Raw genomic sequence first — 57,671 nt, forward strand, 5'->3', positions numbered from 1 at the left:
GGGGCCACACGTTCCCACAGGTCATCAGGCACAAGATCAGCAGACACCCAACAGATCCTGTCGAGGCCACACCCAACTGCCAAGCCCCACAACGAACTTCATTCTGAAACGATCAGTTAGTGCACGTTCACCCTTCACACCGCTCGCCGCTCTGCTCTCAGCGAACGTTCTGGCCTGTGGGAACGTGGGATTCCGGGTGATCCAGGGCGTAGATTCGAGTGTGTTCGAAGGCAGGGCCGCGCACGATTCGGGGAGGGTGCAGTGGGAGTGCTGAAGGGCAAGACGGCGATCGTCACGGGCGGTTCGCGGGGCATCGGCCGGGCGATCGTGGAGCGCCTGGTCCGTGACGGGGCGAGTGTGGTGTTCAACTATGCGCACAGTACTGAGGCGGCGGCGGACGTCGTACGAGAAGTCGAGGACGCCGGAGGCAGTGTCCACGGCGTGCAGCTCGACCTGGCCGAGCGAGGGGCGCCCGAGCGCCTCATGGAGGTCGCCGACGAACGGTTCGGCGGACTCGACATCCTGGTGAACAACGCCGCGCTCAACTTCTCGGTGGCGCCTCTGGCGGAGACCGAGGAGGAGGTCTTCGACCAGGCGATGACGGTCAACGCCAAGGCCGCATTCCTGACTATCCGCTATGCGGCACGGCACATGCGTGACGGTGGCCGCATCATCACCATCTCCACGCTGAACACCGTTCGCCCGGCCCCGCAGAACGCCCCGTACGCGGCCAGCAAGGGCGCGATCGAGCAGCTGACCGCTGTGGCGGCGCAGGAGCTCGGGCCCCGGGGCATCACGGCGAACACGGTCTCACCCGGCGCGACCGACACCGATCTCCTACGAGGCACCAACTCGGCCGAGAACCTCGAGATGGCCGTGGCGATGACCCCGCTCCGCAGACTCGGACAGCCGTCCGACGTGGCCGACGTGGTGGGCTTCCTGGCGGGGCCGGACGGGAGATGGATCACGGGGCAGAACATCCGGGCCACGGGAGGGATTGGCTGAGGGCAGGGGCAGGGGCAGGGGCAGGGGCAGGGGGCGGAGGCAGGAGAAGGGCCGGGCCTGGCGCATGCCCTGGCGCAGGTCGACCGGCGGAGGAGCTGCCGTCCGGCGCGGCTGCCAGCTCCTCCGGTCAGCGCGCAGGATCGCTGGCTCGCATGTGATGCTCGGTCACTTGATCTGCCCCCGCCTACCTGGTCGGCGCCCGTGAGCTCCCTATCACCCGTGCCAGGACCGCCACAGCGCCGCGTACGCGCCGTCGGCGGCGACCAGTTCGTCGTGGCTGCCCAGCTCGCTGATCCGGCCTTGTTCGACGACCGCGATCACGTCGGCGTCGTGGGCCGTGTGCAGGCGGTGCGCGATGGCGACCACGGTGCGGCCGTCCAGGACGCGTGCCAGGGATCGCTCCAGGTTCCGGGCCGCACGCGGGTCGAGCAGGGATGTGGCCTCGTCCAGGACCAACGTGTGCGGGTCGGCCAGCACCAGGCGGGCCAGGGCGATCTGCTGAGCCTGCGCGGGAGTGAGCGTGAAGCCGCCCGAGCCGACCTGGGTGTCGAGGGCTTCCTCGAGAGCCCGTGCCCAGGTGTCGGCGTCGACTGCGGCGAGGGCTGCCCACAGTTCGGTGTCCTGTGCGTCGGACCGGGCCAGGAGCAGGTTGTCGCGCAGCGAGCCGACGAACACGTGGTGTTCCTGGTTGACCAGGGCGACGTGCTCGCGGACGCGTTCCGCCGGCATCCGGGACAGCTCCGCACCGCCGAGGGCGACGGAGCCGGTGCGGGGACCGTAGATCCCGGCGAGCAGTCGGCCGAGGGTGGACTTGCCCGCGCCGGACGGCCCGACCAGTGCGACCCGGCTGCCGGGCCGTACGGACAGGGACACCTGGTGCAGTACGTCCACGCCCGGCCGGTAACCGAAGTGCACGTGGTCCGCCGTGACCTCGCGCCCGTCGGGACTGACGGAAGTGTCGCCCGCGCCCGGTTCGATCTCGCGGACGCCCACGAGGCGGGCCAGGGACACCTGGGCCACCTGCAACTCGTCGTACCAGCGCAGGATCAGGTTCACCGGGTCGACCATCATCTGGGCGATCAGGGCGCCGGTCGTGAGCTGGCCGACGTCGATCCAGCCCTGCAGGACGAAGACGCCGCCGATGAGCAGCACCGCGGCGAGGACGGTCACGTGGGTGGCATTGATGACGGGGAACAGCACGGAACGGAGGTAGAGGGTGTATCGCTCCCAAGCAGTCCATTCCCGGACGCGCTGGTCGGACAGCGCGATCCGGCGGGCACCGAGCCGGTGCGCCTCCACGGTGCGTCCCGCGTCCACGGTCTCCGTGAGCGCGGCGGCCACGGCGGCGTACCCGGCGGCTTCCGAGCGATACGCGGACGGGGCGCGCTTGAAGTACCAGCGGCAGCCGATGACCAACGCGGGAACGGCGAGGAGCACCGTGAGCGCGAGCGGCGGCGAGGTGAAGGCCAGGCCGCCGAGGAGCAGGCCGATCCACACGACGCCGATGGTCACCTGCGGCACCGCTTCGCGCATGGCGTTGGCCAGCCGGTCGATGTCCGTGGTGATACGGGACAGCAGGTCACCGGTGCCTGCGCGCTCCAGGACGCCGGGCGGCAGTCCGACGGAGCGGATCAGGAAGTCCTCGCGAAGGTCGGCCAGCATCTGCTCGCCCAGCATCGCACCACGCAGCCGGACCAGGCGGATGAACACCGCCTGGAGGACGAGGGCAGCCGTGAACAGCCCGACGGCGCGGCCCAGTTGGGGATCACCGCTGCCATCGGCGGCGTGCTGTACGAGATCGCCGAGGAGCGTGGGGCCGACCATGGACGCGATCACCGCTACGGCGTTGACGCCGATCAGCAGGGCGAACGCCTTGCGGTGCCGGGCGAACAGTTCACGCACGTACGCCCGTACCGTCGCGGGGCTGCCCACCGGCAGCGTCTCCGTGGTGCGGGGAGCCGCTGGATCGTACTCCGGCGGCGCCAGGCCGATCATGCTCTCTCCTCGATGTCGATCTCGATGCCGACGCGGGTCGTGCCGACCCGGGCAGTGGTCTTCCCGCCGGTCCTGCCGGACACAGCCGCTCCACTGCGCGTGCCGGTGCCGGTGCCGGTGCTGGTGCGAGTGCCTGTGCCCGAGTCCGTCCGAGCGTCGGGGTCGGTGCGCTGCTGTTGTTCCTCGTCCGTCTCCCGCGTCACGACGGCGCGGTAGCGGGGGTGGGTGTGAACGAGTTCGCGGTGCACGCCGACGGCCGCCACCTCGCCTTCGTGGACGAACACCACGCGCTCGGCCCGGTCCAGGAGCAGCGGGGACGAGGTGCAGACGACGGTGGTGCGGCCCCGGCGGATGGAGCGCAGGCCGTCCGCGATGCGCGCTTCGGTGTGTGAGTCGACGGCGGAAGTCGGCTCGTCCAGTACGAGCACCTCCGGGTCGGTCACCAACGAGCGGGCGAGGGCAAGGCGTTGGCGCTGGCCGCCGGAGAGCGACCGGCCGCGTTCGGTGATCGGCGCCTCCATTGGGTCGTCGTCCACCGAGTTCTGCGCAAGGGCGTCGAGCACGTCGGCGCACTCGGCCGCGGCCAGGGCGTCTGCGGCGGCGACCTTTCCCGACGCGGGCACGTCGAGCAGTTCCCGCAACGTGCCGGAGAGCAGGACGGGGTCCTTGTCCTGTACGAGGACGGCGGCGCGGGCGGTGGCGAGGGGAAGGGCATCGAGCTGGGCGTCGCCGAGCCGCACCGAAGGGGCGGGGGTGTCGAGCGCGGCGTGCCCGCCGAGCCGTTCGGCGATCCGGCCCGCCTCGTCGGGGTCCCCGCACACCACTGCCGTGAGCCGCCCGTCGGGGGCCAGCAAGCCGGTCACGGGGTCGAACAGGTCCCCGGAAGGCGCCGCCTCACCCGAACCCGAACTGCTAGGAACACCCGAACCCGAACCCGCCGAAGAGCCCCGCTCCAGCGAAAGCACCCGCGCGGCGCGCTTCGCGGACGGGCGGGAGAAGGAGTACGCCATCGCGATCTCTTCGAAGTGACGCAGGGGATAGGTCAGAAGCATCACCGCGCTGTACACGGTGACCAGTTCACCGACCGCGATATGGCCGTCCCGGACCAGACCGATTCCGTGCCAGACCACGGCGATGAGCAGCAGACCAGGGAGCAGCACTTGGGCGGCGGTGATGAGGGACCACATGCGGGCGCTGCGTACGGCGGCGCGGCGCACGTCCTGGGAGGCATGGCGGTAGCGGTCGAGGAAGAGCTCCTCGCCGCCGATGCCGCGCAGCACCCGCAGACCGGCCACCGTGTCGGAGGCGAGCTCGGTGGCCTTGCCCGCCTTCTCGCGCTGGGTGTCCGCGAGCCGAGTGGCGCGCGGCAGCAACGGCAGCACGCCGAGACCGACGAGAGGAACACCGATGGCGACGACGAGACCGAGGTCAGGTTGGTAGACGACGAGCCCCACACACACCACGACGACCGTCAGGGCGGCGGCCGTGAACCGCGAGACGGCCTCCACGAACCAGCCGATCTTCTCCACGTCCCCCGTGGACACCGCGACCACTTCACCGGCGGCGACGCGACGCGTCAGGGCCGCACCCAGATACGCGGTCCTGCGGGCGAGGAGCTGCTGTACGCGGGCGGCCGCCGTGATCCAGTTGGTGACGGCGGTGCGGTGCAGCATGGTGTCGCCGAGTGCGATGCCGATCCCGGAGAGGACGAGCAGCAGCCCGGCCATGGCGAGACGCGTGCCGGACCGCTCGACGACGGCCTGGACGGCGAAGCCCACCCCGAGCGGCAGGGTCATGACGGCTGTGAAGTGCAGCAGGCCCCAGGCGAGCGACTTGAGTTGACCGCCCAGTTGGTTGCGTCCGAGCCACCACAGGAACCGGGGGCCCGAGCGGGCGTCGGGCACACCCGGGTCGGCGTACGGAAGATCGCTGATCTGCATGACGTCCCAGAGGTCGATCGCCGTGCCGCGGTGGAGCACACGGCGCTGATTGCGGCTGAGGAGCTGATGAACGGGGCGCTTGAGGAGGGAAGGAAGGGAGGCAGGGGGAGGTCTGAGGAAATGGGGGAAACCGTGTAAGGCTGACTCCGGAACGGGGCCCGAGGCAAACGGTTTTCTGCCTGCTTGCAAAGAACCGGTCATTCCTCCGGAGTGCGGTGCACGCACGGGCGGAGACGGTGGCACCGGGTGCGACGATGGCCCGTATGCGCATATCGGGGACACTCAGGGCGGGGACGGCGCGACGGACAATCAGCCGGACGACCGTGGGGGCAGCTCTCGCGACGGTGCTCGCTCTGACCACCCTCACGTCCTGCGGTACGACGGGGAGCGGGAGTTCGGGCGACAAGGCACCCGGAACCGAACCCGCGCAGACCGGGAGCACGGGCAGCACCGGCAACTCAGCGAACCCCGCAAACCCAGAGAGCCCAGAGAACCCAGAGAACCCGGGGGCCCCCGCCGCCACCCAGAACCTCGAACGTCTCCCGGACGTGGGCACCGCCCTGCACCGGCGCATCCCCGCAGCGGCCCGTCAGGCCCTGGTGGTCCGGGGCGAGGGTGAGAACTCGGCGAACTCCACGCTGTACCTGTACGAGAAGCACGGTGCGACCTGGGACCGCACACGCAGCTGGCCCGCGCACAACGGCAAGCGCGGCTGGACCACCGATCATCGCGAGGGCGACAAGCGGAGCCCGGTCGGAGTGTTCACGCTGAGCGACGCGGGCGGGGTGCTCGCCGCGCCGGACGCCCGCCTTCCGTACACGCACTCGCCCGCGTTCCAGGCGTCCCGCTCGTGGCCCAAGACGCACTGGCACGACTTCGACCATGTGATCGCCATCGACTACAACCGCGTCAAGGGCACCCCGCCCAACGACCCGAACCGTCCGCAGGGCCAGTCCAAGGGCGGCTACATCTGGCTGCACCTCGACCACGGCAGCGGCACGTCGGGCTGCGTGAGTGTGTCCGAGTCGGCGATGCGGTACCTGCTGCGGGAGCTGGACCCCAAGTCTCACCCGGTGATCGTCATGGGTGACAAGCGCAACCTCGGCTCGCCGGCCTGAACAGCGCGCGGTGTCGGGCTCCCGTGGCACCCAGGGTCACCCGCCACCGCACCCGCCACCACGTCGACGCCTGCGCCCTCACACCCCGCACCCTTGTAGCAAGATCCAAGATTTACACGGATCTGACACTGACGTCTTCTCCAAGCGTCATCTCTCAGTCAGAGTGACGCTTCGCGGAAGTTAGTTTCCGCATACCAGAAGTTACTTCGGAGGAGTGCCCGTGCCGCAGTCCGTACCGTCCCTACCGCGACGCGTCGCACGCTTGTTGCGTACCTCATTGTTCGCGCAGGTCGCCTGCGCTCTTGTGATCGGAGTCCTCGTCGGACGGCTGTGGCCCGAGGTGGCCACCGCCGTCCAACCGCTCGGCGACGGCTTCGTACGGCTCATCAAGGCGATGATCGCCCCGCTCGTGTTCTGCGTGGTCGTCGCCGGTATCACCAAGGCCGGTGACCTCAAGGCCTTCGGCCGGATCGGGATCAAGGCCCTGATCTGGTTCGAGGTCGCCACCACCATCGCCCTCGTCGTCGGTCTGGTCGCCGGAAATCTCGGGCGACCCGGCTTCGGCATGAACGTCGACCCCGCGTCCCTCGACGCGTCAGCCGTCGACGAGAAGACCGGTGGCGGCGAGCTGCCGTCCACCTCGGAGTTCATCCTGCACTCGCTGCCGGACAGCGCGGTCGGTGCGTTCGCCGAGAACTCCCTGCTCCAGGTCCTCGTCCTGGCCTGCCTGGTGGGTGCGGCGCTGCTGCACCTCGGCAACACCAAGGTGCCCGCGATCCTGCCCGCCATCGAGCAGGCGCAGGAGCTGGTCTTCGCGGTCGTCGGCTTCATCATGAAGCTGGCCCCGCTCGCCGTCTTCGGCGCCACCGCGCACCTCGTGGGGGAGTACGGCCTCGGCGCGCTCTCCACGTACGGAAAGCTCATCGGCATCTGCTACGCGGTCGCGCTGATCTTCCTCGTTCTGCTCGGGATCGCGCTCAAGGTGGTCACCGGGCTGAGCCTGTGGAAGTTCATCCGCTACACCCGCGAGGAGCTGCTGCTCGCGCTCGGCACCGCGTCCAGTGAGACCGTCATGCCGCGCATGATGCAGAAGCTGCGGCAGGCGGGCTGCCGTGACGACGCCGTGGGGCTCGTGCTGCCGACCGGCTACTCGTTCAACCTCGACGGTGCCTCGATCTACCTCTCCGTCGGTACGTTGTTCATCGCGCAGGCTGTCGGTATCGACCTGACGCTCGGTCAGCAGGTCACCGTTGTCCTGGTGTTGATGCTGACGAGCAAGGGCATGGCCGGAGTTCCCGGTTCCGCGTTCCTGGCCCTGTCGGCCACCGCGTCCGCGCTGGGAGTCATCCCCGCCGGTGCCGTCGCCCTGCTGCTCGGCGTCGACCGGATCATGGACGCGATGCGGGTCTCCGTCAACCTGCTCGGCAACTGCGTGGCCGTGTTCGCCGTGTCCCGCTGGGAGGGCGCGCTCGACGCCCACAGGGCGAAGAAGGTGCTGTCCGGGGAGATCGAGTTCGTACCGGAAGAGGAGCAGGAGTCCGGCGTGGACCTGAAGAAGGACCCGGTGGAGCCTTCGAGGGAGTCCCGGAACGATGACGTGCTTGCTGCCTCGGTAGCAACGTCCGGAGCCGCCTCCGCCTCCGCCTCCACCTCCAACGAAACCGATCCGAAAGTGAGTTGAGCCGACACGTTGTGGTCCGGCCCCGGCGAGCCGGGGCCGGACCACAACGCCCCCCATCCGCTACCCCTCCGGCTTCTCCGAGTCCACCCCGGGCCGGGCCTTCTTCCACAGCCCACGCGTGAAGTCCGGTATCGCCTGCGGTGCGCCCTTCGCCTTGATCGAGGCATGGCTCAGCGGCACCGGCGCCGTCCATGTGACCGCGTCGTACACGTCGAAGTCCGGGACCAGCCCCAGCTGCATGCACTGCATCAGGCGGAACAGCATGATGTAGTCCATACCGCCGTGCCCGCCGGGCGGGTTGGAGTGCTCCTTCCACAGCCAGTGGTCCCACTCCGCGTACTCGCCGAAGTCGTGCCACTGATCGTCGGTGTGGGTGGGCTCCAGGTAGATCCGCTCCGGGTAGTCCTCGAACACACCCCTCGTGCCGCCGAGGCTGTTGATACGCGAGTACGGGTGTGGCGTCGACACATCGTGCTCGAGCCGGATGACGCGGCCCTTCTCCGTCTGTACGAGGCTGATCGTGCGGTCGGACTCGATGTACGTCTCCTTCCAGCTCGGGTCGCCCGGCGGCATGTGCTCCTTGCGGTACTCGGCGAGGCCGAGCGCCGGGGTGCCGAAGCTGGAGATGTGCGTGACGCGGTCGCCGCGGTTGACGTCCATGTAGTTGCCGACCGGCCCGAAGCCGTGGTTCGGGTAGAGGTCGCCGAGCAGTCGCGTGTGCCAGAGCCGGCGCCAGGGACCCTCGTAGTAGTCCGGGTCGAACATCAGGCCGCGCAGATCGTGGTTGTACGCGCCCGCGCCGTGCAGGAGCTCACCGAAGAGCCCGGCGTGCGCCATGCGCAGCACCCGCATCTCGTTCTTGCCGTAGCAGCAGTTCTCCAACTGCATGCAGTGCTTGCGGGTGCGCTCGGAGAGGTCCACGAGCTCCCAGAGCTGGCCGAGTTCGAGCGCGATCGGACACTCCACACCGACGTGCTTGCCGTTCAGCATCGCCGCCTTCGCCATCTCGAAGTGCGATTCCCAGGGCGTCGCGACGTACACGAAGTCCAGGTCGCTGCGCTGGCAGAGGTTCTCGTAGTCGTCCGGGCCCTTGGTGTACGTGGCCGGGGCGGGCTGGCCCGCGTCGGTGACCTTCTTCGCGGCCGCGGCGGCCTTCTCCTTGACCGGGTCGCACAGCGCCACGACCTTGACCTGCGGCAACGCGAGGAAGAGGTCGATCATGCTGCCGCCGCGGTTGCCGAGGCCGACGATTCCCACCCGCACCGTGGACCGCTTCTCGAACGGCACCCCGATCATGGTCCGGCCCTTGCGCGGCGGGGCCTCGGCTGCGGCTGCGGCCTGTGCGGGCGTGGTCGCGGCGGCCGGGTTCGCGTGCGCCGTGCCTCCGGTGAGTCCCGCGAGTCCCAGGCCGACACCGGCTATTCCGGCGTTGCGCATCATGGCTCTGCGGGAGACACCGGAACCGCCCTGACCGGGACTCGGCTCCGTCGCCGCCTCATCGGCGGAACCGTCGGGCTGCGGCAGGGACGTGTCGTCGTGCATGGGACCTCCGTACGCGTAGGTGGTACGTGGGTGGAGCAACGGCGACGCCACCCTGTCCGGAAGATCACGCTTGGCGCAAGGGACCGACAGGGACGGGGATTTGGACTTATCGCGGGCGGACTTGGACTCAGTGAATCCGGTGGTGCCGCGCGGTGTGTCTGGCGTGCTCGCGCGTGGGGAGACCGAGCGCGGTGCGCACGCCGGCGGGGGAGCGGCCATCGCCCGACTAGAGCTGGGACTACGGGAGTTGGGGCTCAGTGAGATTCCGTCCCCCCCGTTCCTGGACGAAACTCTCGCCGGGCGCCGCCCTCGTCCACCGATGCGCCGCCCGGGCGTACAGCGCGCGCACTGCCTCGGCGTCGCGTCGGACGCGGTGCGATGGAGAGGGTCAAGGCGATGCTCGCCGCCGCCGAGCGGGCAGCCTTTCGAGCCCTACGTCATAGGACCCTCCGGCCCGTTCATCCTCGCCCCCTGTCCAAGGCGACGTATCCACCTGCCTCCGGAAGGCCCCAGCCCCCTGCGATGTCACCCGCCCTCAAGCCCCGAAGGGCCACGCTCACGGCCGAGTGGCCCGCTCCAGCTCCACCAGCACCGAGTGGTAACTCCGCCCCGTCGCATGATCCATCCCCACCTCGCACATGCGGTTGGCCGACAGGTGCGCGTCGTACTCGCGCGACGTGACCTCCGCCGCCTCGCGGGCCGTGGCCGCGCGCGTGAGTTCCTCGTGCAGCATGCCGCGGTCACCGGCGAAGCCGCAGCAGGCCTCGTCGTCGGGGGTGACGACCTCGTCCGCGCAGGCCTCGGCGAGCTGCCGCAACTGGTCGCCGTCCCCGAGGTGCCGCATCGAGCACGTGGTGTGCAGGACGGCCGAACCGACAGTGCGCAGAACCGTCAGGTGCGGCAGAAGCTCCTCGGCGGCCCACACCAGCGAGTCGACGATGGTCAGCTCCGCGTGCAACTCCCGGTTGTCGTCGGAGAGATACGGCACGACCTCGTGCGCGATGCCCAACGTGCAGGACGAGGCGTCGACGACAAGCGGCAGCCGTCCGCCGGCCGTCCAGCCCCAGGCCGCCTCGACGATCCGGTTGGCCATCACGCGGTTGCCCTCCTCGTACCCCTTGGAGTGCCAGATCGTCGCGCAGCACGTGCCCGTCACGTCGTCCGGGATCCATACCGGCTTACCCGCGCGGGCGGTGACGGCCACGACGGACTGCGCGAGCGAAACGTCCTCCTCGGGCCCGCCGAAGATGCGGTTGACGCACGCCGGGTAGTAGACGGCGGCGGCGCCGACACGGGACGTGGACGGCAGCTTGCGCGCGGCGGGGCCGGGGATCTCGGGGAGCCACTCCGGTACGAGATCGGGGCGAACGGCCTTGCGCGCGGCACGCGTCACCGACGTGAGGAGCCGGTCTCCGATCTTGTCGGCGGCGGCCACGGCGAGGCGCGCGGAGGTCTCGACGAGCTTGAAGTTGCGGGCGGTGAGTGCGGCGACCCGCTCCTCGCGCGGCGAGTGCCGGGCGTGCCGGAAGTCCTTCATCAGCAGGCCCGTGTCGATGCCGACGGGGCAGGCCAGCTTGCAGGTGGAGTCGCCCGCGCAGGTGTCCACGGCGTCGTATCCGTACGCCTCCACCAGGCTGTCCTCGACCGGGGAGCCGGGGGACTGACGCATCATCTCGCGGCGCAGCACGATGCGTTGGCGCGGCGTGGTCGTCACGTCGTGGCTGGGGCAGGTGGGCTCGCAGAAGCCGCACTCGATGCACGGGTCGGCGATGGCCTCCACCTGCGGGATGGTCTTGAGGCCCCGCAGATGGGCCTTGGGGTCGCGGTCGAGGACGATGCGAGGCGCCAACACCCCGTCAGGGTCGATGACTTGCTTCGTCCGCCACATCAACTCGGTGGCCTTCGGGCCCCACTCCAGCTCCAGGAACGGCGCGATGTTGCGGCCGGTGGCGTGCTCGGCCTTCAGGGAGCCGTCGAACCGTTCCACGGTCAGCGCGCAGAACTCGTCCATGAACGCGGCGTACCGCTCGACGTCCGCCGCTCGGCCCGCGTCGAACGCCAGCAGGAAGTGCAGGTTGCCGTGGGCGGCGTGCCCGGCGACGGCCGCGTCGAAGCCGTGCCGCGTCTGCAGGTCGAGCAGCGCGGAGCAGGCGTCGGCGAGCCGGGCGGGCGGCACCGCGAAGTCCTCGGTGATCAGCGTCGTACCGGAAGGGCGCGATCCGCCGACGGCGGTGACGAACGCCTTGCGGGCCTTCCAGTACCCGGCGATGGTCTTCGCTTCGCGCGTGAACGCGTTGGTCACCGAGGCGACGGGCGCGACGAGTTGGAGATTGTCCAGGACCGCGGCGGCCCTCTCCTCGTACGCGCGCTGCTGCTCCTCGTCGGGCGCGCGGAACTCGACGAGCAGCGCCGTGGTGTCCTTCGGGACGTCGGCCCAGTCGGCGGGGACGCCGGCCACGCTCACCGACGCGCGCAGCGTGTTGCCGTCCATCAGCTCCACGGCGAGCGCACCTGCCTCGTTGAACTGGGGCACGGCGGCAGCGGCGGCGGGCAGCGAGGGGAAGAACAGCAGAGCGGTGGAGACGAGCCGGTCGAGCGGAAGCGTGTCGAAGACGGTCTCCGCGATGAAGCCGAAGGTCCCCTCGGAGCCGACCATCAGGCCGCGCAGGATCTCCACGGGCGTCGATCCGTCGAGGAAGGCGTCCAGGCGGTAGCCGTTGGTGTTCTTGATCTCGTACTTGGCGCGGATCCGGGCGACGAGTTCGGGGTCCGCCTCGATATCCGCCTTCAGGTCCAACAGGCCCTGGCAGAGCGCGGGTTCGGCATGCGCGAGCAGCTCGTCCGCGTCCGCCTCGGCGGTGTCGACGACCGTCCCGGACGGCAGGACGAAGGTGAGCGAGGCGAGTGTGCGGTAGGAGTTGCGGGTTGTGCCGGCCGTCATGCCCGAGGCGTTGTTGGCGACGACCCCGCCGAGGGTGCAGGCGATGGCGCTCGCCGGGTCCGGCCCGAGGACGCGTCCGTGCCGGGCGAGCGTGGCGTTGGCGCGCACCACCGTCGTACCGGGACCGATCCGGGCCCGCGCCCCGTCGTCGAGCACCTCGACGCCCGCCCAGTGCCGGCGCACGTCGACCAGGATGTCCTCGCCCTGCGCCTGTCCGTTGAGGCTGGTCCCGGCAGCGCGGAAGACGACTTCGCGGCCCTTGCCGTGCGCGTACGAGAGGACCGCCGAGATGTCGTCGATGTCTTCGGCGACGACCACGACCTGCGGCACGAAGCGGTAGGGGCTGGCGTCCGAGGCGTACCGCACCAGGTCGGAGATCTTGTGCAGCACCTTGTCCTCGCCGAGCAGCGCGGTCAGGTCGCTCCTGAGCGGTTCGGGGGTGCCGGCGGCCTGCCGGTCCGGCACGCGGTCCGGGGCCGGCGCGGGCTCCCGCACCGTGGGCCGCAGGGCGTCCGCGTTGGGCTCCAGCAGGGGCATGAGCGCCTCCTCGACGTCGTCGTCCGTTCTTCTCAGCTCTTCTCGGCATCGGCCCGGGCGGTCTCCCGGGCCGATGCTCAGCACCTGGCCCGGCAGCCCGTCCGGGTGGTACTCAGCACTGGGCCCGGTCGTCCACCAGGGTGGTGAGCAGTCCGCCGAGCACCTCGCGCTGGTCAGCGGTCAATGGAGCCAGGATGTCCTCTGCGGCGGCCCGGCGCGCGTCGCGCAGCGCACGCAGCGTCTTGCGCCCGTCGTCTGTCATCTCGATCCGGATCACCCGTCTGTTCTCCGGGTCGGGCGCCCGGTGCACGCAACCGGCCGCCTCCAGGCCGTCGACCAGGGTCGTCACGGCGCGCGGCACCACCTCCAGGCCGTGCGCGAGATCGGCCATGCGCGGCGGCGTCTCGTGGTGCGCGACCAGGCGGAGCAGCCGGGACTCGCCGGGGGTCAGGCCGACCGGTTCGAGGTGGCGCTTCTGCGCGCGATGCAGCCGCCGGGCCAGGCGGAGCAGGTGGTCGGCGAGGAGGCCGTCCGGATCGGGTGAGGACGTGGCCGCTGTGGTCATGATCGCAGCCTAGCAGGACAAAGCTCATTGTGAATAGAGGTAACAATGAGCTAGGCTCAACGCAGTCATCGCGCACTCGACCTCAGGAGGCCCATGCGCCCCGAAGACTTCGGCTGGACGCCACCACCCCCCGATCCCGACCAGCCTCGCCAGATCCGCCGCATCCTGCGGCTCTTCCGTCCGTACCGCGGCCGCCTCGCCCTCGTCGGGCTGCTCGTCGCGGCGTCCTCGCTCGTCTCCGTGGCGACGCCGTTCCTGCTCAAGGAGATCCTGGACACCGCGATCCCCGAGGGTCGCACCGGACTGCTCAGCCTGCTCGCGCTCGGCATGATCCTCAGCGCGGTCGTCACCAGCGTCTTCGGCGTGCTGCAGACGCTGATCTCCACGACGGTCGGCCAGCGCGTCATGCACGACCTGCGCACGGCGGTCTACGGCCGCCTGCAGCGCATGTCGCTCGCCTTCTTCACCCGAACCCGCACCGGCGAGGTCCAGTCCCGCATCGCCAACGACATCGGCGGCATGCAGGCGACGGTCACGTCCACCGCGACCTCCCTGGTCTCCAACCTCACGAGCGTCGTCGCGACGATCGTCGCGATGCTCGCCCTCGACTGGCGTCTGACCGTCGTCTCGCTCGCCCTGCTGCCCCTCTTCGTGTGGATCAGCCGCCGCGTCGGCCGCGAGCGCAAGAAGATCGCCACCCAGCGGCAGAAGCAGATGGCCGCGATGGCCGCCACAGTCACCGAGTCGCTCTCCGTCAGCGGCATCCTGCTCGGCCGCACGATGGGCCGCGGCGACTCGCTCACCCGCAACTTCGCCACCGAGTCCGAGCGCCTCATCGACCTGGAGGTCCGCACCAACATGGCGGGCCGCTGGCGGATGTCCGTCATCGGCATCGTCATGGCCGCCATGCCCGCCGTCATCTACTGGGCCGCGGGCCTGGCCCTGCACTTCGGCGGCCCGGCGATCTCGCTCGGCACGCTCGTCGCGTTCGTCTCCCTCCAGCAGGGCCTCTTCCGGCCGACGGTGAGCCTGCTCTCCACCGGCGTCCAGATCCAGACCTCCCTCGCCCTGTTCCAGCGCATCTTCGAATACCTCGACCTGCCCGTCGACATCGAGGAGCCCGCCGAGCCCGTCCGCCTGGACACCGTGAAGGGCGAAGTCCGCTTCGAGAACGTGCAGTTCAGGTACGACGCCGAAGGCGCGGCGGCCGAGCCCGCCCGCGCCCCCGTGCTCGACGCCGTCGACCTGACCGTCCCCGCCGGCGGCAGCCTCGCCGTCGTCGGCCCCACCGGCTCCGGCAAGTCGACGCTCAGCCACCTCGTCCCGCGCCTGTACGACGTGACGGGCGGCCGCGTCACCCTCGACGGCGTCGACGTGCGCGACCTCGACTTCGACACCCTCGCCCGCGCGATCGGCGTCGTCTCCCAGGAGACGTACCTCTTCCACGCCTCGGTCGCCGACAACCTGCGCTTCGCCAAGCCTGACGCGACCGACGCGGAGCTGCACGAAGCGGCCCGCGCGGCGCAGATCCACGACCACATCGCATCGCTGCCCGACGGGTACGACACGGTGGTCGGCGAGCGCGGTCACCGCTTCTCCGGTGGCGAGAAGCAGCGCCTCGCCATCGCCCGGACGATCCTGCGGGACCCGCCCGTGCTCATCCTCGACGAGGCCACCAGCGCCCTCGACACCCGTACCGAGCACGCGGTGCAGCGGGCCGTCGACGCCCTCTCCGCGAACCGCACCAGCATCACCATCGCCCACCGGCTCTCCACGGTCAGATCCGCCGACGAGATCGTGGTCCTCGACTCCGGCCGCATCGCCGAACGCGGCCCGCACGAGGCGCTGATGAAGGAGAACGGCCGGTACGCAGCCCTGGTCCGGAGGGACGCCCGCATAGAGCCGCCCCGCGGGACCGGCTGAGCCGTAAGAGCGCGATGGCTGCCGAGGAGCGTGGCCCTGGCGTACGGCCTCACGAGGCTCCCGCAGGGCTCCCCGCACATCCCCCACACGTTGCCGCACGGTTCACCGCACCCGAGTGGACTCCGGGCTGAAGATATGTCAGATATGCCTGGATTGACCTAACTCTCGGGGTACCGTGCCCACATGGTGAACAAGACTCCGCGCCAGGGCAAGATCCGGCTGACCCGCCGTGGCCGGGTCGCACTCCTTGTGACCGGCGCTCTCGTGATCGGCACGGCCGTGGCGGTGCCCCTGCTCCTGAACCGTGGCGACGACGGCCCGGACACCCTGCTCGTCCCCGAGGGCTGGCGCTCGGGCCAGGTCTACGAGGCGGTGGACAAGGCCCTCGGCGTCCGGAAGGGCACCACGAAGAAGGCCGCAGGATCGGCGGGACTCAAGCTGCCGGGGGAGTCCTCCGGCAACCCCGAGGGATATCTCTTCCCCGCGACGTATCCGATCGGCGACCAGGCCACCCCGAAGTCCGTACTCGCGTACATGGTCGAAACGGCCAACAAGAAGTTCGGCGCGGGAGCCGTCACCAAGGGCGCCGACCGCAACGCCGTCTCCGTCTACCAGGCGGTCACGATCGCGAGCATCATCCAGGCCGAGGCCGAGACCAAGCAGGACATGGGCAAGGTGGCCCGCGTCATCTACAACCGGCTCGACCGAGGCATGCCCCTGCAGATGGACTCCACCCTCAACTACGCCCTGAACCGCTCCACCCTCGACACCACGACCGCGGACACGAAGATCAAGAGCCCGTACAACACGTACGAGAAGACCGGTCTGCCGCCGACGCCCATCGCCAACCCCGGCGACGAGGCGGTCAAGGCGGCGCTCGCGCCGACGGCCGGGGACTGGCTGTACTTCGTGACGGTGAAGCCAGGCGACACCCGCTTCACCGCCGACTACCAGGAACACCGCCGCAACGTCGAGGAGTTCAACCGCGTCCGCGAGTCAGAGGGCGCGCGGCAGCAGAAGGAGAGCCCGGACGCGCCCAAGGCCAACGCCGCGGGCTGAGCGACCGGCCATCAGTAGCCCAAGGGTCAACGCTGCGGGCTGAGCGACGGGACATCAGTAGCAAGGGCCGACGCGGCTCAGCCATCAGCCAACAGCAGCCCAAGGCCAACCCCGCGGGCTGAACGTCCAGGCCATCGCCGAGGGACCGGCGGGTGTGCCCCTCCCCGCGCTCAGCGGACCCCGGCCATCAACTCCCTTTCTCCATAAAGAAGTTGCCGTATCTCACGAACCGCCGCCCGTCCGGCACGGTTGGCGCCGATCGTGCTCGCCGACGGGCCGTACCCGACCAGATGCACCCGCGGATCGCGGGCCGCGCGCGTCCCGTCGAGGCGGATGCCGCCGCCCGGTTCGCGCAGCCGCAGCGGCGCCAGATGGTCGACGACCGGACGGAATCCGGTCGCCCAGAGGATCACGTCGGCCGCCACCTCGCGGCCGTCGTCCCAGGCCACGCCGTCCGCCGTGATCCGGTCGAACATCGGGAGCCGGTCCAGCGTTCCATCGGCCCGACCCTGGCGCACGGCCTCCGTCAGGGCGAGGCCCGTCACCGAGACGACGCTGCGTGGCGGCAGCCCCCGGCGGACCCGTTCCTCCACGAGCGCCACCGCGGCCCGCCCCTGGTCCCGGCCGAACTCGCCGTCGCGGAAGACCGGTTCGCGCCGCGTCACCCAAGTCGTCTCCGCCGCGAGCGGCGCGATCTCCAGGAGATGCTGCACCCCGGACGAGCCGCCGCCCACGACGATCACACGCTGCCCGGCGAACTCCTGCGGCCCCGGGTACTGCGCCGTGTGCAGCTGCCGCCCGCGGAACCGTTCCTGCCCCGGATAGCGCGGCCAGAACGGACGGTCCCAGGTGCCGGTCGCGTTGATCAGCGCCCGCGTCGCGTACGTACCCTCCGAGCTCTCGACGAGCAGCAGCCCGCCCTCGCCCTCCCGCACCGCGCGCACCTCGACGGGCCGGTGCACGCGCAGGTCGAAGGTCTCCTCGTACGCCGTGAAGTACTCGCCGATCACCTCGGACGAAGGCCGCTCCGGATCGGCGCCGGTCAGCTCCATGCCGGGCAGGGCGTGCATGCCGTGCACGCGGCCGTAGGTAAGGCTCGGCCAGCGGAACTGCCAGGCACCGCCGGGGCGCGGGGCGTGGTCCAGGACGACGAAGTCCCGGTCTGGCTCGAAGCCGGTGCGCCGCAGATGGTGGGCGGCGGAGAGACCGGCCTGCCCCGCGCCCACCACCACGACCTGCACGTTCCGTGCAGCGTCCGTAGCTCCGCGTACCTCGAATCCGTTCACGATTCTACTAACTCGGGCGGAGGTGGGATTCTTCCCGTCCCGCGAGCGGGCCCGGAGACCGGCCCTCATCCCGTCCCGCGAACCGTCCCGCGAACCGTCCCGGAAACCGCCCGGAAACCGGCCCGGAAACCGCCCGGAAACCGGCCTGCCCGCCGGGCCCACCCCCGCCCGATCCGCCCCGATCCGCCCCGATCCGCCTCAACGCCCGCCCGCCACCAGGAGCGGAGCGCCGCCCGGAGCCGACGAGGGCCGCCCGTTCGCCGCGGGCACCCCGAGGAGCGGCGAGGCCGGAACGCGCGGCAGCAGGCCGCGCCCGGCGAGCTCGGGGATGACACCCTCACCGAACCAGTACGCCTCCTCCAGATGCGGATAGCCCGACAGGACGAAGTGCTCCACGCCCAGCGCGTGGTACTCCTCGATCCGGTCGGCCACCTCGGCATGGCTGCCGACCAGCGCGGTCCCCGCGCCGCCGCGCACCAGGCCCACTCCGGCCCACAGGTTCGGCGCGATCTCCAGCTTGTCCCGCGAGCCGCCGTGCAGCGCCAGCATCCGCTGCTGACCCACCGACTCGCTCTTGCCCAGGGCCTGTTGGGCTGCCGCGACCGTCTCCGGATCAAGGTCATCCAGGAGCCGGTCCGCCGTACGCCACGCCTCGGCGGACGAGTCCCTCGAGATGCTGTGCAGCCGGATCCCGAAGCGCACCGTGCGCCCTTCCGCCTCCGCGAGCCCCCGGATCCAGTCGATCTTCTCCTTGACCGCCTCCGGCGGCTCGCCCCAGGTCAGATACACATCCGTGTGCCGCGCCGCGACCGGACCGGCCGCCGCCGACGAACCCCCGAAGAAGATCTCCGGCAGCGGATCCGGCGGCAGCGCGGTCAGCCCGCCCTCGACCTGGAAGTGCTCCCCGTCGAAGTCGAAGGGTGGCCCCTGCCACACCCCGCGGACGACGGACAGGAACTCGTCCGTACGCGCGTACCGCCGGTCGTGGTCCAGTCGGTCACCGAAGCGCCGCTGCTCGGTCGAGTCCCCGCCCGTCACCACGTTCAGGAGCAGCCGCCCGCGCGTGATGCGCTGATACGTCGCCGCCATCTGCGCGGCGAGCACCGGCGAGATCACCCCTGGCCGGAACGCCACCAGGAACTTCAGCCGCTCGGTGTGCTGCGCGAGGGCGACCGTCGTCAGCCACGCGTCCTCGCACCACGTGCCCGTGGGCGTCAACACCGCCTCAAAACCCAGCTGTTCGGCTGCCTTCGCTATCTGCGCCAGATACTCGATATCGGGCGCGCGCACCCCGCTCACCGGAGTGATCCGCTCGCGTTTGATGCCGCCGTCGGTGTAGGCGTGCCGGTCGACGAGGGTACGTCCGTCGCCGCCGGTCGGCAGGAACCAGTGCAGGTGAACGGTCATCGGGAGTCCGTAAGTTGTGGGTGGCCCGGGAGGGCCGGATGTGGCTGATCGGGTCTTGCCAGTCGTGGCTCCGAAGGAGTGGCCGTCCGGCTCTCCGGGGCGCCCTGGCTGCTGATTGAGATGTGCGTTTCGGTCGCTGATTACGGAGATGACAGCGGGGTGTTCCTCGGGCCGACGGCATGCCGTGTGGAACGAGGAGGGGCAGATGAGCAAGCGATGCGACCGGCTCTGGGCCGGCATCGACGCCGGCAAGGGCCATCACTGGGTGGCAGTTGTCGACGAGACCGGCGCCACGGTGTGGTCCAAGAAGGTCGACAACGACGAGGCGGCCATCCTGACCGCGCTTGGCGAAATCCTCGATCTGGCCGACGAGACCCGCTGGGCGGTCGACATCTCTGGAACGTCCTCGGCACTGCTGCTGGCCCTGCTCGCGGCGCACGGCCAGCGGGCCGTCTACGTTCCCGGGCGCACGGTCAACCGCATGTCGGGCGCCTACCGAGGCGAGGCCAAGACTGACGCCCGCGACGCCTACGTCATCGCGGAGACTGCCCGCCACCGCAACGACTTCACCGTCATCGACGTGCCCGCCCAACTGGCCGCGGACCTTGCCCTTCTGACCGCCCACCGGTCTGATCTGATGGCCGACAGAGTGCGGATGATCAACCGACTGCGCGACGTGCTGACCGGCATCTTCCCCGCGCTGGAGCGAGCCTTCGACTACAGCAACCACAAGGGTGCGCTGGTGCTGCTGACCGGTCACCAGACGCCGGCCGCGATCCGCCGCCGGGGACGGGCCCGGCTCACAGCATGGCTTGCCCACCGCAACGTGCGTGGCGCCGACGCGGTCGCGGCCACCGCGCTGGAAGCCGCCCAGGCCCAGCAGACCGCGCTGCCCGGTGAGGACGTTGCGGCCCAGATCGTGACCGATCTGGCCCTGCAGATCCTTGCCTTGGACGACCGCCTGAAGCGGATCAATAGGCAGGTCAGCGAGACCTTCCGTAGCCACCCGCAGGCCGAAATCATCGAGTCCCTGCCCGGTATGGGGCCGATACTCGGGGCGGAGTTCATCGTTGCCGCCGGCGACTTCGCGGCGTACGCCGATGCAGGCCATCTCGCCTCGGCGGCTGGGCTGGTGCCTGTGCCCCGTGACTCTGGGCGCCGGACCGGCAACATGCACCGTCCGAAGCGCTACAGCCGACGTCTGCGACGGGTCTTCTACATGTCGGCGCAGACCAGCATGATGCGCGATGGACCAAACCGGGACTTCTACCTCAAGAAGCGAAGCGAGGGCTGCAAGCACGTGCAGGCTGTGATCGCACTGGCCCGCCGAAGGGCCAGCGTCCTGTGGGCACTCCTGCGTGACGGCCGACTCTTCACCCCCACCCCGCCGGCCACGCAGACGGCTTGACTTCGTCATTGAGACTCCTTCGCGTGCTTCTCGTAGCTGCGGGCGGGGGTGGTGGAGGGCGGAAGTTCGCCGTTGAAGCGCTCGTCCACGAAGTCCTTGAACGCGACACGGCGCGGAATCAGGTCGAGCTCCGCGAAGGTGTCGACGATCTCCTGCTCGGACGTCACCACGTTCTTGTCGACGGCGACCGGAACGCGCGTACCGTTGGTCCGTTTCACGGCCGCGAGCGCCACCTCGTACGGCAGTCCTGTGTCCTTGGCCCACACCTTCGCCCAGGCCTCGGGGTGGTCGAACACCCAGTCCTGGGCCCGCCGCAGGCGCAGCAGATAGTCGTCGATGGCGGCGGTCTTCTTCCCGTCCTTGAGCGAACGGGGCGCCGCCACCTGGAAGTTGAGGCCGTTCACAAGCCCTTCGCCGTCGGTGAGGACCCGCCCCTGCTTCGCTTCCAGCACCTGAGAGGTGTACGGATCCCACACAGCCCAGGCGTCCACCTTGCCGCCGGTGAACGCGGCGAGCGCGTCGGCCGGCTGCAGATACTTCACCTTCACGTCGTCGAGCGTCAGGCCGACCTTCTTCAGCGACGCCACCAACTGGAAGTGCGCGGAACTGCCTTGGGCCACGGCGATCGCCTTGCCCTTCAGCTGCCCGGGCCGCTTCAGGGGCGAGCCGTTCGGTACGAGCACGGCCTCCCCGTAGGCCGTGCCGTGGGTCGCGGCGACCACGGTGATCCTCGACCCGGCGCCCGCGGCGAACGCCGGCGGGGTGTTGCCGACGGCCCCGAGGTCGACAGCCTGCGCGTTGACCGCTTCGAGCAGCGGCGGGCCGGAGCTGAACGTGGACCACTTGATCTTGTAGTCGAGGTCGTCCAACTCCCCGGCGGCGGCGAGCACGGCCCGCGAACCGCCTTTCTGGTCACCGACGTTGAGCGTTCAGCGAACCCTTCCCGTCCACGGCCCCCTGGCCCGTACCACCCGGAGAGGTGGCGGCGGACGAGGCCCCGGAGCAGGCGGACAGCAGCAGGGAGAGGGGGAGGAGCAGGGCGGGCAGGAGTGCGCGGCGTGGTGGTCGCATGGGGTTCCGATTCCGTTCTTCAGTCGTACGAGGTGTGCGCGCTCGTACGCAGGTCAGGTGTGGGTCGGGGCTTCGACGCCCAGGTGGTCGAGGAGATGGGTGCGGAGTTCGGCGAAACCGGGGTCGGCGATGTCCCGGGGGCGCGGCAGGTCGATCTCCGTCTCGTGGGCGATCACTCCGTCGTCCATGACGAGCACACGGTCGGCGAGGAGCACCGCCTCCTCCACGTCATGGGTGACGAGCAGCACCGCGCAGCCGCGCCGCTGCCACAGCTCGCCGACGAGTCGCTGCGCCTTGATCCGGGTGAGCGCGTCGAGCGCCCCGAAGGGCTCGTCGAGCAGCAGCAGATCGGGTTCGCGCACCAGGGCACGGGCGAGCGAAGCCCGCTGCGCCTCGCCTCCGGAGAGTGTCTTCGGCCAGGCGTCGACCCGGTGATCGAGCCCGACCTCCGCCAACGCCCGTTCCGCGACAGCCCGTTCGGGCTTGTCGGGCAGTCCGAGGAGGACATTGCGCCAGACCTTCTTCCACGGCATGAGCCGCGGCGCCTGGAACGCGGTCGCCTTGCGGCGCGGCACGAGCACGGTTCCTTCGATGTCCCGGTCGAGCCCGGCGAGGATCTTCAGGAGCGTCGACTTGCCGCATCCGCTCCGCCCGAGCAGAGCCACGAACTCCCCGGGCTGCACGGCGAGTTGGAGATCATCGATGACCCGCCGCCCGTCGAACGTACGCGACAGTCCGCGGACGTGTACGGCGGCTGATTCTTCCCCGTCCTTGCCGGAGAGCTCGGCCTGGCTCGGGCTCACTGCCCGGTGAACGTCGGTCGCCATTGCAGCAACAGCCTTTCGAGTGTACGGACGACGAAATCGGCGAGCAGGCCGAGGAACGCGTAGACGATCAGGCAGACGACGATCACGTCGGTCCTCAGGAAGTCACGCGCCTGCACCATCAGGAAGCCGATCCCGGAATCGGCGTTGACCTGCTCGGCGAAGACCAGCGCGAGCCACGCCACACCGAGCGAGAACCGCAGCCCTGTCATGGCCCCGGGCAACGCCCCCGGCAGGACGACATGCCGTACGAGCCCCCACCGCGAGAGCCCGAGGGACTGCCCGGCCTCGATCAACTGGGCGTCGACGCCCCGGATCCCCGCGTACACGTTCAGATAGAGCGGGAACGTCACACCGAGCGTGATGATCGCGACCTTGGGCGCCTCGCCGATCCCGAACCAGATGATGAACAGCGGGATCAGCCCGACGAACGGCACGGTCCGCAGCATCTGCACGCTCGCGTCGACGAGATCCTCCCCGACCCGGAACAGCCCGGCCAGCAACGCGAGCACGGTCCCGACGACGGTGCCGAGCAGCAGCCCCAGCGCGACCCGCTGCAGCGACACCCCCATGGCCGAGGTGAGCGACCCGTCGGCGACCAGATCCCGCGCGACCCCGGCGATGGTCCCGGGCGAGGCGAGCACGCCGGCCTTCAACACCCCGCTGGTGCTGGCGAGTTGCCAGACGAGGAGAAGCAACAGCGGCCCGGAGGTACGACGCAGCCAACGGGGAACGCGGACGCGTGAGCGGCGAGAGGAGGTGGCAGGGGAGGAGAGGGATACGAGGGCGGGCGGAGGTGGTGCCTCCCGCTTGACGGTACTGGGTGGCGGGGGCGGGGCATGGCTGATGGTCATGGGGATGCTCCGGGGGGTTGGAGCTGGTGAGGGACGTGCTGAGGTGCCGCGTACGGACGTACGGACGTACGGACGTACCGCCGTGCCGACGCACGAGACGTACCGATGTGTCGGCCCATGGACAGGTCGACAGAGAGACGGATCGTCGGATTCGATGGATCGACTCATCGGCGAGACGAACGGAGAACGACCGACCCGACGCGTCAGGGGCGGAAACTCAACTCAGCAAGGAGCCGCCGACACCGGCACACGAACGACTCGTACGACTCGTACGCGCGGAGGGGCGAAGAAAAAGGCGAAGAAGACGTCGAAGGGCGTCAGCAGCCGCGACGACAGGCGGAGGAAGCCACCCGCAGCAGGTCGATGTGACCGCGCGTGGTGAGCAGTGCTGAACGCAACATGCCGCTGAACGTAGTGAGATGATCCACCAACGGTCAACCGGCGTCTCGTACTACGGACGTGCGCGGTGGACTCGCACCGGTGCGGCCCAGGGGCACGCGGGGGCCGGGTGCGCGACGATGGCGGCATGTCCGATTCCTTCACCACGCACGTCCTGAACCTCACGACCGGCACCACGGAACGGGTCGTCGACCTCACCCACGACTGCGAGCGCTTCCTCGCCGAGGCGGCGGTCGGCCGCGACGGCCTCCTGAACATCTTCGTACCTCACGCCACGGCCGGAATCGCGGTCATCGAGACCGGCGCAGGCAGCGACGACGACCTCCTCGCCGCCCTCCACACCCTCCTCCCCGCCGACAACCGCTGGCAACACGCCCACGGCTCCCCCGGCCACGGCCGCGACCATGTCCTGCCGGCCCTGGTACCGCCCCATGCGACGTTGCCGGTAGTCAACGGGCGCTTGGAGATGGGGACTTGGCAGTCGGTGTGTTTGGTGGACACCAACCGGGACAACGCCGACCGTCGGGTTCGGTTGAGTTTCCTAGGCTGATCGCCGTGTCCGCGGAGGTTCGGCCGTCACGTCGGCGCACTCTCTGGGCCCGACCCTGCGTGGAAAGCAACCGAGCCGCGTCATCTCTGAAGCCATGGGGCTGGCGACTGGGTGAGATGGAACAGGTGGGCAGGGTTCGCCTCCTTCGGCTGGTGGGTTGACAGGGCGCGACAGTAGGCGAGGATTCCGGCCGTACCAAATGGGCCCTGTGGTGCGTAGCCGTCCCGCGCCGAAGACCGCCGGCTGCAGGAGAGGCACGCAGTCCAGGTGAGTCCCGGGCCGGACACGTGGGCCATTGTCGTCCTCCGTGGCTGCTCCTTCGATCTGGCAGGTCGTGGTGCCGGTGCCGAAGAGAAGTCCCTCCGGGAGTCCGACAGTTCGGGGGCAACAGCCAACTTCCTTCCGCGCCATCGCCTTTGACTGGTTCCCACGGTCAGCGTGCGCGGAAGCCACCATCGACGACCAGAGCGGGCGGTGAGCATCTCTTCGGCCTACGTCGACCGTTCGTTCTCCCGGTCCCGTCCCATGTCGAACGGCTGCCAGATCCAGTGGCCGCGCAGTGACGGTTCAAGAGGGCTTCCGCGCGGCTGCGGGGCTTTCGGCAGGTCGGAGGCCGGTTTCTCATCCGTGAGAGGGCGGCCTTCCATGTGGCCGGGGCTGCTGTAGCCGGGTCGCGAGCTCTCCCGGCAGGACGTCCCGGTTTGCCGGAGTTAGTTGGACTACCTCGATGTCGGCGCGCCGCTTGAGGGCGTCGGTGAACGGATCGTGGTGCATGTGGACCGTGGCGACGACGTCGATCTCGGCGACGAACAGCGCGTCGATCGCGTGCCGGAACGCCGTGCACGTCAGTTCCATCCGCCCCAGCTCATCTATGAGCACCAGCCGTCCTGTGGCCTCCTCGGTTGCTGTCGGCCGAAGCGACGGCAGCGCCAGTCGTTCCATGACGCCCAGGTCGACACCGTATTTCCCTACCCGTGGAGGACCGGGCAGGTCGACATGGGCGAGTACCTCCCGTCGGCCTGCCAGAGTCTCCAAGGCAAATCCGACGCGGGCGCCGGAATGCCGGATCTCCTTAGTGGTGAAGCCGGTGACTGCGTGGGTGGGCAGCATCGCGGCCAGCCGACGGAGGGCGGTCGTCTTGCCCGCCCCAGGGCGGCTCTCCAGCAGGATCCTTGTCGGCACACTGCCATTTTCCTCCCCGCTTCCGGCGGCCCGGGTGGGCTCGGCCGAACGGGTCTTGTGGGGGTGCGGACCGGTGCCGGTGCCGCGCTTGCGGGTATGGCGGCGCGCATGAGCGGAATTGAACTCAGCAGTGCCGCGTTCGACGACAAAACGGTGATCCCCCGTCGGTACAGCGGGGAGGGCGAGAACATCTCACCGCCCCTGACCTGGTCGGGGGTGCCCCACGAGGCCTCGGAGCTGGTGCTCCTGTGTGAGGACCCGGACGCGCCGGGGGCGACCTTCCTGCACTGGCTGGTGACCGGCATCGATCCGGAGACCACCGGGGCTGGGGAGGGCCAGGAGCCCCTGGGGGGCCGGCCGTGGCCCAACGGCTTCGGCCGCGTGGGCTGGGGAGGGCCGATGCCGCCACCCGGGCACGGGCCGCACCGCTACTTCTTCCGCCTGTACGCCCTGTCCGAGCCGCTCCCGTTGCACGGCCACCCGGGTACCGAGGACGTGCACCATGCCCTGAAGGGCAGGGAGCTGGCCTCCGGCACCCTGGTCGGGACCTATCAGCGCTGAGCGCGTCACCGCTGGTCGTAGCCATGAGCGCCGTACAGCCGGACGAAGCGGGCCGCGGTGATCGTCCTGCGTCGCACCAGGCCGCGGGCATGCCGCTCGTGCAGCTCGACGCGCTCCTGCCCGCCCTGTCCGATCGGCTGGACGAGCCGGCCACCGGTGCGAAGCTGATCCACGAGCGGCTCAGGCACTCGTGGGAAGGCCGCGCAGACGATGACGGCGTCGTACGGGGCACGGGTCGGCATCCCGAGGGTCCCGTCGCCGAGTACGACCTCGGCATTGCCGACGCCCTGCCCGGTCAGCCGTCGGCGGGCCTCGACGACCAGGTCGGGCCAGCGCTCGACGCTGACGACGTACGAAGCCAAGCGGGCCAGCAGCGCGGTCTGCCAGCCGTATCCGGTCCCGACCTCCAGGACCTGTTCGTCTCCGGTGAGGCCGAGAGCGGATACCATCATGGCGATCAGCGAGGGCTGGGTGGTCACCTGCCCGTGGGGGAGCGGGACGGGCGTGTCCAGGTACGCGGATGCCACTTCGTCCGCGGGGACGAATTCCGCCCGGGGAATGCTCCGTACGGCCGCCAGGAGGCGGTCATCGGTCACGCCCACGGCGCGGGCCGCGCGAACCAGGTCCTCGGGGGTCCCCTTATGAGCCATCGGACCGCGGGGCCGTGGCGGTCCCGGTCGTGGTGCGTTCCGGTCTGACCACGATCCCCCTCGACGTCGGCGCGTTGCTGATATCGGCCGTACTGTCCCGTGGCACCAGGACATCGGTCTCCGGGTGGTAGGCGGCGGCCCAGCCGGGTGCGGTCGGGCAGGCGACCAGCCGGAAGTCCTCCGCGCCGCGCTCGGTGCGGTCCGTCCAGGCACTCACGAGATCCACCCCTTCGCAGTGGGAGAGCCCGAGCGCGGTGCGCTCCGCTGGGCCCTGGCGTACGACGCGCCGGGTGCCTTGCACGCCGTGACGGCGCTCGTTGTCCTTGCACGGAACAGGGTTCCACTCGTCGACCGATGGTCCGGCGGGCCAGTCGGCTCAGGATCAGCGCGGTCTGCCCGCACACCGTGTGCGCGTGGTTGAGCTCAGTGGAGACGTACGCGGCCTCTTGATCGGTAATCGGATCAGCCCGTCCGGAGGTTCCCGCACCCGATGGTCTTGGACGGGTGCCGAAGCCTTGGATAGCGCGCCGGCTCGGATGGGACGGTAGGCGCCAAGTCCGGCCGCACCAAGTGATGCGGGCGTCGGCAATAGGGTCGCGATGGTTGGGCAGGCTCGTGGGAAGCAGCGGTTCGTGGACCATCAGCCGTTGTGCCCCGAGCACTGCGGCGCCGCCCCCACGAAATCGTTCCCGCAGTCATGCGTGACTCAGGCCGCGGAGACGGGCCAGGGATGTCCATTGGGCCCCGCCCCGTCACGTATTACCGGGTGGGTCGGTCGATATGAGCAGGTCACGCGTGGAGGGCTGGCGCAGCCGGGTCAGGGTGTAGGCCGACATGGAGGCGAGCGGGTAGGGCCAGTTCTTCAGGGTCTCTCCGAGCAGCGGGCGGTCTTCGGTGTACTTGATGTGGAAGGCGCGAAGTCGGGTGTGGACATCAAGTCAGAGCCAGCAGATGTCCAGGTCGTGCTGGGGCGAGAAGATCTTCTGCGGACGGTGATGTATTGCTCGTCGACGGAGGTTCAGATGCCGTCAATCCCACAGTCGTGTGCGCCCTCCACGATGCCGTCTGCGATTTCGTCGTTGTCGAGGTTCCAGTTCTGCAGCGCCTTGTCGGCGGCAAAGAACGTGAAGAAGTCGTCCCGGGTCTTCGCTGGTGCGAGCTTGCGGTGTTGGTCCTCCAGGATCCGGTCGAGCAACCGCTGGTCGTGGTTCTGCGACGACGCCATGAAGCACCTTATTGATACAGAGGGACCTGGCCGGAAGTTTGACAGCGACCGTCGCGGAAGAACAGCCCGCGCCCACGGGCGAGTTGAGGCACCAAAGGGAGTGCGGGGACGTTCGTGGGTCTCTCGTCCGCCGTGGCGCGCTTCTCGGGTCGTCGGGTCTCGCGGCGCGATCGCGAAACCCGACGAGAATTCATCTGGTGTATCGAGTGTTATGCCTGCTGTCGCGCAGACAGTCTGAGCCGACTGCGGGCAGCTTCGAAACCTGTTCGGGCTGGGCCCCGCAAAGCGATGGCCAAATACTGGGCGCTGCGCATGTCCGAGCTGCGAATAGTAAGTGGGGGGATATCGTGCCCGTGATGCGCCCAGGATGCGCAACCTGCTGTGAGCTCATCTTTCGAACCCGTCCTCGGTCCAGCGGGTCATGTTCTCGAACGCGTCCAGAGCCCTGCGGTCGTGGGTCCCGTAACGTCGCTGGCAATCGCGGCCCATCCGTTCGTACAGCTCGATCGCGCCGCGCTCGTCGCCGGACTCGCCTGTCAGTTCGGCGAGTTCACCACGGGCAACGAGAGTCTCCGGGCGTCGGGGTGTCGCGGTCTCGGGTGGTTTCGAAGGGGCTCGGGGAAGCGGGTTGGCTCCCCGATGGCTCCCAGGGCTCGAACCGCCCGCACCCTGCCATTGACGCCCCCTACATACTTGGCGCGGCGCTCGGGGCGTAGGTCCACGAGGCTGAGACTGATCGACACGGCGGCCGTTAGCGTCCCGGCGGAGGCGCCGGCCACACGATCCCATCGACCGCCGCGCCGAGGAGGTCGCCGAGCCGATGCCAGGCGCCCGGGCCGGCGTGCGACATTGGGCTCGCTGCGAACCGCTGCCAAGCCGCGTCACTGTCTCCGAGCACCTCGGACACGTAGGCCGCGACGGCGGGATGAGTGGTGTCATAGCGCGGGCCGCGGACTTTGAGTGCTGACCAGGCGGGCAGCAGCCTGAGCAGCTCAGGAGGGCACTCGGGCCGTGCCAGCATGATCTCGGCCCAGCTTCCTCGCAGTTCGGGTCCGCCGCCCAGGCGCCTGCGCAGGTGCAGTGTGAGGTCGAGCAGAGTCTGCTGCGGGGCGGAGTGGCGGGCCAGTACGTCGTCGAAGGTGAGGGACTTTCGGTAGGAGCGGGCGGCGAAGGAGAGCAGGGCCTCCTCGACGAGCGCGTCGTTTCCCGTGTGCCGGTCCAGGTACGCAACGAGAACAGCCTCGTCGGCGTCGGCAAGCTGTCTGAACCGGATGCTTAGCGGGTCGCCGAGGGAGGCTGTGCGTCGGCCAGGCAGGGCAGGGACGGGACCCGTGACGAGCGGCATGATGGTGGCAATCAGTTCCTTGGCCCGTTGGTTTTTCTTCCACGCAGAATGGCTGGACGGGTAGCCGTGTGCACCGGACCGGGCAGCCAGGGACCTCCTGGTGTCCTCGACTACGAGGCGCGCCTTCTGCCGCGCCTCCTCCGGGACTTCGGGGAGATGTACGAGGAGTGCGTGCAACCAGCCGAGATCGCGCACGACCCGATAGCGCGAAGCGGGTTCCGGTTCCCAGAGGTTCAGAGCCGAAAGGCAGATAGTTGCGAACCGAGTGCCGAGGGCGGCGACGAGCTCCTGGGACGCCAGCCATTCTCGGGGCTGGCCGTAACGCCGGGCCTCGCCGGGGTTGAGGAGGAACCGCCAGGTCTGGCTTCCTGCCCGCTCCACCCAGTCGACAGCGGAGCGGCAGAGGATGGTCTGGATGGACTCGGACTGCATCTCCTCGTCGAGGAATCGTTCCACGTAGTCCCGCTCCTCCTGGGACGCGGCCGCCAACGCGTCGGCGTAGCGCTCCCGTGCCTGCGCGGGCGTCAGCCCGTCCCGGCAGGATCGGTAAATCCGAGTGACGAGGACCGCACGCTCGAAGGACTCCAGATTGTGTGCCGCGACTTCCTCCAACAAGGCTGGTTCTACGTGCCACGGTATGGAGCCGAGCAGGTGCTCACGCACCACGCGATCGGCGGCGGGCTGCCTCGCGGACCAGGTCAGCAGGCGGCGGTGATGTTCGGTCTGGGCCCGGAGGACGCCGTCCCACATGCTTTTCCATGCGTCGGATGCGGCACGGTGGCGCTCCATCCACGCATCGACGTCTTCTTCGCCGTCATGCTTGTCCGGCCCGAGTGGGAGGCAGTCGAGGGCTGCGACGAACACGTCCTCGTGCAGGCCGTGTTCACCAAGAACGACCTGGGCGGGCGTCGGATCCTTCAGCAGCTCGGGGGCGATGGGCAGGCGCGATGTCGAGCGACGGCGGAGCTCAGCGGCGACGGCGTGGATGAGTGCTATGCCACCCCCTCTCCGGCCAAGTGCACCGAGTTGCGCCTCGGTGTACTTCTCCAGGACTTGCGCCCTGTACGCGTCCCGGCAGCCTTGGTGCGACAGGGCGACGCGGGTCAAGTCCATGCGACCGGTCGTCATGTGCGGGCGCGGTTCGCGATTGAGGTCGCTCTCCACCGCCATAGCCAGCAGCCACTCGGGCGCCGACTTTGCGAGCGGTCCCGTAAGCAGGGACATGGCCAGGCCGTCTCGATCCGTGCCCGGGGGTGCCGTGCGTATCGCCTCGACAGCCATGCGTGTAGGTGGGGAATCGTCGAACGCCTGCGCGATCACTGTACGCAGGAAGTCGTAAGGAAGAGACAAGCGTGATTCCGCCGCGGCCATCGGACTCCAATCGTCGACACCGCACCGCGACGTGATCCTCTGGTCAGAGCCACCCGGGCGCGGCGACGTATCAGGTGTGAGCGTCAATCATGCCGAAAAGGGCTGACAATCCATGCGAGTTCGGCATGATGCCGACGTCGCTCTACATCTGGCATGACAGGTCTACCACCAAGAGATCGAGGGTGGCCTCCTCGTGGAGCGCGACGCCGAGGGCGGTCATGGCGGGGGCGAGGTCCGGGTCCCAGTCCGCGTCGACCGGCTGTCCGGCGAGTGCCAGTTGAGGGATTCCTTCGGCCTGACTGCGGGCGGCCAGGTGCTCGTAGTCCGCGGTGCCCATGCGCCACGGCAGGGCTTCGTAGCGGCGGATGACCCGGTTGGCCAGAGCGATCCCCGGCCAGTCGAAGTCGCCGTGGTACGCGAAGCGGCAACCCGTGGCGGCGAGGGCGTCGAGAAGCGTGAAGACCACGGTGGCGGCGCTCCCGGAGGTGCACACGATGGGCTGAACGCAGGCCGCATCCGCTGCGGCTTCCACCACACGCGGATTCTCACAGATGTGGATGAGCGTTGCGGCGGGGAGCTGCAGCCGCAGGTCATGGAGGTCGCGTGGTGTGACGTGAACTTCGCAGTGATGGTCGGCCCGCTCCCGCAGAGCCCGCTCCCGCCAGCCCTCGCCAACGGGTCGCAACCCGTAGGTGAGCACCGTGCCGGAGACCTCGTCCGGCGTGACGGACACCAGTCGCCACAGAGCGCGTCGGCCGGCCGCGTCGTCGGGGAACTCGGTGCCATGGGCGAGGGCGACGCCGCGTTGGACGAGGCGTGCGAGCCAGGTGCCGTCGTCGAGGCCGTGCGCGGAGCCGGTCGTCATGGCGGCGAGCTCTCCTCGGCCGCGTGTGCCGTTGCGTTCAGTTCCTTCGGGCCCGAGGAGAGCGGTGAGGACTTGGACCGCCTGCTGGAGTGTCCATATCGCCGCTTCAGGCGTCACTCCTTTCGGAACACCGGCACGGCGCAGCAGGTCGTACCACTGCCGGGGCCATTCCTGGTCGGCGAGCGGGGAGGCGTCCAGTGACGAAGCAAGGGACGACCACACCTGCTCCCGCCGTGCCGCCACGTCCGCGCGGACGGCACGGCGGTCGGTGAGCGGCGGCCCGAGTTCTTCCAGGGTCTGTCTGAGTCCGAGTCCGGCGGCTGAAGCGCGTAGCCGTGCGTCGAGTACATCGAGCCGTACGGTCACGGCGGCACCTGTGAGGGGTTTGCCCAGTAGGAGGGATAGATCGTTGCGTTCCTGGGCGTTCATCGTGGTCAGCCGGAGCGAACCCGTGGCCTGTACGCCGTTGCTCTCCAGGCGTTTACGTGCCCCCTGCCACAGCCGGGTGAGTCCAGGTCCCGTCAGCCATTCGCGCGTTGCGGCGGGCAGCCCGCTCATACGGACACCAGACGCCGGTGCCGACCGTTCCAGGTGTAGTGCAGGGTGGCCACCCCGCGTACGTGGGGATCACGGAGGCACTCATAGATATGCAGGGACGGAACCTCGGGCCAGTTGCCCATGAGCCGCTCGCTGGTGAGGACGAAGTCGAGATCGAGGTCGACGAGGATACGGCCCAGTCGGCCGTGGGTGGGTTCATCGACCTTGGCGAAAGCGTCGTCCAGGAGGATCAGGCGTGGTGCGTGCGGTGCCGACTCGGCGAGGCTGGTGAAGTGGGCGGCTGCTGCGGCGAAGAGGACGAGGTAGGAGAGGACCCGTTGTTCGCCCTGGCTGAGCCCCGTCCGGCCGGTCAGCTTCCTACGGCGGCCCGGGGCCGCGTCCTCGACCACAAAGGTGTGGAAGCGGAACCAGTCTCGGTAGTCCAGCGCGGTCCGCAGATGGGCGGCGTAACCGGCTGATGGGTCGGCACGGCGGGCGTCCTCGATCCGGCGTTGCAGCACCTCGCGCAGCTGCTCGGTCTGGTCGCGCGTCCTGAGGCTGGACGGACTGCGCAGCAGCTCGATGGCTGCGCGTACATCCGCGTCCACGTCCTCGTCGAGCTTCCACAGCAGTTCGACGCCGAGACCGTGGGAGGTGCGCACGGTCCGCAGAGTGTCGTTGAGAGCCGCGACCAGGTTCGCAGCGGTGATGACCTGTGCCGAGAGGTGGTCACCTAGCTCGCCGGTCAGGAACCGCTGGAAGACCTCACGTTCGCGCTCGGTGAGCCGCCCTCGAGCCTCCGCGGCCTGAACCGCGATCCGCTCGCCCACGGCCGCGACGTCATGAGACCCGTGGTCGTCGACCAAGCGGCACACCTTGATCCCGTCGTGCTCCTCCAGCTGCGCGTCGAACCCGCCGGCCAATTGATCGCGCAGATCGGTGTGACGGTTGAGCAGGGTGCTGTCTGACACCTCGCCCTTCGGGCGGCCGAGGGCTTGCTCCACGCCGTCGGCGAGGGCCCGCAGCGCTCGCAGACGGCTGCGCACGCCCGCGCCGGGATCGTCCGACACGTACTCGGGCAGCAAGGACCGGTCGAGGCCGGCGCCGAGCACCACCTCCGGTCGGCCGAGAGCAGCGCGAAGAGCGCTGCCGGTGTCGATGACCGTCGTTTCCTGGTCCGCCAGGGCCCCACGCAGGCGTTTCTCGTCCTCTTCTGCGCGCACGCGCTGGTCGTGGAGGTCGTCGCGCGCTCGTTGCGCCCCGGGCAGGCCGCGGACGGCGTTCGCGATGCGCTGTTTGGCCTCCTGCTCGCGGGAGAGGATCTCCTCCTCGGACGATCCGATGGCCTCCTCGCGGGTACGCAGGTCCTGCTCAGCGGTGCGCAGTCCGGCGAGGTGGAGCCGGTAGCTCTCGTCCGCGGCCAGACGATCCTCTTGGGCGCGTCCGTACCGGTCGGCATCGGCCTGGTTAGTACCGAGCCGCTCGCGCGTGCCGCTGACGGCCCTGCGCAGATGCCCGATACCGCCGAGCAGGCCGGTCAGCGCGGTGCGCACACGGTCCAGGGCGGCCGGGTCGCCGGGCAGGTCGTGGGCGGTGGCGGTGGCCTCCGACTTGGTCCGCGCCGATACCGCGAGAGCGCGTGCCTCCTCCGCCAGCCGCGCCGCCCGGGTCGCCTTGGCGGTCAGGTCGCGCAGCGTCCGCTCGGCTGATTCAGTCCTGCTCCAGGCGTCCGCGAGATTGCGTGCGCTGGGGAAATCCCGTTCCGCGAGCGTGAGAGTTCGACGCATGGCATCGGCTGCGGCGAGCTCCTCGCGGATATCGGCCAGCCGCTGTGCAGTCTGCGCGATCCGCTCCTCCAACTCGGCGAGGATGCGTCGCCGGGTCTCGGCGCGTACGGCGGCTCCCACGTATTCGGTGTCGCCCTTGTCGTGACGACCACTGAGTACGCCCAGGCGCCAACTGCCGTCATAGGAAACCGCGTTGTGCGCGGAGGTCTCCTGTGTTGATGCGAGTGCGATGGTGGCCAGCAGACCCTCCACCTGCTCGGCCGTGACGCCGCAACCCGGTTCAGGGGCTGGGCGCAGGGCCGAGGCGAGAGTTGGCCTGTCGGACAGCGCGGGACCCGGCTGGAGAAGGGTGTCCCGGGTGCGCGGATCGAGCAGGATGCCGTCCGCACTCACCCACGCGTTCAGGACTCCGCTCGCCTCCAGCGCCCCTTCCAGACCGGCTCGGTCGGTCGGAGCCAGTTCGTCCACGAAGTCCACGAGCCGGTAGAAAGGTGCTCCACTGCCCGGCGTCCTCGCGGCAGCGCGATGGTGCGGAGCCGGCGGCTCGGGGTCGGTACGTTGCTCCCAGTCCCGCTTCTGCTCCGTTAGGTGGTCGAGTTCTTCGCTGAGCCGGTTGACGCTGAGTGCCAGGGCGTCTCGGTGTCCGGTGAGTTCCTCGCCGTACGGCTCCAATGCGGCCTGAGCGGTCCGCCACGCCTGGCTGTCGATGTCGGGGGGCAGCGTACGGTCCGCGAAGGGCGCGTCGGTAGAGGTCTCGTGGCCGACGGTGGCGTGGACGGCGTCCAGTGATGGGCAGTCGGGACCCAGCGCATTCCACGTGTGCGCCGCCCACTCGGCGACTTGCCGGGAGTAGGCGCCGCTCTCCTCGGCGACCTTTTGCCGACTGTCGTCGAGGTGGCTGGCGGCCTCTTCCGCCTCGCCCTCCACCCGTTCGCGCTCGGCATCGGCCTGAGCTGCCGCAGCTCGGGCCTCGTCCGCCCGTGAGATGAGGCGGGTCACCTCCTGAACCATCCGGGCCCGGTTTTTCGCGACCACCTCGGCGTTCTCCAACTGGTCCTGCCAGGACCGCAGCCCTTCCTGCGCCGTGACTGTGTCCACGCGGGCCACCGACCGGTGCCGTACGGCGCGCGTCTCCCCGTCCGGAGTCGTCAGCTCGTTCTCGGTGGCCTGGGCGAGAACCGTGCGCGGCAGGGCCACCGCCTCGCCGAGATGGCCGGTGGGAAGCCCGGACTTCTCTGCCTGTGTCAGCAGCTCCCGGTGTTCGGTTCCCAGCTCGGCCAGTCGGCTGCCGAGGTGTTCGACGCCTTCGGCCAGCCGCTCCGCCGAGCCCTCCTCCGCATCGTGTGCGTTGCTCAAGGTGGTGAACGCGGCCGCGGCGGCGGTGTTCAGCGCCTCCACCGTGCCGCGGCGCTCCGAAAGTTCGCGCAAGCTTCGGTAGGCGTGACTGGCGTGCAGTGCGGCCAGGTCGGTCCGGGCGTCCTGTTCCTCCTCGCGCAGGGTCTCCAGTCGGCCCTCCGACTCCTCCTCCTGCGCTCTCAAGTCGCTCGTCCGCTGTGCGGCGTCTCCGGCCGCCCGGCGCCGCTGTGCGAGGACACCCAGCTCGTGGCTCACTCTCTGGGCGGAAGTTCGCAGGACTCCGGCCAGGTAGCCGCGGTAACTGGTGAGGAACGTGTGCAAGGCCGCGTCGGTGCGTTCCAGGCGGCCGAGTTCGTCCCGTACTGCGTCGAGGTCGTGGAGGTTGCGCGCTACCTTCTCGACCACGTCCTCGTCGAGCCCCGGCAGTGTCTCGCTCAGCAGGGAGACGAGGCCCCCGTGTTCGATACGGTCGCCGACCGTCGGGCGCCGCAGCCGGTGGAGGAGCTGGGTGAGGTTGCGGTAGCGCATTGCGTCGGTGATGCCGAACAGTTCCCGGGCCACGCGTGAGCGGTGCTGGACCGCACGGTCGGTCGTGTTGTCGGAGCCGACGATCTCCTTGAGTCGGTCGACCGGTAGCGGCTTACCGGCCTCAACCAGTTGCAGGTCCTCACCGACCCGCAGCGGGGTGACGAAGAACGTCGGCAGCGCCTTCTGCGTCGACTTCGAGCCGCGGATGGCGGCACCGAGCGTGAGGTGGCGGTGACCGCCGTCGTCGGCTGTGCCCTGGAACTCCACCCACAGGTATCCGAGACGGTTGGTCTGCTCGAACCCGTCCAGCATCAGCCAGGCGAGCGTGGTGCGGCCGGTGCCTGTCGCGTCCAGTGCCCGGGAGTCGCCGTCCAGAAGATACGGGAGCAGCATCTCCAGGGCCTTGGACTTGCCCGCGCCGTTCTTGCCACGCAGTAGCAGCCGTCCGTTCCCGAAGGAGAACTCCTGCCTGTCGTACTGCCAGACGTTCTGGATACCCGCCCGGTGCAGCCGGAAGCGGGTGCCGCTGGTTGTTGCGGGGCCGGCTGTTGTCGCAGCTCCGGAACGCGGCAGCGGAATGAGGCCACGCGCGTCGGTGGTCATAGCGGCAACTCCTCCTGAACGTCCTTGTCTTTGCCGGCTGCGGTGGCAGGGCGCACGGTGACTTGGGTGGCGTAGCGGGCTGCTGCGGCCAGCAGCACCCAGCCTTCGCCGCCGGGACGCGCGCCATGGACATCGGTCACCGTGCGTCCTTCCGACGCCTCTTCGACATATCCCTCCGGCAGTCCTTCGCCCTCGGCGCGCAGCCGGCCCGCGCGGGCCATCAGCCGCATGCGGACCAGCAGGTCCAGTACGGCCTCTCGCAGGGAGGGAAGGTCCTCCAGGTAGCCGCGTTGCCAGTTGCTGCGCTGCCCGTACTCGGCGATCAGCTCGGCGAGCACCTCGTCCACCAAGCCGTCCGGGGCAGGCACTCCGATGACGAGCGTCCCGCCGGTTGCCGGATGCCCTGGGTCCTGAGGCCGAAGCCGTTCCACGAGCCGCTCCGCCAGGAGCAGCGCGGCCTGTGCGACGGTCCCGGTGCCCGGCAGGTGCAGATCCGTGAGCTCTTCCTCGGGGTCTATCAGCGCCACGCCCTCGGCACGGATCTCCATCTCCAGGCCCAGGAGTTCGGAGAATGCCTGAGCTTCCCGGCGCTGCCGGGTGCGCAGCCAGTCACGCTCGGCGTCGGTCAGCTCGTCGAGGTGGAGGACGGGTGTCTCGACCAGCATTCGGCGCACGTAGGTGCGTGGTCCGCCGAAGCCCGGGTCCGCTGCCCGCCGGACCAGGTCGGCGCCGTCCCGTGCCTGGGAGAGCGGGCCGGCGACGACCACGCGTGCCAGCTCCCGATCTATCGTGATCAGTGCTTCTCCGCCTGACTCCTGTGCAAGCGTGGCCACATGGCCCTCGGTCTCGATGAGCACACCCCAGTCGACGAGCTGGCGCAGAGCCGCGACCAGGGTCCGTTTCGCGGCCGCCCGGCCCGTTTCCTCCAACTCGATACCGGCGTCGGCTGCGGCAGCCCTGATATCGGCGACCAGGTGTGACAGCAGCATCTGCTCGGGCGCGGTCACCAGCACGGACAGGGCCAGCGCGAGGCAGGCGTACGTGTGCGGGGTGAACGGGGTGCCGGTGGAGCGCTCCAGCCGATGCCCCGAACCCGCCCCCAGCCCCGCCTTGAACAGCCGGGCGTAGGAGCTGTCGACCAGCAGGCGGTAGCCGAGCACTTGCTGGAACCGTTTGCCGAGCCAGTCGGCGTGCCTGCGAATCAGCGGGAAGAGGTCGGCGTGGGAACCGTCCGACGCGATCAGTGGGTGGGCGAGCAGCAACCGGGCGGCGGTGCGACGCTCGGCTGCCAGGGCTACATCGTGAGTCGAAGGGAGGGTCACGACACACTCGCCTCCGCTTCGCCGGCGACCGCGCCGGAGGTGCGAACGATGTCTAGCTCCAGGTCGTCCAGTAGTAGGTCGCCGTCGGCCGAGGACAGTGCTGTCCGGGTGCCTGTCGTCCGGCGAACGGTGAGACGGATACGCAGTTCGGCGTCTTCACTGCTGGCCGAGTCGAGATCGAACCCCGCCGTTCTCTCTCCGTCCGTGCCGGTGGGCTTGCTGAGCTGTGCATTTCCGAGCGCTGTGGCCAGCAGCTCCAGGAGCAGGCCGAGCGCCGCTGAGGTGAGGCGTACCTCGGCGAACCGGCCGGATGCGCTGTGCAGTTCGTCGGCTGCCGCTGCTCTGACTGCAGCCCGCTGACGGGCCGCCTCCTTCAGCAGCTGCTTCTGCGCGGAGTGGTCCTCCACCGCTGAGGCACGGCCCCGCTGAGCTCGACTGCCTCTTTCACGCAGGGCCACCGGCACCTCGACCACCGGACCGTTCCACCAGCTTGTGTAGGCGGGCACCACCTCGTCGGTGGCCGGCGGTATGCCCAGATGGCGGGCGCCGTACAGCCCGAATGCGGCTACGGCGATGTCGTGCGCGTCCCGCGGCGCGGCTTCGTCGAACCAGCGGGCCAGCCGCAGCAGATCCTTGCGCCGAGACATCTCCCCGGTGGCCGACCGCAGCATCCGTTTGGCGTTGGCGAGCAGCGACTGCAACGCGCGCAGGGTGGCATCGCGTAGCTGGTCGACCTGGCTGCCCTGGCCGTCGGTGTTGCTGAACCAGCCGCGCAGGCCCTCCCAGTCCGCGAATTCGCGGCCCCGGCTGCGCTGGATCCGGACCTCCGGGCGGCTTTCGCCCTGCGCCTGCGCCGAGAGTCCGTTGAGTCCCTGTGCGTGGGAGTCCAGCCGGTCCAGCACAGCCGGGATGTGCGACCACAGGGCGTCCAACGCCGCCGAGATCCGGGGCGCTCGGAACGCCACGTCCTCCGTGATCGCCTCGACGTAGTCCAAGAGCAGTTCCTTGAAGCCCTGGTACTCGGCGCTGTCCAGGTCGTAGCGGGACAGCACCTGGCCGAGGTACGCGTAGAAGTCGCGTATGGAGTCCGCGAACTCGGTGAACTGCACGAACAGCGTGCTGATCCGCTCCAGTCCGTCCTGCGGCTCGACGCCGCCCGGCGCGGTCACGAGGTCGGCCAGCTCCTGTAGTCCGCGCTCGACCAGGGCCAGCAGTTCGTTGCTCACCTCGCGGGCGGCGTCGGCCTCGGTTAGGACCCCGTCGGCGTCCCGCTGGATACGTTCGCCCAGTTTCGACAGCTGGTAGCGCGAGCGGGAACGCTGGTACTCGCTGATGCTGGACGCATTCACCGTGTGGCTGCTGCGGAGCAGGTTTCCCCACTGGACCAGCTGTTCCAGTCGGACCGTGAGGGTGTCGGCATCGAGTCCCGCGGCAGAAGCGCCGGTCTGGCGCAGTTTCGCCATGATGTCCGGGACGGCGAGATCCGCCAGCAGCGTTCCGCAGAAGATCCGCATGATCGAGACGTGCTCCAGCCGCTCGGGCGCGCTGAGGTACGTGTACGCGTTCAGCCGCCGCGCCTCCTCGTCGGCGGCCTGGCCCGCACCGGATGTTGATGCCCCCATGCCCGTGAGGTTACGCGGCGTATAGGGGTGCCGCCGGTTGGTGGCCGAAATTGCCACGGACGTTGCCGGGCTGCGGCGATTCCCGTGGCAGCGGCCTGTGCGGCAAGGGACGTCTCTGGCTCACCCTGGATGGCTCCTTTGGTTTCTGCGCTGAGTGGCCTTCAGGAGAATGCGGTACGTTCGGGCCGAAATCGATGAGGGCGGAAGACGGAAATTGCTCCCCGTTCTGCTTCGGGATCGGGCCGTCAGCTGTGCAGGGCGGCCACCGCGGTGTACAGGGCCTGCACAATGGTCACTACGGACGCCACCGCGCCGACTGCCAGGCCGAGGTCATCGAGGTTATCCGTCAGTCGGGGTTGATCAGGGTTCGTGCTGTCGAGTTCTTCGCCGATGCGAGCGGCTGTCCGCCGGGCAAGGTCGGGGTTACTGAGTTCTGCGGTGTGCTCGTCCAGCGCGGAGGTCAGCTCGGCCAGTTTCGCTTGGGCCGTTGCCAGGTGGTGGTCGGTGTCACGAGAAGTGCCGCCGATATGGACTTGCCGTTGGTCTCCGCCGACCCGCTGCGGGCGCGCGCGTCGGATGAGAATCCCACGGTTGCCATCGGAAGAGCGGGGGCGCGTTGGTCGGTAGCCTGGGTCGCCCTAACGGAGTTTGGCGGACACCAACAAGGACAACCCTGACCGTCAGGTTCGGTTGAGTTTCCTTGGATAGGGCTCCGGCTCAGTTCGGACTGTAGGCGGCAAGTCCGGCCGCGCCAACTGTCGGCAGGGTGTGGCGGCCCTGTCGACAGTTGGCAGGTTCATCGTCTGCTGGCGATGCTCGACTTGGTGCCCTGTTACCTGTAGATATATCCCGAATCTAATGCCGAGTTGGTCCGGGCCTGGTCCACAGAAGTGCTGGATCGTGCGGCTTACGAGGGCGTGAACGACCTGGCCAGGACCTGCCTGTCGGCCGTGAGGCTGCTTCGCTGGCGGGCGGTGCCGGCGGGAAGCCCTGTGGTTCGTCGATGGCCACCAACGCCGGGTCGGGTGCGCAGGTGCTGCTTGGAGGGAACCTGTAGCCGACGGATTATGAGTCCGCTGCTCGAACTGGCTGAGCTCCTCACCGCGTATGTACGAACGCATTGGTGTGCGTTGCCGACAGCCGTAGAGCAATGGTCCTCCCGCGCCCGGTCCGAGAACTGCGCGGGGACGCGGACCGCCAGGCGCCGTCGGCTGCGAGGGTGGGCGATTTCCCGGATCGCCATGCGGTGCGGGCCGCCGCCTCGGTGGTGAAGGCGCCTTCGCGCAGGGTGTATGTCGAGAAGTCCGTGGGCGGCGCGGGGCGGTGTGACTGAGCAATGGCGTGTGGGGCCGACGTTCTACATTCACCGATCCTCACGCGGTGTTGGGCCGGACGACGAGATTCCGGTCCCGAACTGGCTCAGCCGGTCTCGACTTCGAACTCGAAGTGGCCGCGGTCATCGGTCGCGAGGGCTGTGACCTCAACCCCGGACGGGCACGGGAGCACATCGTCGGATACACAGTCTTCAACGACTGGCCGGCCCGCGACGCCCAATCGGCAGTGATGAAGGTCGGGCTCGGGCGATGCAAGGGAAAGGGAACGGCGCTACGCGTCACGGTGGACCCGCGTGGTACCAGGTGACGTCCTCGGCTCCAGCCCGTGCGGCAAAGGTGGTTGCCTCGTGGAACTCTGGGGTGTGCGGGGAGAATAGAACTCGCCGTCGCTGAAGGCCGGCCAGACCGCGCCGCTCGTCATGTCGGGCTGCCGGCTGGGGCGTGGGTGCACCCCGGAGAGCTTGTTGGAGCGGTGTCCGAGGTCATGGCGCGGCTGGACCGTTGCCGACCGTGGACATCGTGCTTCCCGGAGGTCTGTCGTCGGAGGTTCGGGGGAGGGGGACATGTCTCACGAGGGGTTCTGGTTCACGGACGCCGGCGAGGCGGGCGAAGCCGATTGCGTAGTCGTGGATGGCGTGCTGTACCCGCTGGAGTTCGGCCCGGCAGGCGGCGTTGTCCGGCCAGTCGGATTCCGGGCTGTCGGGGTGCGCCCTCTCGAACTCCCGCAGCCGTGGGTGCCATTGGGACAGGAACGGCCTCAACTCCCGGTTCAGCATGGTGATCGCGAGGTACTCCACCGTCTGCCCGCCCGGGACCGGAGCGGAGGGGCGGGCGGCCGCCAGCGTCTCCCGCGCGGTGGCGAACAGCCCGTACATCGAGGTGAGTGCCTCCCGGACAACGCCTTCGTCGCCGGTCAGTGGCTGCGTCGAGACCCGGGTCACGGTCTCGACGAACATGCGCCACGCGACCTGACGGGAGTCGTTGTTGACGGCGAAGGTGAGCTCGCTCAGCTGTGGGATCGTGACCTTCACCTCGGTGAGCCGGGCGAGCCGCCGGTACCACTGCACCGCGAGGACGGTCACAGCGCCCACCACACCGCCCGCCACGACGAAGAGGGTGCGGCTGGTCACTTGCGTGAGGCTGAAGGCTCCGAGGCCCGCGAGTGAGCCGACGGCCGTTGCCGCGACGAGCCGGGCGATCAGGCTGCCGCGGCTCTGCCAACGGGGTCCCTGTCCAGCACTGGGACGGCCCAACTGTCCACTCATCCGCCCGTTCGCCCCCATAGTTCGCACGCCTCGCCAGTCCGGTTGAGACGAAAGCACCGTCACAGTCGACCACTAGAGTAGCCAGCCGCGAAGCTGGAATGATCACCGATCGGCGCTTCAATGGGCGTGGTGCGCATGGGAGTTGGCGCGGTGCATCGATGACGATGGGAGCGTCGGGAAGAGGAGACGGGGGACGTCATGAGCGATGCCGTGGAAGCGGCGGAGACCGATGTCGATGCGCGAGCCGCCGCGCCGGACGGCCTGAAACAGCGCGATGCCTTCATCTCGTACAGCCAGCGCGAGAACAAGCCTTTGGCGAAACAGCTCCAGCGGGGCCTGGAGCGGCTGGCCGTCTCGCGCTTCCGGCCCATGCGGATGAGCGTGTTCCGCGACATCACGGGGCTGCCCGCGAACCACGACCTGTGGCAGTCGATCCAGCGTGAACTCGCACGCTCCCGCTACCTCATCCTGCTCGCCTCCCCAGAAGCCGCGGCCTCGCCCTGGGTGGCCAAGGAGGTCGACTACTGGCTGCGCGAGCGTGACACGGAGCACCTGCTCATCGCCGTGGCGAGCGGTCGGATCGAATGGGACGACGGCGCCGGCGACTTCGACTGGGAGGAGACCACCTGCCTGCCGCCGAACCTGGCCGGCCACTTCACGTCCGTCCCGCTGTGGGTGGACCTCAGTGAGATCGAGGGAAGCCATCGCTCGCTGCGATACCCGCCGTTCCGCTCCGCAGTCGCCACTCTGGCCGCGCCGTTGCACGGCCGTCCGAAAGAGGAGCTGGAGCACGACGACTTCAGACAACTCCGGTTCGTCAAACGGCTCAGCTGTTCGAGCGTCGCCCTGCTCATGGCGCTGCTCGTCCTCGCGGTCTACGGCTTCCTCGACGCCAGCAGGCAGCGCGACGAGGCCGTGGCTCAGGCCCGCATCTCCGCCTCGCAGGCACTGGCCGCCCGCTCAGGACAACTCCTCGCGACCAGCCCCAACCAGGCCGCGCAGTACGCCCTTTACGCCGAGGAGACCCGGTCCACCCCCGAGTCCAGGCGCGCCCTGGCCCAAGCCGTGGCCGCCGCGCCGTACGCCAAGCGACGCCTGCGCACGGACGCCGATTCGGTGACGGGCTTGGAGGGCCAGGGCAATCCGCCCGACACGGACGTCGTGGTCAGTGCGGACGGTTCGACCGCCGCGTACTCCTCCGATTTCGATCAGGCCGAAGGCGTACGCCTCTACGACGTCCGACCCGCCCGGCAGTCGCGCGTACTGCGCAACGCGGGCAGGCCCAGGGCCCTGAGCAGGGACGGCCGCGTCCTGGCCACGGAGGTCTACCTCAACCGGGTCCAGCTGTGGGACACCCGAACCGGCAAGCTCCTGCGAACGATGGCCACGGGGCACATAGAAGGCCTGCCCAATGCCGCCCATGGGCTTACTTCCCTCGCTCTATCGCCCGACGGACGGTGGGTGGCGGCCTCGCACATCACCCCCGAGGACGAGGCGTTCGTGGTCGTGTGGAGTACCTCCGACGGCCGCGACGTAACCCGGCTCCAGGTGGGCAGGAGCAAGCTCGGGCTGGGCTTCTCCGGGGACGGCTCCCGTCTGACCTTGGTCGACAGTGGGCGTCAGGAGGTCCGGGAGTTCCTGACGGAATCGGCGCGCTGGAAGGCCGCCCGGCCCCTGCCCGGAATGAAGGGCGACGTCATCGTGCTCTTCGACGGGGCAGACAAGGCGCTGGCTCGGACGTCTGAGCGCGCCGAGGTGTGGGACCTGGAACGCCGCCGCCGTATCGCTGAACGTTCCCTGGGCGTGCACCAGGACATGGCGGTCGCTGACGGCGAGGGGAACTTCGTGGTGGGAGGGCAGGACGGTGGGGCCCGGCTCTACGACGCCGAACTGCGCCCCGGCATCAGACTGGGCCGGCTGGCGCGGACGGTCAGCGCCCTGTCCATGTCGGCCGACGGCAAGCAGGTGGCCGTCGCCTCGTACGGCGGCGAGTTCAACCTCTACACTACCGGAGTCCGACGGGGGCAGCAGATCCCCCTGGACGACCGGGAGTTCAGCTACGGAGACCTGACGCCCGACGGACGCATGGCCGTGCACAGGACCGAGGGGCGCACTGAGTTCTGGGATCCGCGCACCGGCCGCCGGCTCGGGAGGATTCCGTACGCCAACCTGACCGTGAACGTGGGGGACACGGGTTATGCCCTGAGCGGTGACAAGCGGTATGTCGCCCTGCACAGCGTGAAACGCGCCCTGGCGGAGGACCAGGGGCGACTCACCATCTGGGACCTGCGCAAAGGGAAACGGACCGGCTGCGGCGTGGCCATCAGTAAAGCGGCCATCCACGGTTCCTACTCGTATCCGGTTCGCCCTGCCATCTTCTACCTTCCGGGCGACCGGTACGTGGTCGGCATCTGGAACGGCTCCGTGGAACTGCTCGACACCCGGACCTGTACCCGCAGCACGGTGATGCCGGAGCCGCAGTACGGCACCCTCGCCCTCGCCCTGAGCGGGGACCGTAGGACTCTGGTCGTACTCGACCAGACCGGCAATGACGTCGACACCTTTCGCTGGGACGGCGACCGAGCCTTCGAGCACGCCGCGCACACCACCCTGCCGGAAGCGGCTCAACTCATGGGCATCGGCGTCGACTACGAGGGGAACCAGGCGGCTTTCTCCGACCAGGAGAGCCATGCGTACGTCGTCCGCCTCGACACCGGGCAGCGCGTGCGTGCCACTGGGAGCCAGCCGCACGCCACCCAGGACGTGGCGTTGAGCCGGGACGGCAGTGTGCTGCTCCAGGGCTTCAGCACCGGCACCGACCGGGGCGTGCGCATCCTGGACGCGGCCACGGGCGACCAGCTCGATGTCTGGCGCACCGACCCACCGGCCACCTCCGCGAAGCCCAACGACAGCATGCAGGTGGTTCCCGGCCTCGCCGACGACATCCTCACCCTCGGCCCGGACAGCAAGGTCGTACGTCGTACGGTCGGCGTGGAGGCATGGCGCGACCTGCTGTGCGGCCTGGTCAGCCAGCCCCTGACCGCCAGGGAACGGGACCGGTACCTGAAGGGCCTGGACGTGGGGGCGCCTTGTCGCTGAGGCGCGATGCGGATGACCTGTCGGCAGAGTTCTGCGTCGTCGCGAGGCGTGCTGTGGTCACCGACCCGTCGGAGCGGCGCGGCTCGGCCCGGTTGCGAAGCTCTCCAGACGGCTCCGGGACTGGGATGCGACGACTGCACCTAGAGCATCCGAACCATCCGCAATTTCCCGGTGCTTACGTCGATACCCCCCAGGGACCGCACTCGGCGCACGCAAGGACCGGATCGTGGTGTGTGACGTGGCGTGGCGCGGTGCGAGTGGGCAAGCGGAGCCTTCACCGCCGACCAGTGGCGGGCTCAACGTACCTCCGGGCCCCGCTTACCGGGCTCCGTGTCCGAAGGTCGAACCAAAATGACCGGATGGACTTGACTCTGGTGGGGTCGGCTGTAGAGGGACGACGCTGCTCGTGAACCAGGCTGCGACTCGTGATCGAGTGTCTGGGAGGGAGATTGAGCTGCGCCCCGGATGGAGCCACAACGGCTTCGACTCCCTGCCCTCAGCAGTAGCGGCCGGCCTAGATGGATGCCGTGGCCGCGCTCCGGGTATGCCCGAGCACCCCGGCTAACCTGGGTTGCCCTAACGGAGCTTGGCGGACACTAATAGGAACAACACCGACCGTCAGGTACGGTTGAGCTTCCTTGGACAGGCGCCGGCTCGGTTCGGACCGTAGGCAGCAAGGCCGGTCACGCCAATTGCCGCCCCGCCCCTCGTTCTCAGCGATGAGCCTGCTAACGAGGGGACGATCGTGTGACTACTCAGCACCGGGCCATTCGTAGACGGTCGACTCTACTGACAGTGCCCGCACCCCCTTGAGGCGGACGTCGGTTGCCGGTTCGACTTCGAAGCGGTGGACGGGGTCGTTCACCAGGCGGAGGGTTGGCTTGCCGGCACCCTGCTCCAGGCTTGAGGCGATCACGAGTGTGTAGTTCTCACCCTCGGACAAGGCCCGTACGAACTCTGAACGCGTCAGGGCCAGTTCGCTCGGGACGCCACTCCCGTGGGCCTTGATCTCGTAATAGCGCCCGGTGGAGTCGTATGCGTCGGCGCCTACGCGCGACGCACCTCGCTGGTCGTCCAGCTTGACACCGCGCTCTTGCAGGATCCGGCGCAGCGCCTGGATGACGAGCTCTTCCTTGTGGTGATCCGCGTAGCCGAGAGGTGAGGCATGGCTGCGGGGCTGGGCCCCTCCTGGCTTGGGCTGGGGGAGTCGGATGTCGTGTCGGCGCGGCGAAGGATCCGCTGTGGCCGGCGTACGGGTAGGAGTGCTGCCTGGTGTGGTCGGCGCTCCAGTGCGGATGACGTTGGTGGGCGGCATGTCGAATTCAGCCGCATCCACCAGGGGACGCGCGGCCGGGGAGTGTTGGGGGCCGGACTGGGCGCCAGGGCCTGTGGACGCGGGCGCTGAACTGGTGCGGGGCTGCGGAATCGTACCGGTCGGGCCAATGGGGATGGTTGGCCCACTGCCCGTGCCATGTGCCGGCTTCCTGCTCTGTGCGGGCGTGACAGGTAGTCGCTGCGCCCGTTGACGCAATTCTTCGGCGAGCCGTTGTCGTTCCTCGCGCTCACGCTGTCCCGTCGAGGTGAGCGCGGTTCCGGCCCCTGCCTGCACCAGCCGCTCCTCCCACACGTCCCGCCAGTTGTGGCCTACGCGTGCCCGGTCGTGCGCGAAGTGAGCGGCGATGGCAGCACCCGCCCCCGCCTTGGTGGTGAGAGCCGTGTGCGAGTGCAGGAACAGCGTGTTGCGGCCGCGGTCGATGTGCGCGTCTACGGGGAGCTCGATGGGATCGTTCGTGGCTCCCGGGGCAAGGCGAATCCGCAGGCCAGGCAGCACCCGGACTTCCAGGCCTGCCAGCCAGGCCCAGCCGGCAAATGCCTCCGCTGTCCTTGGCTCGTCGCGCACCAGAAGGTCCTGCAGCGCGGCGACTCCCCGCCGGAAGCCCTCTGTGAGGCTCGCGTCGGCAGACCGGTCCAGGGCAGCAGCGTCCCCGTCCATGCCTTCTGTCTCATATGTAACCTCGGCGCCTGCAACGTCCAGGGGCGTTACGCGCAGCCGACCGAACAGCGCAGCGAACTGCTGCACGTTCCCTCCCGGTTTCCACAGAGGCAGACGATCCGTCAAGACCCGCTCGACTCCGGAGTCGGCCACGGCGAATACGTGTCGTCCCTTGCCTTTGACCCAGCCAGCTGTGGTCCACAGTGGCAGATTTCGCAGCTTGCTCTGCAGCCCCGGAGGCATCGGTTTGTCGTGGGAGCAGATCAGGTCCCGCAAGCGGCGTAGGGCTTCGAGCATGACCCTTTCGTGTTCGGGGTCGGGTGCCACGTTGGTGCTGGCGATCTCCTTCAGCACGTCGATGAGGTCATCGACCCCGGGCTCGGGAATTCCCAGCGTCTGCCACAGCGGGGCGATGTTTGCTCCGGCCATGGTGAAGGGACGGAATCCGCTCAGGATGGCAAGTCCCCTGAAGCACTTGCCGGACTCCATCCAGCTCTGGTCGGTCAGGACGAGGTCCTGGTACCGGAACTCATCGCGGATCTGCTTCTCCACCGCGATCTGGGATGCATCTGCCGAACGATGAGTCAGACGTCGCGCCAGTGATTGATAGACAAGCAGTGCCTCCGCCCTGATGCTGTCCGTCATGCCAGCATCGGTATCGGCGTCCTCGGTCTGACGGTCACGGAGTTCACGCAGGCGTTCCATCAGGCGCGGGACGTCGGGATCACCGGAGACACCGAGAGCGGTGAGGACTTCCGTGCGGGTGGACAGGGCTTGATGGATCGACGGATGCAGGTATCCGGGATCTTCCGGTCCGTACAGGGCCTCCGTATCCGGTGTGCGCAGGGTGAGTTCGTCCGGCGGCCGGAGACTGCCTTGGCTGTCTTCCAGCCAAGCGGTCTCCCGAAGCTGCCACACCCAGATGGCAGCCGTCTCGCCTCTAACATTCCACTTGTAGTGTCCCCGAGCCATGGCAACGACGGCCTGGTCTGAACTGGTAATAGTGCGGTGAGGGTGCGCAGCAGGGCAGCTGTGCGGCGTCGTCGCTCGGTCACGTCCTTCTCCGCCGCGATGTTCTCGACCACGGCTGCGAGGTCGCTGCTGATCAGGTCATCCAGAGTGTGATCGGCTCCCTTGCCGATCATCTGCCTCCGCCGGCCAGAGGTGTACCACCTGCAGTGCCGTGCGAGGCCGAGGCGGGGGTCGCCCTCGTACGTCTTGGTGTCCGCCGGGTAGTAGACCTCGCGCACCGGCGTGAGCCGGGGGGCGTCGGCCACACCCAGCAGTCGGAGGAAGGCCGTTCTGCTCAGACCGCCTGCCTGGGTGGCGGAGAGCAGCGATCGGGCGTACGCGCGGCGCACCCAGACGAGACCGGGAGTCTTGCGTGCCGCGACCTCGAACCGGTCTCCGTCAGCAGTCTCCAACGCCTGAGGGAGGTAGGAGTTCCCAGGCTTCACGCGGCGGGCCTCTTCGGAACCCTCCTTGTCGTAGGCGAAGCCGTTGAGACGGAGGGCCCGTCCGATGCCCGAACCAAGCCGGTCGCGTTCCCTCTTGGGCAGCTCGCCGAGCGCACGTTGCAGGGCGACGAGCCGAGCGGTCTCCGTCGCCTCGTCGCCATCGGCAAGTTGTCCGCCTGTGTGTCCGAGCCGGGAGACCATCTCCAGTACGGCTGCCGTGTCGTCGCGGCGTACCAGGCAGCCCCGTTGGCCCAGCCAGGCGGTGACGGTCCGCGCCCAGGCGTTGTCCTCCGTGTAGGCGGGATGCAGGTTCGCAACCACGCCAAGTACATCCAGGGGGCCGGTGGGCTCGCCGACGGGGTCAGCGAAGCAGTTCTCCGTGGGCTGCGGGCGAAGGCTGCGTCCGTCGGCAGTGACCAGGCACGCCCGGTTGGCCATGACGTACTCGTGGCCTGCTTCGAGCGCGACGGCGGCGAGCCGTACGAGCCGCGCGACGTCCTGCCGTTTGCCATCGGAGAGCAAGCTGAGTGCATCCGTGACCTGTACCTCCGGGGGTAGGTCAGCAGCACCCGCGGCACGCCAGTCCGCGAGGACCTTTCGCCACCGGCTGCAGCTGTCGCGGATGGCGGCAGGCAAGGCGTGTGGGAGTTCGCCCAGCGAGGCGATGTCGTCGTCGAGGACCCCTGACAGCGCGGCCTCCTCGACTGCGAAGTCGGTCAGCGGAGCATCGGGACCGCCCTCCGCAGCCGGAAAGGCCAGCTCGGTGGCGAGTGACTGCCGTGCGCGGGTGAGCAGTTCGGCGTGCATCCGGTCCTGGAGCAGGTTCGACGGCGCGGAGCCCGGAGGGCCGGGGAGCGGGATCAGATGCCACGCCGTGTGATCCACCTCCTCCAGGACATCGCGCACACCGGCGGCCCACAAGTCAGCCACTACGGGCACGAGTTGTGTGTTGAGGTGGCTGCCGGCGAAACCCTCACGACTGGCGACGGGGTCGAACTGCGTGTGGACGCGGGCCGCCACGTCTAGCGGGGCCACGGGCAGGCCGGCATGCACGCTGCCCTTCGCCCCACGATCCAGCGGCAGAGCGACACCCACAGGCACGACACGGCCCAGAGCCTTGTGACTCCTTTCCCAGTCAGGGCGCGGTGCTACCTGCGTCGTGTACACACGCCACTGCTCTCCGTCGGTCGTCCGGGCGTGCTGAACATTCACGTCGTGCTCGACGCCGTTGACCAGGAGCCGACGTTGTGTCACTTCTTTCCAGGTCAGGGTTAGTACGGTGCTCTGCTCGCCCGCCGTCACCTCCAGACTGCGGAGGTGACGCAGGAAAAGCAGGGAAGCGTCGTTCCAGCCCCCGAACCATTCCAGGAGCTGGTCGGTGGTCAGTGTGTCGGAGGCAAGCGGGAGGCGGAAGACGGTCCACTCCGGCCCGGAGATCCCGTCGGGGAGTTCCGGAGGTGCTGCGGGTTCGAGCTCGGTACTGGAGAAGCGCACGTGGAAGGGGTGGCAGTGCACCTCCCACACCGTGGTGAGGGCCCTGAGGGTGGACAGGCCGATGCCGAACCGGCCGGTGGCCTCGGCGTCGGCCGTTTTGCCGCTGAGCCACGGCATGCCGAGCGGGAGAACATCAGCCAGGCGAAGGCCGGCTCCGTCGTGGGCGACCAGAAGGTCGTCGGACCGCAGCAGGATGCGCAGCTGCCCGGCTCCGGCATCGTCGGAGTTCTGGACGAACTCAGAGAGGACCTGCAGCCGGTCGGACGAGAGTGTCCTTGCGCCGTGCAGCGCACCTTCGGCCATCTTGCGGTGGACCCCACGGCCGCTACGCAGGCCGTGATCTAGGAGCCTGACGGCTCGGGCAGCTTTCTCCGGCGTCGCCACCTCCACTTCCGTCGCTGCGTCCGGATCTTCCAGCAGCGCGTGTACCGCCGCCGCGAGTGCGTCCACCTCGTATCCCTCCCCGTTGGTGCCTGTGATGGCCACAAGCCTGAGGCCCGGCACGGTTCCTGATGATCCGGCGGGCGTCATCCAGCCGTATGCGTCAGGTGCCACGGCGTGAGGTGTGGGCAGGTCAATGATGCAGGGGCGGCGGGTGCGCTGTTGGGCCGAAGACATCACGCCCCGGCATGTTGCTGAACGTGGCGGAAACTGATTCCGATCGCCCGTCGGCTGTCAGACCAGCCTGGTAGAGGGCCTCGGCGGGCCAGAGCCGGCCAGTTGTGGATCCTGCCCGACTGCGAGCTGGTGCTCGACGACCCAGGTAGTGGAGTGGCAGGGCGGCCGTGTGCACCAGTGCCCGGCTTCGCACTGACCCCCACCCCCTTCGCTCTGCACCGCAACTCCGCCCGAGGCCCGCTGACCCGCTGACACTGGAGCACGACCGAGGTCTGGCCCTTCGGCTCATCTGCTGGCGCACCGAATACGAGCGGGGCGCTCACCGCCTGCCCTGGTCACGGACGACGGGCTGTGCCGTCGTGGTCCGCCACGATCTGCTGGACATCCTGTCCGAGAGGGCATCCGCACCGATCGTCACCCGAGACGTCGTTATGCGGCTGGAAGCGCACTGAAGAAGAGCAGGCGAGACACCGTGGTCGGAACGAACGACACCAGATACCCGGTAACGAGTCCGATCCGTCCGACGCCAGGCCCCGCACATGACGTGTGCGGGGCCTGGCGTGCTCGGCCTTGGCGGCTTTGGGCGCGGGAGACTTGGGGAAATCGGAATGGGAGAGGCGGAGACAATCGACGCGGATGTGGCGCTGGAATTCCCGCGGGACCCCGCCGATGCCGTCCGCGTCGCCACTTCGTTCTGGAGCTGCGTGAGCCGCCGCGACTCCCCTAACCGGACCGGACCGGACCGGACCCGGCTTGGCTGCCTCTGCCGTCACCACTCTCGTCCCCCCCGATGGCTCGTCGCCCCGGGCCGATGAAACCATTGACGACCGCGGCGGGAAGTCGGTCGGCCAGACCGACCGCGACGAGCTCCGCGACGCGCCGACGACGCTGGCCACTGGTACTCCGGGTAGCTCACCGTATTGGTGAGGGCGCCGAAGCCAGATGTGTGTTGTACGTGGCCGGATCGCGAGCGCGGGAGTGTCGTCACAGCGAAGCTTCGCGGTGTCGCCGGTGGGATCGTCCGCCCCATCGCCTCTCAAGCTGCTGTGGGTCACCCCGAGGACAGGTTCTCGGACGATGCGCTGTTCGGCAGCACCCGTATCGCCAGCGCAGTGCCGTCCGGCCGGAAGGAACTCGCACCCCAGCCGTCGATGTCGTCCGGCTCGGGCCAGTCCTTCCGTCGTTCGTAAACCCGTTGGCGGTATTCCTCCACCTTGCCCTCGGCGAGCAGATCGTAGAGTTCTGTGGCAATGCCGGAAAACGCTTCAACGCGCGTGCCGTTGATACGGAAGACCTGGTCAGTACCAACGTATTGCTCCTCGCCGAAACAGGTCTTCGCGTCGTGGACACTGGCAGTTCCGGCGAAGGCCGTTTCGCTGAAGTGCTTGCCGCCTTGCTCATCGATCAGATACCGGCCGACCGTCCCTCCGCCGCCGGCCAGTGAGAGCTGGCCAGCGGCGTGGGCCCGGGCGATCACTCGGCCGAACCAGGAGAATTGCTCCTCAGGGATCAAGAAGGCGTTGTGTCGTTCCACTCCGCGTTTCGTCGGGATTGCCACGGAGTCCGCGTACCGCAGAGCTCGGCGCCCAATAGCCACATCGGCTGATTCCGGACCGGATGTCGGTCGTACCGGGAGCTCGACACCTCCCGTTGTGTGCAGGACGTGCACTGTCACACCGGCAGTCGCCAGGAACTCGGTCGAGGTCATGATCGTGGGAGTTTCGTTCCCTTGCCCCAGATGGAGCCGCTCCACGCGCTCACTGCCCCGGGCCAGTTGTCTGTATGTCGTGCGAGCGCTTGCGGAGGTCTTCGGCTTCACAGCTTGGTGGTTGCCGTTCACGGTCACCACGAAGATCCGGGAGCCTTCACCGGGACGCCATGCCTCCAGCAGAAAGTCGGGCCGCGGTCTCGCGCCGAGAGTCCCGGCCGGCTTGGTCCGCGCGAAGCCAGGAAGCAGGGCGGTTTCAGCGTCGACGAGGCTGATCAGGTGGTCCGGATACCGCTCGCGAAGCGCCCGTTCCGCGACGGCGAGCCCGAACGCCCGGCCCAGCTCCCTCGCCTGCATGGCCCGATAGGACAGCTCGGGAGCCTTCCCTTCATCGGTGAGGCGCAGGCTGCCGTGCCGGTCGGCGGTGAAAGCCCGACAGTATTTCAGCCCCTGCCAGTGCTCAGCCAGCCCTCTGCCTCGTCCTTGCCGGGCAAGGGTCGTAGCGCGCGCGAACGTCGAGATCAGGTCCCACGGTGTCATCCGTAGAGGGGCACGCTCGGCTCGGGGTAGTTGACGCAGGCCCGGCTTGCGAGGGCCGTGGCCTTCGTTGGTGGTCTTCTTTGCTCGCTCGCGGTCGACGGCAGCGGCTGCCTTTTCCATTCCAGCGAAGAGCTCGGGTGATGAGTTCACCTGCACGGCCAGAAGGTCACCGAGTCGCCTGACCACGTCGGAGGCTGTGGAGTCCATGCCATGGGACGGTAAGAAGCGAGGACATCGACGACAAGAATGTGATTCAGGCCATGGCGGTGCAGCTGCCGGCCTCGGTGAAGAGCTGGACGGTGTACGTCGAGTCGTGGTCCTGGCAGCGGAAGTTGACGTCACCGCAGCGCTGATGGCCACGCCCTGGGCTCATTCATGGAGGACGTCGCGGGATGCCGGGCCGACGACGCGCATGCCCACATCCACCTCAAGAACCTGGGGAGTCGACGACCAAGCCGAGCATGGGACCGGCTGGAGGATCTCTGCGTCCGTGCCGCGTCGTATGCACCACAAGGCCAGTGGGTTCCGCTGGACCGCCTGCTGCAAGAGTTCGCCGAAGGGCTTCCAGTCGATGCCAAGGAACACCTGATCGCCACGCTGGCGGGCACTCACCGATAGGTATGGGCAACCAGAGATCACCACTGCCATTGAGCCACTGATCCCAGGAAAGCGTCGACGACGTCACCACGCAGAAGCCTGAAGCCAGTTGAGGCTGGGACGCCAGCACAGCTGCCTGAGCGATCGCGGTGGGTCGCGTCCGAGCGACTGGTGTTGGGCTGGCCGACACAACGGTCGGCAACGGCGGAGCTGGCAGATTGCGGACTGCTTTCCGCCTATCCCGCCTTGGGGGCTGTTCGATTCGTGCTTGGGTGCTGGCAAGGAAGTAGGAGTCACTGCCGGTCTCGATGATCGTGCAGTTGAACGTCAGTCGGTCGACGATCGCTGCGCAGAGACAAGGGGCAGTGGACTTCTTCGTCCAGCCGCAGAACGACTCATTGGAGGCGATGACAACGCTGTACTTCTCCTCGCGCTTGGGCAGAGCCTGGAAGGGTACTCGTTAGGACTTCTCTCTCGCCCTGCGAGCGCGTGGCGGTTCGAGGTGATGCATTGCACATGGCGTCCCGAGGCTGCGGTGCGAGTTAATCCGCGCGTGATCTCCCTGGCCGTGGGCTTCCCTCGAACCTGATGCACCTGGAAGGAGTCAACCGGCCACGCTCCATGCTGGGCCTGCGAGTGCAGACCGTACGGCCCCCCAACGGGCCCGGGTTCGGGTGCTCGGGTGAGCGGGCGGTGAGCACGTCCCCCGGCAACCGCGGACCCCGGTGGTGCGGAACCACGCCGAGGTATGAAGCGTCGGTTACGTTTGGAGTGATCGTTTGGAGTGATCGTTTGGGCTGGAGTTGGGGGGGGCGTGCTGTCGGGAGACACGGGAGATGTGGACGAGGCGCTGGCTGAAGTGCAGGCGCTGATCGGGGAGTTCCGACGATCACTGGTGCTGGTGCCGTTGCGGGACGGTGGGGTCATGACTGGGGATCAGGCCGGGCTGCGGTGGATCTTCGCGTTCACGGACACGGATACGTTGACGGCGTTTGCGCAGTCGCGCGGCGAGGGCGGCGAGTGGTCCTTCCGCCGCGTGTACGGGGCCCGGCTGCTGGACGAGACGCTCGCGGAGATCGACGTACCGTGCGGGGTCGCGGTCGACATCGGAAGTGAGGGCGCGTTCCTGCTCCCGCCGGCCAAGGGGATCGTGCCGGATGGGGTCGCGGTGACTGAGGAGTCGGAGGGGGCGTCGTCGTGAGTGGCGGTTACCGGTTCGATCAGGAGGCGGCGAAGCTTGTCGAGCAGGGCCTGAGGGCGGCGCAGAACGAGCTGGAGGAGACCGGCTACTTCTCCATCACGGCTCAGCAGGGGCACGGGTTCCAGTTCATGATCATGTCCGGGATGGACATGGGTTCGGGTGAACTCGCTGATGTCTTCGGACAGTTCTGTGGCCGGTGGGGACTGGGGATCCACGGAAAGATGCAGGATCTGAACGACATCGCGTACAAGCTGGGGCTGTCCGCGGGGCTGTACCACGAGCAGGAGCAGTACGTGGTCGACACCTTGAAGGAAGTGGCCGTCACGGCGGGCTCGTACAACCCGTCCGAGGGCATCGCGAACGGCGAGAAAGCCGGGGACATGTCGTGGAGTGAGATCGGGGACCAGGTCAAGCCCAAGCTCGAATTCGACACGTCGATGCCGGACTGGGGCGAGCTGGGGGACCAATGGGGGCAGGTCGGGGAGGACTTCTCGACGTCGCCGTGGCAGGACGTGGCCGGACCGGACCGATGGGACGACTCCGACTGGCAGTGGGACGGGCCGCCGCCCGAGGAACAGGGCAAGGGCAACGGGGGGAAGTAGGTCATGGGTCTGGGGGACGCTTTCAACGCTGTCGCCGGCGCGGCCGAGGACGGTGTCGAGGCCGTTGGTGAGGGTGTCGCGTGGGCGGGCGACAAGGCTGCGGACGGGCTGGAGCACGTAGGTCTGGAGGACGCGGCCGAGGGAGTCCGGGACGGGTCGGAGTGGACGGCCGACAAGCTCGGCGCGGATGTCGCTGAACGTCAGCTCGGTGAAACGGAGGATCCGAAGGAGATCATCCACGGTGACGTGGAGAAGCTGACCGAACGGGCCGAGCATCTCAGGGACTTCTTCAAGGCCTTCGACAAACTCGGCTCCGGACTCAAGGGTCTGGACGTGCACGGCTGGGAGGGCGAGGCGGGGGAAGCCTTCCGTGAGGAGTTCGCGCCCCAGCCCAAGTTCTGGATCTCCGCAGCCGATGCCTGCGAGGCCGCGGCGAAGTCGTTGGTGGAGTACGCCTCGACGGTGCAGTGGGCGCAGGGTGAGGCGCGGGAAGCGATCGCCCAGTACAAGGAGTCCAAGGCGGCCTCCGACAAGGCAGTCAAGGATTACAACTCCACGGCCGATGAATGGAACCGCAAGAACGAGGCCGGGCAGGATCCCGGGCCGAAGCCGCCGCCGTTCCAGGACCCGGGCAAGGCCGGCCTGGAGCAGGCCCAGCACATGGTGGACGAGGCCCGGCACCAGCGGGACGATGCCGCCCGCCGTTCCAAGGACGCCATCAAGCCGCTGGTCGAGCAGGCTCCGGAGATGCCCGGTGGCTGGGAACTGGCCGGTTCGATGATCCGGGACATGGGCGAGGGTATGGCCCTGAACAGCGTGCACCTCCTCGGTGGCGCGTTGAAGGGCCTGGGCGAGACGGTCGGCCTGGTGCGGATGCTGAACCCGACCGATCCGTACAACCTGACCCACCCCGGCGTGTACCTGACGAACCTCAACAGCGTTGCCACCGGCCTGGCCTCCACCGTCGCCCACCCCGAACGCCTGGTGGGCATCGTCAAGAACCAGAACTGGCGCGACCCCTCCGAAGCCGTCGGCCGCATCCTCATCGACCTCGTCGGCGGCAAGGGCGTCGGAGGCGGGCTCAAGGGCGGGCTGAAGGCGGCCGGCAAGGAAGCGATCGAGCAGGGCGTCAAGGAAGGAGCCCGCAAGTCCGTCAAGGAACGCCTCGGTGACCTGGCCCGCGACCTGAACTGCAAGGTCCTGCGCAACGAGCCGGTCGACATGGCCACCGGCCGCATGGTCCTGCCCGCCACCGACGTCACGCTGCCGGGCACGTTCCCGCTGGAGTTCACCCGCACCTTCGAGTCCGCCTACCGCAACGGCGGCTGGTTCGGCCCCGCTTGGGCCTCCACCATCGACGAACGCCTGGAAGTCGACGCCGAAGGCGTGTGCCACTTGGCGGCGGACGGGAGCGTGCGTGCCTACCCGCACCCGGCTCCGGACCTCCCCGTCACCCCTCTCAAGGGGGTCCCGTGGACGCTGGAACGCGAGCTGGACGGCTCCTACACCCTGCACGACCCGCTCACGCGGATCACCCGTACCTTCGAAGCTCCGGCCGGAGTCGAGCCCGGCGGCGACGGCACGGCCAAGCTCGCCTCCATGTTCGACGCTCAGGGCAACTGGCTATCTGTGGAATGGGAGTTGGGTCAGCCCCACTCGATATCCCACTCCGGCGGCTACGAACTCCGCTTCGTCTGCGAGGCAGGCCGCATCACCGGCCTCTTCCTCACTACCTCCGAGGGGCCGCTGCGGATCCGCTCGTATGGCTACAGCGACCGGGGCTTCCTCATTTCCGTCGCCGACTCCGAGGACCGCGCGACCCGTTACGAGGTCGACGAGCGCGGTCGCATCACCAAGTGGACCGACACCAACGACCGTTCGTTCTCGTACATCTACGACGACGAGGACCGCTGCATCCACCACGAGGGCGAAGCCGGCCACCTGCGAGCCCGCTTCGAGTACGGCCTGGACTGCCCCGCGCCCGGCTGCATGACAACCCGCGTCACCGACTCCCTCGGGCAGATATCCCTTTTCGCCGTCGACGCCCAGCTACGCATCGTCGCCGAACGCGACCAGGCCGGCCGCACCACCCGCACCACCTACGACGAACACCACCGCCCCCTGACCGTCACCGATCCCCTCGGTGCCACGACGACCTACATTTACGACGACCTACATTTACGACGACCTGGGCCGACCGCTGAGCGTCGAGAGCCCGGACGGCACCACCGCCTCCATCACGTACGACGAGAGCGGCAACCCGGTCGAGATGCGGGGCCCGGATGGGGCCGTCACCCGCCGCACGTTCGACGAGGCCGGTCGCCCGACCGGCACCGTACGGCCGGACGGCACCACCACGGCCATGGCGTACGACGAGCGAGGCCACCTGGCAGCGGTCACCGACCCGCTGGGCGGGATCACACGGATCGAGAACAACCCCGCCGGTCTGCCGCTCCGGGTGGCGGACCCGCTCGGCGCCACCACCACGTACGTACGCGACGCCTTCGGACGCCTCGTCACGGCCATCGACCCGCTGGGCCATGCCACGCGCATGAACTGGACAGCGGAGGGCAAACTGGCGCACCGTACCGGCCCGGACGGAGCCGCCGAGTCCTGGGAATGGGACGGCGAAGGCAACCTCCTCCGCCACACCGACCCCATCGGCGGCACCACGGAGTACACCTACACGCACTTCGACCTCCTC

The 57,671-nt window shown here is 68.9% G+C and carries 35 protein-coding genes and 5 pseudogenes (1 of these 40 running past the window's edge); 15 read left to right on the forward strand and 25 right to left on the reverse strand.

What is annotated here, in order from left to right; genetic code table 11:
* Positions 1-261 precede the first annotated feature (261 nt).
* On the forward strand, positions 262-1,005 hold the full coding sequence (locus tag RCO28_RS32120; RefSeq protein WP_308944850.1) for a glucose 1-dehydrogenase: 744 nt from the start codon (positions 262-264) through the stop codon (positions 1,003-1,005).
* Between the two features lie 213 nt (positions 1,006-1,218).
* Here the strand turns inward: RCO28_RS32120 and RCO28_RS32125 are convergent, their stop codons facing one another.
* Both RCO28_RS32125 and RCO28_RS32130 read right to left on the reverse strand, forming a co-directional pair.
* Positions 1,219-3,000: an ABC transporter ATP-binding protein gene (locus RCO28_RS32125; protein ID WP_308944851.1), complete on the reverse strand. Its 1,782-nt coding sequence runs from the start codon at positions 2,998-3,000 to the stop codon at positions 1,219-1,221.
* Positions 2,997-4,940: an ABC transporter ATP-binding protein gene (locus RCO28_RS32130; protein WP_308944933.1), complete on the reverse strand. Its 1,944-nt coding sequence runs from the start codon at positions 4,938-4,940 to the stop codon at positions 2,997-2,999. The genes RCO28_RS32125 and RCO28_RS32130 overlap by 4 nt, the downstream gene beginning before the upstream one ends.
* A gap of 263 nt (positions 4,941-5,203) precedes the next feature.
* Between RCO28_RS32130 and RCO28_RS32135 the strand changes: the two genes are divergently transcribed.
* Together RCO28_RS32135 and RCO28_RS32140 are read left to right on the forward strand one after the other, a co-directional pair.
* Positions 5,204-6,058, forward strand: a complete 855-nt coding sequence (locus RCO28_RS32135; protein WP_374991288.1) for a L,D-transpeptidase family protein — start codon at positions 5,204-5,206, stop codon at positions 6,056-6,058.
* Between the two features lie 220 nt (positions 6,059-6,278).
* Positions 6,279-7,739: a cation:dicarboxylate symporter family transporter gene (locus RCO28_RS32140; protein WP_308944853.1), complete on the forward strand. Its 1,461-nt coding sequence runs from the start codon at positions 6,279-6,281 to the stop codon at positions 7,737-7,739.
* Positions 7,740-7,799: 60 nt separating this feature from the next.
* On the opposite strand, the gene RCO28_RS32145 is transcribed toward RCO28_RS32140, so the two are convergent.
* The 3 genes from RCO28_RS32145 to RCO28_RS32155 all read right to left on the reverse strand — a co-directional run bounded on the left by RCO28_RS32145 (position 7,800) and on the right by RCO28_RS32155 (position 13,324).
* Complete coding sequence (locus tag RCO28_RS32145; RefSeq protein ID WP_374991289.1) at positions 7,800-9,281, reverse strand: Gfo/Idh/MocA family protein; 1,482 nt, start codon at positions 9,279-9,281, stop codon at positions 7,800-7,802.
* Between the two features lie 556 nt (positions 9,282-9,837).
* Positions 9,838-12,759 (reverse strand): FAD-binding and (Fe-S)-binding domain-containing protein, encoded by a 2,922-nt coding sequence (locus RCO28_RS32150; RefSeq protein WP_308944854.1) that lies wholly within the window; start codon positions 12,757-12,759, stop codon positions 9,838-9,840.
* 112 nt (positions 12,760-12,871) lie between these two features.
* On the reverse strand, positions 12,872-13,324 hold the full coding sequence (locus RCO28_RS32155) for a MarR family transcriptional regulator (RefSeq protein ID WP_308944855.1): 453 nt from the start codon (positions 13,322-13,324) through the stop codon (positions 12,872-12,874).
* A gap of 93 nt (positions 13,325-13,417) precedes the next feature.
* Between RCO28_RS32155 and RCO28_RS32160 the strand changes: the two genes are divergently transcribed.
* Positions 13,418-15,247 (forward strand): ABC transporter ATP-binding protein, encoded by a 1,830-nt coding sequence (locus RCO28_RS32160; protein WP_308944856.1) that lies wholly within the window; start codon positions 13,418-13,420, stop codon positions 15,245-15,247.
* 183 nt (positions 15,248-15,430) lie between these two features.
* Positions 15,431-16,306 carry an endolytic transglycosylase MltG gene (mltG, locus tag RCO28_RS32165; RefSeq protein WP_308944857.1) on the forward strand — a complete coding sequence of 292 codons (876 nt, stop codon included), beginning with the start codon at positions 15,431-15,433 and terminating at the stop codon, positions 16,304-16,306.
* Between the two features lie 170 nt (positions 16,307-16,476).
* On the opposite strand, the gene RCO28_RS32170 is transcribed toward mltG, so the two are convergent.
* Both RCO28_RS32170 and RCO28_RS32175 read right to left on the reverse strand, forming a co-directional pair.
* Complete coding sequence (locus RCO28_RS32170; RefSeq protein ID WP_308944858.1) at positions 16,477-17,592, reverse strand: NAD(P)-binding domain-containing protein; 1,116 nt, start codon at positions 17,590-17,592, stop codon at positions 16,477-16,479.
* Positions 17,593-17,790: 198 nt separating this feature from the next.
* Positions 17,791-18,999: an LLM class flavin-dependent oxidoreductase gene (locus RCO28_RS32175; protein WP_308944859.1), complete on the reverse strand. Its 1,209-nt coding sequence runs from the start codon at positions 18,997-18,999 to the stop codon at positions 17,791-17,793.
* 205 nt (positions 19,000-19,204) lie between these two features.
* Here RCO28_RS32175 and RCO28_RS32180 point away from each other — a divergent pair, with 205 nt between their 5' ends.
* Complete coding sequence (locus RCO28_RS32180; RefSeq protein WP_308944860.1) at positions 19,205-20,407, forward strand: IS110 family transposase; 1,203 nt, start codon at positions 19,205-19,207, stop codon at positions 20,405-20,407.
* Between the two features lie 5 nt (positions 20,408-20,412).
* Here the strand turns inward: RCO28_RS32180 and RCO28_RS32185 are convergent.
* From RCO28_RS32185 to RCO28_RS39510, 4 genes and pseudogenes are all read right to left on the reverse strand, one after another.
* Positions 20,413-21,478: pseudogene (locus tag RCO28_RS32185) on the reverse strand (ABC transporter substrate-binding protein).
* Between the two features lie 53 nt (positions 21,479-21,531).
* Complete coding sequence (locus RCO28_RS32190; RefSeq protein WP_308944861.1) at positions 21,532-22,305, reverse strand: ABC transporter ATP-binding protein; 774 nt, start codon at positions 22,303-22,305, stop codon at positions 21,532-21,534.
* Entirely contained in the window at positions 22,278-23,156 is an 879-nt protein-coding gene (locus tag RCO28_RS32195) for an ABC transporter permease (protein ID WP_308944862.1), read from the reverse strand. The genes RCO28_RS32190 and RCO28_RS32195 overlap by 28 nt, the downstream gene beginning before the upstream one ends.
* Positions 23,157-23,473: 317 nt before the next feature.
* Positions 23,474-23,557 carry a putative leader peptide gene (locus RCO28_RS39510; RefSeq protein ID WP_355809829.1) on the reverse strand — a complete coding sequence of 28 codons (84 nt, stop codon included), beginning with the start codon at positions 23,555-23,557 and terminating at the stop codon, positions 23,474-23,476.
* A 125-nt stretch (positions 23,558-23,682) separates the two neighbouring features.
* On the opposite strand from RCO28_RS39510, the gene RCO28_RS32200 reads away from it, so the two are divergent.
* Complete coding sequence (locus RCO28_RS32200) at positions 23,683-24,105, forward strand: secondary thiamine-phosphate synthase enzyme YjbQ (protein ID WP_308944863.1); 423 nt, start codon at positions 23,683-23,685, stop codon at positions 24,103-24,105.
* A gap of 621 nt (positions 24,106-24,726) precedes the next feature.
* Here the strand turns inward: RCO28_RS32200 and RCO28_RS32205 are convergent.
* Positions 24,727-25,287 carry a nucleoside-triphosphatase gene (locus RCO28_RS32205; RefSeq protein ID WP_308944864.1) on the reverse strand — a complete coding sequence of 187 codons (561 nt, stop codon included), beginning with the start codon at positions 25,285-25,287 and terminating at the stop codon, positions 24,727-24,729.
* Positions 25,288-25,395: 108 nt separating this feature from the next.
* Between RCO28_RS32205 and RCO28_RS32210 the strand changes: the two genes are divergently transcribed.
* A complete protein-coding gene (locus RCO28_RS32210) occupies positions 25,396-25,848 on the forward strand; it encodes a YbhB/YbcL family Raf kinase inhibitor-like protein (protein ID WP_308944865.1) in 453 nt (150 codons plus the stop codon).
* Positions 25,849-25,853: 5 nt separating this feature from the next.
* Here the strand turns inward: RCO28_RS32210 and RCO28_RS32215 are convergent, their stop codons facing one another.
* From RCO28_RS32215 to RCO28_RS32250, 8 genes are all read right to left on the reverse strand, one after another.
* Positions 25,854-26,498, reverse strand: a complete 645-nt coding sequence (locus RCO28_RS32215) for a protein-L-isoaspartate(D-aspartate) O-methyltransferase (protein WP_308944866.1) — start codon at positions 26,496-26,498, stop codon at positions 25,854-25,856.
* Positions 26,488-26,715, reverse strand: coding sequence for a hypothetical protein (locus RCO28_RS32220; RefSeq protein ID WP_308944867.1), 228 nt, complete (start codon positions 26,713-26,715; stop codon positions 26,488-26,490). The genes RCO28_RS32215 and RCO28_RS32220 overlap by 11 nt, the downstream gene beginning before the upstream one ends.
* Before the next feature lie 801 nt (positions 26,716-27,516).
* Positions 27,517-27,723 (reverse strand): hypothetical protein, encoded by a 207-nt coding sequence (locus RCO28_RS32225; protein WP_308944868.1) that lies wholly within the window; start codon positions 27,721-27,723, stop codon positions 27,517-27,519.
* 751 nt (positions 27,724-28,474) lie between these two features.
* Positions 28,475-30,439 carry a hypothetical protein gene (locus RCO28_RS32230; RefSeq protein WP_308944869.1) on the reverse strand — a complete coding sequence of 655 codons (1,965 nt, stop codon included), beginning with the start codon at positions 30,437-30,439 and terminating at the stop codon, positions 28,475-28,477.
* A 142-nt stretch (positions 30,440-30,581) separates the two neighbouring features.
* Entirely contained in the window at positions 30,582-31,862 is a 1,281-nt protein-coding gene (locus tag RCO28_RS32235) for a TIGR02679 family protein (protein ID WP_308944870.1), read from the reverse strand.
* The gene (locus tag RCO28_RS32240) at positions 31,859-36,115 is read right to left on the reverse strand and encodes a TIGR02680 family protein (RefSeq protein WP_308944871.1); all 4,257 of its coding nucleotides are present in this window, start codon (positions 36,113-36,115) and stop codon (positions 31,859-31,861) included. The genes RCO28_RS32235 and RCO28_RS32240 overlap by 4 nt, the downstream gene beginning before the upstream one ends.
* Complete coding sequence (locus RCO28_RS32245; protein WP_308944872.1) at positions 36,112-37,437, reverse strand: TIGR02678 family protein; 1,326 nt, start codon at positions 37,435-37,437, stop codon at positions 36,112-36,114. The genes RCO28_RS32240 and RCO28_RS32245 overlap by 4 nt, the downstream gene beginning before the upstream one ends.
* On the reverse strand, positions 37,434-39,059 hold the full coding sequence (locus RCO28_RS32250; protein ID WP_308944873.1) for a TIGR02677 family protein: 1,626 nt from the start codon (positions 39,057-39,059) through the stop codon (positions 37,434-37,436). The genes RCO28_RS32245 and RCO28_RS32250 overlap by 4 nt, the downstream gene beginning before the upstream one ends.
* Positions 39,060-40,378: 1,319 nt before the next feature.
* Here RCO28_RS32250 and RCO28_RS32255 point away from each other — a divergent pair.
* Positions 40,379-40,767 (forward strand): annotated as a pseudogene (locus RCO28_RS32255) (fumarylacetoacetate hydrolase family protein); the annotation flags it as partial.
* 108 nt (positions 40,768-40,875) lie between these two features.
* Here RCO28_RS32255 and RCO28_RS32260 read toward each other — a convergent pair.
* Positions 40,876-41,523 (reverse strand): hypothetical protein, encoded by a 648-nt coding sequence (locus RCO28_RS32260; protein WP_308944874.1) that lies wholly within the window; start codon positions 41,521-41,523, stop codon positions 40,876-40,878.
* A 333-nt stretch (positions 41,524-41,856) separates the two neighbouring features.
* Between RCO28_RS32260 and RCO28_RS32265 the strand changes: the two genes are divergently transcribed.
* Complete coding sequence (locus RCO28_RS32265; protein ID WP_308944875.1) at positions 41,857-44,757, forward strand: TIR domain-containing protein; 2,901 nt, start codon at positions 41,857-41,859, stop codon at positions 44,755-44,757.
* Positions 44,758-45,508: 751 nt separating this feature from the next.
* Here RCO28_RS32265 and RCO28_RS39515 read toward each other — a convergent pair.
* From RCO28_RS39515 to RCO28_RS32275, 3 genes are all read right to left on the reverse strand, one after another.
* Entirely contained in the window at positions 45,509-47,395 is a 1,887-nt protein-coding gene (locus tag RCO28_RS39515) for a hypothetical protein (protein ID WP_374991290.1), read from the reverse strand.
* A gap of 59 nt (positions 47,396-47,454) precedes the next feature.
* Positions 47,455-50,256, reverse strand: a complete 2,802-nt coding sequence (locus RCO28_RS32270) for an ATP-binding protein (RefSeq protein ID WP_308944876.1) — start codon at positions 50,254-50,256, stop codon at positions 47,455-47,457.
* A gap of 1,114 nt (positions 50,257-51,370) precedes the next feature.
* Complete coding sequence (locus tag RCO28_RS32275) at positions 51,371-52,774, reverse strand: hypothetical protein (protein WP_308944877.1); 1,404 nt, start codon at positions 52,772-52,774, stop codon at positions 51,371-51,373.
* A 168-nt stretch (positions 52,775-52,942) separates the two neighbouring features.
* Here RCO28_RS32275 and RCO28_RS32280 point away from each other — a divergent pair, with 168 nt between their 5' ends.
* Positions 52,943-53,185: a hypothetical protein gene (locus RCO28_RS32280; protein WP_308944878.1), complete on the forward strand. Its 243-nt coding sequence runs from the start codon at positions 52,943-52,945 to the stop codon at positions 53,183-53,185.
* A gap of 232 nt (positions 53,186-53,417) precedes the next feature.
* On the opposite strand, the pseudogene RCO28_RS32285 reads toward RCO28_RS32280, so the two are convergent.
* Positions 53,418-53,615: pseudogene (locus RCO28_RS32285) on the reverse strand (ATP-binding protein); the annotation flags it as partial.
* A gap of 387 nt (positions 53,616-54,002) precedes the next feature.
* Here RCO28_RS32285 and RCO28_RS32290 point away from each other — a divergent pair.
* The 4 genes and pseudogenes from RCO28_RS32290 to RCO28_RS39520 form a co-directional block, all read left to right on the forward strand.
* The gene (locus tag RCO28_RS32290) at positions 54,003-54,365 is read left to right on the forward strand and encodes an SseB family protein (RefSeq protein WP_308944879.1); all 363 of its coding nucleotides are present in this window, start codon (positions 54,003-54,005) and stop codon (positions 54,363-54,365) included.
* Positions 54,362-54,967 carry a hypothetical protein gene (locus tag RCO28_RS32295; protein ID WP_308944880.1) on the forward strand — a complete coding sequence of 202 codons (606 nt, stop codon included), beginning with the start codon at positions 54,362-54,364 and terminating at the stop codon, positions 54,965-54,967. The genes RCO28_RS32290 and RCO28_RS32295 overlap by 4 nt, the downstream gene beginning before the upstream one ends.
* A gap of 3 nt (positions 54,968-54,970) precedes the next feature.
* Positions 54,971-57,136: pseudogene (locus tag RCO28_RS32300) on the forward strand (putative T7SS-secreted protein); the annotation flags it as partial.
* A pseudogene (locus RCO28_RS39520) lies at positions 57,111-57,671 on the forward strand (type IV secretion protein Rhs) (its annotated part continues 108 nt past the right edge of the window); the annotation flags it as partial. The pseudogenes RCO28_RS32300 and RCO28_RS39520, both read left to right, overlap by 26 nt.

The sequence above is a fragment of the Streptomyces sp. LHD-70 genome, assembly GCF_031157275.1.
GTDB lineage: Bacteria > Actinomycetota > Actinomycetes > Streptomycetales > Streptomycetaceae > Streptomyces.

Coding starts and splice junctions, on each gene's coding strand:
- mltG (WP_308944857.1), top strand. CDS start 15,431: ATGGTGAACAAGACTCCGCGCCAGGGCAAGATCCGGCTGACCCGCCGT.
- RCO28_RS32265 (WP_308944875.1), top strand. CDS start 41,857: ATGAGCGATGCCGTGGAAGCGGCGGAGACCGATGTCGATGCGCGAGCC.
- RCO28_RS32250 (WP_308944873.1), bottom strand. CDS start 39,059: ATGGGGGCATCAACATCCGGTGCGGGCCAGGCCGCCGACGAGGAGGCG.
- RCO28_RS32155 (WP_308944855.1), bottom strand. CDS start 13,324: ATGACCACAGCGGCCACGTCCTCACCCGATCCGGACGGCCTCCTCGCC.
- RCO28_RS32210 (WP_308944865.1), top strand. CDS start 25,396: ATGAGCGGAATTGAACTCAGCAGTGCCGCGTTCGACGACAAAACGGTG.
- RCO28_RS32125 (WP_308944851.1), bottom strand. CDS start 3,000: ATGATCGGCCTGGCGCCGCCGGAGTACGATCCAGCGGCTCCCCGCACC.
- RCO28_RS32175 (WP_308944859.1), bottom strand. CDS start 18,999: ATGACCGTTCACCTGCACTGGTTCCTGCCGACCGGCGGCGACGGACGT.
- RCO28_RS32275 (WP_308944877.1), bottom strand. CDS start 52,774: ATGGACTCCACAGCCTCCGACGTGGTCAGGCGACTCGGTGACCTTCTG.
- RCO28_RS32160 (WP_308944856.1), top strand. CDS start 13,418: ATGCGCCCCGAAGACTTCGGCTGGACGCCACCACCCCCCGATCCCGAC.
- RCO28_RS32145 (WP_374991289.1), bottom strand. CDS start 9,281: ATGCACGACGACACGTCCCTGCCGCAGCCCGACGGTTCCGCCGATGAG.
- RCO28_RS32215 (WP_308944866.1), bottom strand. CDS start 26,498: ATGGCTCATAAGGGGACCCCCGAGGACCTGGTTCGCGCGGCCCGCGCC.
- RCO28_RS32135 (WP_374991288.1), top strand. CDS start 5,204: ATGCGCATATCGGGGACACTCAGGGCGGGGACGGCGCGACGGACAATC.
- RCO28_RS32280 (WP_308944878.1), top strand. CDS start 52,943: ATGGAGGACGTCGCGGGATGCCGGGCCGACGACGCGCATGCCCACATC.
- RCO28_RS32240 (WP_308944871.1), bottom strand. CDS start 36,115: ATGACCACCGACGCGCGTGGCCTCATTCCGCTGCCGCGTTCCGGAGCT.
- RCO28_RS32230 (WP_308944869.1), bottom strand. CDS start 30,439: ATGGCCGCGGCGGAATCACGCTTGTCTCTTCCTTACGACTTCCTGCGT.
- RCO28_RS32200 (WP_308944863.1), top strand. CDS start 23,683: ATGTCCGATTCCTTCACCACGCACGTCCTGAACCTCACGACCGGCACC.
- RCO28_RS39515 (WP_374991290.1), bottom strand. CDS start 47,395: ATGACGGACAGCATCAGGGCGGAGGCACTGCTTGTCTATCAATCACTG.
- RCO28_RS32195 (WP_308944862.1), bottom strand. CDS start 23,156: ATGACCATCAGCCATGCCCCGCCCCCGCCACCCAGTACCGTCAAGCGG.
- RCO28_RS39510 (WP_355809829.1), bottom strand. CDS start 23,557: ATGTTGCGTTCAGCACTGCTCACCACGCGCGGTCACATCGACCTGCTG.
- RCO28_RS32130 (WP_308944933.1), bottom strand. CDS start 4,940: ATGCAGATCAGCGATCTTCCGTACGCCGACCCGGGTGTGCCCGACGCC.
- RCO28_RS32235 (WP_308944870.1), bottom strand. CDS start 31,862: ATGAGCGGGCTGCCCGCCGCAACGCGCGAATGGCTGACGGGACCTGGA.
- RCO28_RS32190 (WP_308944861.1), bottom strand. CDS start 22,305: ATGGCGACCGACGTTCACCGGGCAGTGAGCCCGAGCCAGGCCGAGCTC.
- RCO28_RS32180 (WP_308944860.1), top strand. CDS start 19,205: ATGAGCAAGCGATGCGACCGGCTCTGGGCCGGCATCGACGCCGGCAAG.
- RCO28_RS32150 (WP_308944854.1), bottom strand. CDS start 12,759: ATGCCCCTGCTGGAGCCCAACGCGGACGCCCTGCGGCCCACGGTGCGG.
- RCO28_RS32225 (WP_308944868.1), bottom strand. CDS start 27,723: ATGGCGTCGTCGCAGAACCACGACCAGCGGTTGCTCGACCGGATCCTG.